General features: G+C 57.6%; 41 protein-coding genes (2 of these 41 only partly in view). 15 read left to right on the top strand and 26 right to left on the bottom strand.

What is annotated here, in order from left to right; genetic code table 11:
- Positions 1-364, bottom strand: the start of a protein-coding gene (locus KORLAC_RS07920) for a zinc-binding alcohol dehydrogenase family protein (RefSeq protein WP_068305207.1). Its footprint begins 632 nt before the window's first position; only the first 364 of its 996 coding nucleotides appear in the window; the start codon lies at positions 362-364; the stop codon falls past the left edge of the window.
- A 110-nt stretch (positions 365-474) separates the two neighbouring features.
- On the opposite strand from KORLAC_RS07920, the gene KORLAC_RS07915 reads away from it, so the two are divergent.
- The gene (locus tag KORLAC_RS07915) at positions 475-849 is read left to right on the top strand and encodes a winged helix-turn-helix transcriptional regulator (protein ID WP_068305205.1); all 375 of its coding nucleotides are present in this window, start codon (positions 475-477) and stop codon (positions 847-849) included.
- 10 nt (positions 850-859) lie between these two features.
- Here the strand turns inward: KORLAC_RS07915 and KORLAC_RS07910 are convergent, their stop codons facing one another.
- Positions 860-1,384: a TetR/AcrR family transcriptional regulator gene (locus tag KORLAC_RS07910; RefSeq protein WP_160328616.1), complete on the bottom strand. Its 525-nt coding sequence runs from the start codon at positions 1,382-1,384 to the stop codon at positions 860-862.
- A 170-nt stretch (positions 1,385-1,554) separates the two neighbouring features.
- On the opposite strand from KORLAC_RS07910, the gene KORLAC_RS07905 reads away from it, so the two are divergent.
- On the top strand, positions 1,555-2,334 hold the full coding sequence (locus KORLAC_RS07905; protein WP_068305200.1) for an oxygen-binding di-iron domain-containing protein: 780 nt from the start codon (positions 1,555-1,557) through the stop codon (positions 2,332-2,334).
- 324 nt (positions 2,335-2,658) lie between these two features.
- Here KORLAC_RS07905 and KORLAC_RS07900 read toward each other — a convergent pair whose 3' ends face one another.
- From KORLAC_RS07900 to KORLAC_RS07880, 5 genes are all read right to left on the bottom strand, one after another.
- Positions 2,659-4,104, bottom strand: coding sequence for a YfcC family protein (locus KORLAC_RS07900; protein WP_068305198.1), 1,446 nt, complete (start codon positions 4,102-4,104; stop codon positions 2,659-2,661).
- A gap of 7 nt (positions 4,105-4,111) precedes the next feature.
- On the bottom strand, positions 4,112-5,992 hold the full coding sequence (locus KORLAC_RS07895) for a CocE/NonD family hydrolase (RefSeq protein ID WP_206594880.1): 1,881 nt from the start codon (positions 5,990-5,992) through the stop codon (positions 4,112-4,114).
- A 148-nt stretch (positions 5,993-6,140) separates the two neighbouring features.
- A complete protein-coding gene (locus KORLAC_RS07890) occupies positions 6,141-8,996 on the bottom strand; it encodes a TonB-dependent receptor plug domain-containing protein (RefSeq protein ID WP_068305196.1) in 2,856 nt (951 codons plus the stop codon).
- Positions 8,997-9,317: 321 nt separating this feature from the next.
- Complete coding sequence (locus tag KORLAC_RS07885; RefSeq protein WP_068305194.1) at positions 9,318-9,656, bottom strand: hypothetical protein; 339 nt, start codon at positions 9,654-9,656, stop codon at positions 9,318-9,320.
- A gap of 118 nt (positions 9,657-9,774) precedes the next feature.
- The gene (locus KORLAC_RS07880) at positions 9,775-10,665 is read right to left on the bottom strand and encodes a LysR family transcriptional regulator (protein ID WP_068305192.1); all 891 of its coding nucleotides are present in this window, start codon (positions 10,663-10,665) and stop codon (positions 9,775-9,777) included.
- A 570-nt stretch (positions 10,666-11,235) separates the two neighbouring features.
- On the opposite strand from KORLAC_RS07880, the gene KORLAC_RS07870 reads away from it, so the two are divergent.
- From KORLAC_RS07870 to gabT, 3 genes are all read left to right on the top strand, one after another.
- Positions 11,236-12,069, top strand: a complete 834-nt coding sequence (locus KORLAC_RS07870; RefSeq protein ID WP_068305188.1) for a LuxR C-terminal-related transcriptional regulator — start codon at positions 11,236-11,238, stop codon at positions 12,067-12,069.
- Positions 12,070-12,156: 87 nt separating this feature from the next.
- On the top strand, positions 12,157-13,581 hold the full coding sequence (locus tag KORLAC_RS07865; protein WP_068305186.1) for an NAD-dependent succinate-semialdehyde dehydrogenase: 1,425 nt from the start codon (positions 12,157-12,159) through the stop codon (positions 13,579-13,581).
- 2 nt (positions 13,582-13,583) lie between these two features.
- Positions 13,584-14,864 carry a 4-aminobutyrate--2-oxoglutarate transaminase gene (gene gabT, locus KORLAC_RS07860; RefSeq protein WP_068305184.1) on the top strand — a complete coding sequence of 427 codons (1,281 nt, stop codon included), beginning with the start codon at positions 13,584-13,586 and terminating at the stop codon, positions 14,862-14,864.
- A 75-nt stretch (positions 14,865-14,939) separates the two neighbouring features.
- Here gabT and KORLAC_RS07855 read toward each other — a convergent pair whose 3' ends face one another.
- Positions 14,940-17,183 carry a xanthine dehydrogenase family protein molybdopterin-binding subunit gene (locus KORLAC_RS07855; RefSeq protein WP_068305182.1) on the bottom strand — a complete coding sequence of 748 codons (2,244 nt, stop codon included), beginning with the start codon at positions 17,181-17,183 and terminating at the stop codon, positions 14,940-14,942.
- Between the two features lie 2 nt (positions 17,184-17,185).
- Positions 17,186-17,647: a (2Fe-2S)-binding protein gene (locus KORLAC_RS07850; RefSeq protein ID WP_068305178.1), complete on the bottom strand. Its 462-nt coding sequence runs from the start codon at positions 17,645-17,647 to the stop codon at positions 17,186-17,188.
- Between the two features lie 194 nt (positions 17,648-17,841).
- Here KORLAC_RS07850 and KORLAC_RS07845 point away from each other — a divergent pair, with 194 nt between their 5' ends.
- On the top strand, positions 17,842-18,495 hold the full coding sequence (locus KORLAC_RS07845; protein ID WP_139167654.1) for a TetR/AcrR family transcriptional regulator: 654 nt from the start codon (positions 17,842-17,844) through the stop codon (positions 18,493-18,495).
- A gap of 33 nt (positions 18,496-18,528) precedes the next feature.
- Here the strand turns inward: KORLAC_RS07845 and hydA are convergent, their stop codons facing one another.
- From hydA to KORLAC_RS07800, 9 genes are all read right to left on the bottom strand, one after another.
- Complete coding sequence (gene hydA / locus KORLAC_RS07840) at positions 18,529-19,911, bottom strand: dihydropyrimidinase (protein WP_068305174.1); 1,383 nt, start codon at positions 19,909-19,911, stop codon at positions 18,529-18,531.
- Positions 19,912-19,928: 17 nt separating this feature from the next.
- Complete coding sequence (locus tag KORLAC_RS07835) at positions 19,929-21,383, bottom strand: NCS1 family nucleobase:cation symporter-1 (protein WP_068305172.1); 1,455 nt, start codon at positions 21,381-21,383, stop codon at positions 19,929-19,931.
- 70 nt (positions 21,384-21,453) lie between these two features.
- Positions 21,454-22,332, bottom strand: a complete 879-nt coding sequence (locus tag KORLAC_RS07830; protein WP_068305284.1) for a nitrilase-related carbon-nitrogen hydrolase — start codon at positions 22,330-22,332, stop codon at positions 21,454-21,456.
- A 19-nt stretch (positions 22,333-22,351) separates the two neighbouring features.
- On the bottom strand, positions 22,352-23,848 hold the full coding sequence (locus tag KORLAC_RS07825; RefSeq protein WP_068305170.1) for a CoA-acylating methylmalonate-semialdehyde dehydrogenase: 1,497 nt from the start codon (positions 23,846-23,848) through the stop codon (positions 22,352-22,354).
- Positions 23,849-23,855: 7 nt separating this feature from the next.
- Positions 23,856-25,187 carry an omega-aminotransferase AptA gene (aptA, locus tag KORLAC_RS07820; RefSeq protein ID WP_068305168.1) on the bottom strand — a complete coding sequence of 444 codons (1,332 nt, stop codon included), beginning with the start codon at positions 25,185-25,187 and terminating at the stop codon, positions 23,856-23,858.
- Positions 25,188-25,227: 40 nt separating this feature from the next.
- Positions 25,228-26,502 (bottom strand): NAD-dependent dihydropyrimidine dehydrogenase subunit PreA, encoded by a 1,275-nt coding sequence (gene preA, locus KORLAC_RS07815; RefSeq protein WP_068305166.1) that lies wholly within the window; start codon positions 26,500-26,502, stop codon positions 25,228-25,230.
- A gap of 9 nt (positions 26,503-26,511) precedes the next feature.
- On the bottom strand, positions 26,512-27,855 hold the full coding sequence (locus tag KORLAC_RS07810; protein WP_068305164.1) for an NAD(P)-dependent oxidoreductase: 1,344 nt from the start codon (positions 27,853-27,855) through the stop codon (positions 26,512-26,514).
- Between the two features lie 216 nt (positions 27,856-28,071).
- Positions 28,072-30,312 (bottom strand): TonB-dependent receptor, encoded by a 2,241-nt coding sequence (locus tag KORLAC_RS07805; RefSeq protein ID WP_206594878.1) that lies wholly within the window; start codon positions 30,310-30,312, stop codon positions 28,072-28,074.
- 250 nt (positions 30,313-30,562) lie between these two features.
- Positions 30,563-30,895, bottom strand: coding sequence for a hypothetical protein (locus KORLAC_RS07800; protein ID WP_068305160.1), 333 nt, complete (start codon positions 30,893-30,895; stop codon positions 30,563-30,565).
- A gap of 96 nt (positions 30,896-30,991) precedes the next feature.
- Between KORLAC_RS07800 and KORLAC_RS07795 the strand changes: the two genes are divergently transcribed.
- The 5 genes from KORLAC_RS07795 to KORLAC_RS07775 all read left to right on the top strand — a co-directional run bounded on the left by KORLAC_RS07795 (position 30,992) and on the right by KORLAC_RS07775 (position 38,116).
- On the top strand, positions 30,992-32,623 hold the full coding sequence (locus tag KORLAC_RS07795) for an alpha-D-glucose phosphate-specific phosphoglucomutase (RefSeq protein ID WP_068305158.1): 1,632 nt from the start codon (positions 30,992-30,994) through the stop codon (positions 32,621-32,623).
- Positions 32,624-32,808: 185 nt separating this feature from the next.
- Entirely contained in the window at positions 32,809-33,234 is a 426-nt protein-coding gene (locus KORLAC_RS07790; protein WP_068305156.1) for a GntR family transcriptional regulator, read from the top strand.
- A 7-nt stretch (positions 33,235-33,241) separates the two neighbouring features.
- Positions 33,242-34,147: an ABC transporter ATP-binding protein gene (locus tag KORLAC_RS07785; RefSeq protein ID WP_068305155.1), complete on the top strand. Its 906-nt coding sequence runs from the start codon at positions 33,242-33,244 to the stop codon at positions 34,145-34,147.
- A gap of 9 nt (positions 34,148-34,156) precedes the next feature.
- On the top strand, positions 34,157-36,010 hold the full coding sequence (locus tag KORLAC_RS07780) for an MFS transporter (protein WP_068305153.1): 1,854 nt from the start codon (positions 34,157-34,159) through the stop codon (positions 36,008-36,010).
- A 72-nt stretch (positions 36,011-36,082) separates the two neighbouring features.
- Positions 36,083-38,116, top strand: a complete 2,034-nt coding sequence (locus KORLAC_RS07775) for a S9 family peptidase (RefSeq protein ID WP_068305151.1) — start codon at positions 36,083-36,085, stop codon at positions 38,114-38,116.
- 90 nt (positions 38,117-38,206) lie between these two features.
- Here the strand turns inward: KORLAC_RS07775 and KORLAC_RS07770 are convergent, their stop codons facing one another.
- The 7 genes from KORLAC_RS07770 to KORLAC_RS07740 form a co-directional block, all read right to left on the bottom strand.
- Positions 38,207-40,759 (bottom strand): glycoside hydrolase family 3 protein, encoded by a 2,553-nt coding sequence (locus KORLAC_RS07770; RefSeq protein ID WP_068305148.1) that lies wholly within the window; start codon positions 40,757-40,759, stop codon positions 38,207-38,209.
- 142 nt (positions 40,760-40,901) lie between these two features.
- On the bottom strand, positions 40,902-41,705 hold the full coding sequence (locus KORLAC_RS07765) for a glycoside hydrolase family 16 protein (RefSeq protein ID WP_241493383.1): 804 nt from the start codon (positions 41,703-41,705) through the stop codon (positions 40,902-40,904).
- Entirely contained in the window at positions 41,702-43,210 is a 1,509-nt protein-coding gene (locus KORLAC_RS07760) for a tryptophan halogenase family protein (RefSeq protein ID WP_068305145.1), read from the bottom strand. The genes KORLAC_RS07765 and KORLAC_RS07760 overlap by 4 nt, the downstream gene beginning before the upstream one ends.
- A complete protein-coding gene (locus KORLAC_RS07755; RefSeq protein WP_420913272.1) occupies positions 43,207-44,220 on the bottom strand; it encodes a cupin-like domain-containing protein in 1,014 nt (337 codons plus the stop codon). Before KORLAC_RS07755 ends, KORLAC_RS07760 begins: the two co-directional genes overlap by 4 nt.
- Positions 44,220-44,936 carry a SapC family protein gene (locus tag KORLAC_RS07750; RefSeq protein WP_068305141.1) on the bottom strand — a complete coding sequence of 239 codons (717 nt, stop codon included), beginning with the start codon at positions 44,934-44,936 and terminating at the stop codon, positions 44,220-44,222. Before KORLAC_RS07750 ends, KORLAC_RS07755 begins: the two co-directional genes overlap by 1 nt.
- A gap of 206 nt (positions 44,937-45,142) precedes the next feature.
- Positions 45,143-48,094, bottom strand: coding sequence for a TonB-dependent receptor (locus KORLAC_RS07745; RefSeq protein WP_082714571.1), 2,952 nt, complete (start codon positions 48,092-48,094; stop codon positions 45,143-45,145).
- Positions 48,095-48,463: 369 nt separating this feature from the next.
- Positions 48,464-49,492: a LacI family DNA-binding transcriptional regulator gene (locus KORLAC_RS07740; protein WP_068305136.1), complete on the bottom strand. Its 1,029-nt coding sequence runs from the start codon at positions 49,490-49,492 to the stop codon at positions 48,464-48,466.
- 139 nt (positions 49,493-49,631) lie between these two features.
- On the opposite strand from KORLAC_RS07740, the gene KORLAC_RS07735 reads away from it, so the two are divergent.
- Both KORLAC_RS07735 and KORLAC_RS18660 read left to right on the top strand, forming a co-directional pair.
- Positions 49,632-50,981, top strand: coding sequence for an MFS transporter (locus KORLAC_RS07735; protein WP_068305134.1), 1,350 nt, complete (start codon positions 49,632-49,634; stop codon positions 50,979-50,981).
- 30 nt (positions 50,982-51,011) lie between these two features.
- Positions 51,012-51,239 carry a ribbon-helix-helix domain-containing protein gene (locus KORLAC_RS18660; protein ID WP_074519506.1) on the top strand — a complete coding sequence of 76 codons (228 nt, stop codon included), beginning with the start codon at positions 51,012-51,014 and terminating at the stop codon, positions 51,237-51,239.
- On the opposite strand, the gene KORLAC_RS07730 is transcribed toward KORLAC_RS18660, so the two are convergent.
- The gene (locus KORLAC_RS07730) at positions 51,199-54,627 is read right to left on the bottom strand and encodes an AsmA family protein (RefSeq protein WP_068305132.1); all 3,429 of its coding nucleotides are present in this window, start codon (positions 54,625-54,627) and stop codon (positions 51,199-51,201) included. The two genes, KORLAC_RS18660 and KORLAC_RS07730, sit on opposite strands and share 41 nt — an antisense overlap.
- A gap of 248 nt (positions 54,628-54,875) precedes the next feature.
- Here KORLAC_RS07730 and KORLAC_RS07725 point away from each other — a divergent pair, with 248 nt between their 5' ends.
- Together KORLAC_RS07725 and KORLAC_RS07720 are read left to right on the top strand one after the other, a co-directional pair.
- Positions 54,876-56,684 (top strand): chloride channel protein, encoded by a 1,809-nt coding sequence (locus KORLAC_RS07725; RefSeq protein WP_074519507.1) that lies wholly within the window; start codon positions 54,876-54,878, stop codon positions 56,682-56,684.
- 73 nt (positions 56,685-56,757) lie between these two features.
- A protein-coding gene (locus KORLAC_RS07720; protein WP_068305128.1) for an ATP-dependent helicase crosses the window boundary here: on the top strand, positions 56,758-57,671 show its 5' portion. Its footprint extends 1,444 nt past the window's final position; the window shows 914 of its 2,358 coding nt (coding positions 1-914); it begins with the start codon at positions 56,758-56,760; the stop codon falls past the right edge of the window.

Here is a 57,671-nt window from a genome sequence, read left to right as displayed (position 1 = left end):
CAGCTTCTGCAAAGTCCATTGCTTCAGGCTTCAGGGACACAATCCTGGCATCAACTACATGAAACTCCGCATTGCACCCAGGCCGACGAATGTCACCTGCGTACCAGACCTTATCACCCACCTGAAAATCGGTGACACTGGCACCTACCTTTTCAACGACACCGGAACAATCCCAACCAATAACAGAGAATACGCCATCATCGGCCTTGCCGCCCCTCACCTTCACATCCACCGGATTTACCGAAACGGCTTTCACCTTGACCAGCAAGTCATGGTCGCCAGGCTCTGGCACCGGCTGTTCTTGCTCAAGGAAACACTGAGGATCTGTGACAGGCAATCCTCGATCAAACCCAAATACACGCATACCAGCGCTCCTAAAATTAATGCAGCCCTTGACATATGCCCTTAGGAACAAAATTTAAAGTATGCACATTTTTGGTTTATACTATCACTTTGTATACTAAGGAGGCATTGGTGCGAGCAAAAATTGGGCAGAGAAATGACCATACCTTCTGCGGCGTCGAAGCCACCCTTGAAGTGATTGGAGGCAAATGGAAGGGTGTCATTCTGTATCACCTCGTCCCTGAAACCCTCCGATTTGGAGAACTCGGGAAGCTCATGCCAAAGATCACTCAACGCATGCTAACCCGCCAACTGAGAGAGCTGGAAGGGGACGGTTTGGTCCACCGAAAGGTATACCCTGTTGTGCCGCCACGGGTGGAATATAGCCTGACAGAAAGAGGCCGAACCCTGGCCCCGCTCATTATGCAGCTTAAAAACTGGGGTGACGCCTACCTGAGCAAAGAACAGCCTGGCACAGGGTTCGACACAGAAACCCCCGGGGATTAGGTTAGGCGCACTAGCCCTGCCCCTTCGCAACAGCACGAACCCATTGAATGACCAGCGCCAGCATCTGTTCATCAGAATTACACGCCTGATTTAAAGATGCCCATGTCGGAAACGCAAGCAGGTGAGCAACCGTCGCCTGAAGCTCGGGCGTGACATGTTCTGCTACAGCCAAAATGTCCTTGCTAACGTCTGCCAAGAATCCTTCGAACCCCTCCAGAGCATTTGCAAGTGGCGGTACGTCATCCTTGTCTCTGTATGTCTGATGCCACATTGGCGCCGTACGCCCGTAATAGGCATACAGCGAAGAAAGCGCAGCCTCGCAGCGACTGATCAGGTCGTCATAGCCCATCCATTCCTCAGCGCTGGGCCTGGGGTTCTGGTCGGTCCACCGAGAAGTGCACGCCTTCAGCTGAGCCTCTTCATCTGGGAAGTACTTGTAAACGGTCAGACGCTGGACACCTGCCTCTTCAGCAATTGCTGTCACAGTTGTGGCCTTCGGGCCCACGCGTTCATGAAGGGCAATGATTGCATCCACAATTCGCCCTTTGGTCTCCTCCTGAGCCTGAGCCCGACGGGTCATCTGATATTTTCGCTTGGACATTAAATGAACACCACTGTTTAATAAATTATTGACTCGACTAATCTGGGCAGTATATCACATTAAATGATCAAATGTGTTCATTTAAATAAACAGGCGAGTTTGTGATGAGTACCCACAATCAACCTAGCACCCCCCTTACCGAACCGACGATGGCGCCCCCTTTTCATGTGGCAGCCGACATCATCTGTTTACCGTCTTGGTTACCTGTACCTGGCGCAGGCATGCTACCTGTTAATTCCTTTCTTCTCCTGGGAAAAGAGCCGATATTGGTGGACACTGGCCTTTCCGCGCTCAAAGACCAATTCCTGAAGGTCCTGGATAGCATTCTTCCGCCGGAGCAACTCCGCTGGATATGGATCTCTCACACAGATGCTGATCACATTGGAAACCTCACCTCTGTCTTGGCACGGGCCCCAAAAGCCGAGGTAGTCACAAATTTCCTTGGCATGGGAAAAATGAATATGCTCGGCTGTGCTCCCGAACACTTTCATATGCTGGAGATCGGACAATCCCTTGAAACTCAGGACCGAGCCCTAACCGCCGTTCGCCCTCTCTATTACGATGCGCCAGAAACCATGGGTTTCTCCGACGCCAAGAACAAAACCTTGTTCGCCGCAGATGCCTTTGGCGCACTGCTGTCACAACAATATATGCAAGCGGAAGACATCCCTGCAGTTGACCTGCGAACTGGCCTCATGCAGTGGGCACAAATAGACGCGCCCTGGTTAAGTATGTTGGATGATGACAAATTTTCTCGGGCCGTTGAAAACGTCAAATCGGAAGCCCATCAGATTGTATTGTCCGGCCACCTCCCCCCACAACAGTCAGGGCTTGGAGACCTCCCAGCTCTTGTAATGGAGGCGCAAGAGCACCCACACAACTAACCCTAACAATAAGCCTCCGAAAAGTCGGCACGCCCAGCCCCTAACAGGCGTGCCGACATCCCTCGCAGACAATTGAGACCGCCCCCCAACAAACTCGCCCCATTGGGACCGCAAGGTTACGGCCACAGCCATGATTTTTGTGCAAAGCGAAGATGGCATCAGCCACAACCCGAGGGAACATACGCCCACGCCAGACCTTCTGAATGGCGCAACAGACAATAGCGGAAGGAGCAGGGTGGGCCCTTGCCAGCGCATTCCAACGATATTTGCCTGAGGACGGGCCCGCCCCTTTCGACCGCAGCTGCTGGACATCCGCACCCAACCCTAAAATCCGATTTCAATTGAAACAGTCAGCAGGATCATCGCGACAAGTGAGAAGATGATCCAAAGCGGGAAGATGAATTTGGCCCAGCGCCCCCAGCCCACCTGCGCGGTGGCCAGATAAGCCAGCAGCGTGCCGGATGTGGGCGTGATCATATTGGTCAGGCCATTGCCGAACAGGAAGGCCATGACGGTGGTTTGCGGCGGCACGCCCGAAAGCTGGCCAATCGGCCCCAAGATCGGCATGCTGACCGCCGCCTGGCCCGAGGTGGACGGGATCAGGAAATCCAGCAGAAGCTGCGAGACGAACATGCCCTGCGCGGCCACGATGGCGCCGCCATCGCCGATCATGCCGGTCAGGCCGTGCACGACCGTATCCAGCACCTGCCCTTCCGACAGCACGATCGACACGGCTGTCGCCACGCCGATCAGGAAGCTGGCCATCAGCACCTTTTTCATGCCGTAGACGAACGCATCGGCCGCTTCGCTGGCGCCAAGGCCACTGGCCGCCGCCAGCGCAACGCTAAGCCCGATATAGTAGGCCGACAGGCCATCATGGTGCCAATGCCAGCGGTTGGACGCATAGACCAGAAGCGCCACCCCCAGCACCAAAAGAACCAGGCTGGCAGTTTGGCGCGGGTTCAGGCGTTCCTTTGTGAATTCAATGGTCTGTGACTGACCATAGGCTGCGTCGCGGCGCACCACCCACAGCATGAAGGCAATGCCCACAGCCAGGAACACCAGATAGAAAGCGAAACGCACACCGGCGCCACTGAAAATCTGCAGCCCGACAAGCGGCTGCGCGATGGTGAGCGGGATCGGGTTGGTAACAGACGTGAGATAGCCCACTTTCACAGATACCGTCACAATCGCGAGGCCAATGATACGGGACATGCCCAGCCGCTCCGCCATCGCCGCCATCACCGGGATGATCAGCAGATATTCGGACGCCAGCCCAAGGAAGGTACTGCCCGCGGAAAAGACAACCATCAGCCCCGGCACCAAGATCAGCATATTGCCCTTAAAGAGGCTCAGCAGCCGTTCAAGCCCGGCGTCAATCGCGCCCGTTCGGGTCAAAATCCCGAACATGCCGCCAATGATTAGCACCATGAAGATCAGGCCCGATGCCCGGTCCAGCCCCTTGGGGATCGCCATGGCGGTTCCAATCAGGCCAACGGGCTTGGCGATGTCCTGGCTTTCTCTTGGCACCGCGAACAGGCTGGCGGGCGACCGGTCTTTGTCCAGCACCTGATAGCTGCCCGGCACAACCAGCTTGCCGTCGCGCGCATAGCGGCCGGAATCGACCGCATAGGTCAGCACCATGGCCAGCAGCAGAATGCCCAGCAAAATCACAATAGGATTGGTGGTTTTCTTGCGCGCCTCGGCCTTGATGTCCGCCGTGCTGTCAGCAGTGGCCTCTTCCTTACGGGTGTTGATTTCAAGGCTCATTCGGCGGTCACTTCCCTTGGCTTATGGGTAACAGAATATGGGATGGGCGGGTTTCGTCCATAAAAATCCGGTTCCGGGCACGCATGGTGGTGGTCCAGTTCCCTTCCGGCTCACCCGTATTGGAGTTCAGGTCGAAATGCGGAAAATTGCTGCTGGCAATATCCACCCGGATACGGTGGCCTTTGCGGAACAGGTTGGCGGTGGCGAACAGTTCAATCGTCAGCTCATACACCCGGCCAGCCTCCATCAGTTCCGGATGCTCCCAATCGTCGCGGTAGCGCGCGCGCAGGATGCCGTCGGTGATATTCATGGCGAAACCGGCTGGATAGTCCTTGCCGGGGGGATATACATCCACCAGCTTGACCGTGAAATCCGTGTCCGGGCAATCAGACGCCACCCACAGCCGCGCCTCAATCGGCCCGGCGACGCGGGTATCGGCCTCCAGCGGGGCTGTCTCGAACGACAGCACATCAGGCCGGTCCTTCAGGTCCCGCCCAGGCGACGTGCAGCCGAAGAAGCTGTCCTGTTCGCGCTGATCAAAGGCCCCGCCAGCCATCAGCGGCTCGCCGGATGTCACGGCGCCGCCGATGGTTGGCGTGGGCTGCCGGGGGTCGTAGATATAGTCTGCAAAAGCTTCGCGCCCATGCGGCGCCTGCGGGCGCAGGCTGCCGCCTTTCGTCAGGAAGAAGGCCGTGGGCGCGCCCTGGCCTACCGGCCAATCGGGGAAGCTCAACCACCGGCCGCCGTGGCTCAGGCGCCCGCTTTCATCTGCGTCGCCACCTCCGCCTCCCATGACAAACAGGCTGACCGGCTTCTGTTCATCGAACATCGCGTCAGACTTGCCCTTCAGATAGCGGTCAAACCAGTGCAGGCGATAGTCAAGATAATCCATGCCGAAATGGTGTTCAAAAACAGCGTCGTCGCCAAAGTCCACGTCACCGGCATATGAAAAGGACCGCTGCCCGTGGGTCCAGGGCCCCATGGTCAGGAACACGGGGCTTTTGCGCCCCTCCCGAAGGCCCTGATAATTGGTGATTGAGGTGGCCACATAGGGGTCATACCAGCTGCCCATTACCATCACCGGGATGTCCGGCATATCACCGTACCGCCCGAGGGCCGACAGGCCGCGGCGCTGCCAGAAAGGCCCGTATGTGCCGTTCTGCCACTGTTCGAACAGGTAGGCCTCATATTCCGGCGCGGCGCTCAGGGGTGAATGCCCGGGCGTCCAGGGCATGTCGTGGAACCAGTCTGTCAGCCTGACGGCTTCAAGCGCGGCTTTGCGCGCCGGGTCAGCGGCTGTTTTGGGGCTGAGAAGCGCATGCTTGTAGGCCCAGGTGACCTGCTTCAGCTCAAACGCGCCGCCGCGGCGGATGCCGCCATGATAGGCGCTGGCGAAACCACCTGAGTCCATGAACATGGCGGAAAGCCCGGGCGGGTTCAGGCAGGCGGCGGAAATTTGTGTGTGTGCGCCATAGGACACGCCAAAAGTACCAATCTTACCGTCGCACCAGGGCTGGTCCACAATCCAAGCCATGGTGTCAAAGCCGTCCTCGGCTTCATTCAAATATTTGGAAAAGGTGCCTTCAGACCCATAGCGGCCCCGGCAATCCTGCATCACAACCACATAACCGTGGCGGGCAAAATAGCGGGCGATTTCCGTCCTGGGGCGTGGTGCGGGGTGGGCGACAGACCGCTCTGACCTGTTCAACCCCTGCTTGCCATATGGCGTGCGCTCCATCAGGACCGGCCATCTGCCGGACTTGCAGTCACCAAACGCACTGGGGAGATACACGTCTGTCGCCAGGCGGACGCCGTCACGCATGGTGATCATGACATCCTGCATGACTGTAAGCTCCTGCGGCGGTGTATCCTTGCCGATGCGAACCAAGATGGAACTCCCCAACTACGCGTTTTGATCTGTGAAGCGGATGCTCCACCCGGGTTCGAATACAGCCGGAACCCGGGTGGAAGCGTTTGGCCCATGGAGCCAACATTGTATGGAGCCGGGCACCCCGAACAGGTGCCCGGTCCGGTGCTTAGAATTTGGCCCGGAAGCCCACCGAGAAGCGTCGACCCAGCACGTCATAAGTGCCTGCATCCGTGTTGTGGTTGCCGCGTGAGGCGTCCCCAATCAGCGGCGGCTTGTTGTTGAAGACATTGTCGATGGTGGTGTAAAGCGACAGGTCATCCGTGAACTGGTAGCTCACCGTGGCATCGAAATAATGCTGGTCACCGATATAGGGACGGAAGAGGTTTGCGGGCTCTTCGTTCCCAAGGGCCACGCGTTCGTCCGTTACCTTGCCGATATAGCGGTAGCGCACGGAGGCGGTCAGCGCGTCGCGGCGGTAGGTTACCCGGCCGGTCATGCGCCATTTCGGGTTGGCCCGGCCACAGATTGTACGCACGCCCACGGCACCCGCGCATTCGTTGGCCTCAAGGATCGGGCTGCCCTGGGTGATCGAGTCAAACAGCCGCGTGCCCGCAAGCTTGATGTCGAAATCGCCGCCCATGGCTTCGAACCCGTAGGCTGCGTTAAAGTCCACACCCTTGGTCTCAAGCGCCGCGATATTCTGGTTGAACAGCGACACTTTCGACAGCTGACCATCGCTTTCACGGGCCGTCAGCACGGCACAGAAAGGATCGTTCAGATCAAGCGCAACCGCGCAAGCATCGATCGTGGATTGCAGACCACCGCCAAACGTCGCGATGGCATCCTGGATTTTGATGCTGTAGAGGTCGGCTGACAACAGAAGCCCCGGCACAGCCCCTGGCGTATAGACAGCGCCGATCGACCATGTGTCGGAGGTTTCCTCGTGCAGGTCCGGGTTGCCGCCGAACAGGGCTTCAATCTGGATATTGTCCTGCGTGTAGGTGTCGATATTGGCCTCAGGAACGCCCAGCTGGACACAGAAGTCTGCCTCAGCCGCTGTCCGCGTTGGGTTCCGGACGATGTCACAGAAATCAGTCGCGCCAGGAAAGCCGTTGGATTGACCCAGGAACAGTTCGTTGATGTTCGGGGCCCGCACAGCACGCTGGTAAAGGCCACGGAACTTGATGTCAGGGACCGGGCGCCATTCGCCGCCGATCTTGTAGCTCGTGACACCGCCCGCAGTTGAATAGTCAGAGAAACGGATGCCCGCTTCAAGGCCCAGATATTCTGCGCCTGTTACGCCTTCCAGGATCGGGATAACGCTTTCGAGATAAATCTCTTTCACGCTGTAGCTGCCTTCAGTATCGAGACCGCCAGAGAAGCCATCTATATCGCCAGCCTGCAGCACAGGGTCATTGAAGTTTTCGGCACTTTCCTTGCGGTATTCCACACCTACAGCAACGCCAAGCGGGCCTGCTGGCAGGTCCATCACATCACCTGCGATGTTGGCACCCACCTGCTGCTGCTGAACGTTTGTCTGGTTCGATGCGGTAACCGTAAGGAAATCAACCATCTCCTGGGTCATCACGCCCGCACCAAACGGGTTCAGCACCACACAGCCGTTGGATGTGTCGGCACACTGGGATGGGTCGCTGTCACTCACCAGCAAGCCCTGTTGATAGCGGGAGATGGAGATATTGCCTTGCTGGCGCTGGCTTTCTTCTGACCGCCCGAAGTTGTAGAACACTTCCCAGCGCATGCCGTCAAAAACGTCACCATTCAGGCCTGCCACCACACGCCACATATCGCGGGTGTTATCCTCGATCCGTGGGCCGGCCTCTTCCATCCGGCGGCGGATACCACTTTGAACAATGCCATCAGCGTCCGTGTCCATCTGGGCGAATACGTCCCGCACGGCCGTTGGCATATAGGGGTTCGCCAGCGAGAAATCGAAGCCGGATTCAGAGAAAGGTGTCGGCGCCAGCTGGCGGTTGATTTTCGAATGGGTGTACGTGAGTTCGGTAAAGAACTCGACGCCTTCGGTGACCTCATAGTTTGCCGTGCCGGAGATGTTCCAGCGCTCAAGCGGCAACTGCAGTGCGTTTGTCGGTGCGAAATTGTAGCGGTCTTCCGGATCCTGGAACGTGCGGGCCTGGCCGCTGTCGGTAATGATCACACCGCCAGAAGTGATGGGCGTGCCGAAGCTGTCAAGGATACCAAGGTTATCGAGCGTGTTCGAGTTGAACCGGCCCTGTGGGATGGTGGTTGACCCACCCGGCACAAAGACCGGATTGCCGTTATCGTCTGTATCTTCCGCAAATTGAACGGCAGAGAAATCACGCTCTGACGCGTTGGTTTGCACACGCTTGAAATAGTTACTGCTGAGGGTCACGTTGCCGCGCCCGTCACCCAAATTGCTGCCAAGCGTGAAATCGACATTATAGCGTTCGCTGTCGCCTTCCTGGGTCAAGCCATACTGGCCGCCAACCTGCATGCCTTCGAAATCATCTTTCATGATGAAGTTAACAACACCCGCCATGGCGTCGGAGCCATACACGGCAGACGCACCGCCGGTGACCACTTCCACGCGTTCGATCAGCGCAGGTGGGATGTTGTTCAGGTCCACAACACCTGTGGTGCCGTTACCCACCATGCGGCGGCCGTTCACCAGCACCAGCGTGCGGGCTGTGCCCAGGTTCCGCAGGTCAACGGTAGCGGAGCCGGAGCCCGGGTTGTTGGTGGACGGGCCGTTACTGCCGACTGTCTGCGGCAGGGCATCCAGGATGCGGTCCACTTCCACCGTCGCGGCAAGCGCGATTTCCTCGCCAGACACCACATTCACGGGGCTGTTGGCAACAATGTCCTTACGCGGAATGCGGGAGCCGGTAACCACCACCTCTTCGAACGTTTCCATCGTATCCTGTTCCTGAGCCACTGCCGGCATCGCCAACGCGCCGGACCCAAGAAACGTGCCTAGCATTAGCATGCTGATGCGCGACTGTTTCATTTCTGTATTCTCCATCTTTATGGTCCTCCCAGAACCGTTACACACGGGGTTTTCCCCTTTGTTCAAAAGATCCCGGAAAGCCTATGTGTGGAGGCAAGGCACATTCAATATTATGAGATTTTGGCGCTATCCCATTCCGCTTTTGCATAACCAAACTTGCGGCATAAACGTCGGGCTGAAGGCCTGGCAAAAAAGAAGGCGCCGCTGGGGGACGCCTTTAAGGGGAAAGTGCTTGGAGCTGTGCCTCCTTGAAGAGGGCTGTTGTTCCTTCTTGGGAGGAAGGGTCAGGGGGTAACGGGTTGGGCGGGCGCGAGGGAGATCGGAAGTCAGGCTACGTCAGACAACCTCGCTTGCATGGCACTCAACAATATTTTCAATCACAAAGCCTTGCGCTGTTGGGAACAGGGTCCGGATACGGGCGGCGAGTTCAATTTCATCCATCACAATCATCACCACATGCTGGGTATCTGCCCAGCGGCTGCTGAAAATGGGATGGTCTTCATTGTTCTTCATGCATGCCCTGACCTCGCCGTTGAAGACACTGACATCAAAGGCCCGCAGCGGGGTGCCGGAGCGGTAGCGCTCAGCGGCCGAGAGCTTCTTCAGCACGCCCGTCGGGGAGAGGATTTCTTCAAGGTCCCCGTTCGCGTATAAGTCTGCAGGCTGCATATTCATTGGTCCATATCCCGTTCTGGTCATCACTTGGGACAAACCTGAGGCCAATAGCGGAAATGCTCAATAGTATGAAAAATTATCGCCCGGCCATTCCACTTGCGAATAACGGAGGCCCAAATCAGCGACTTTTGAAATAGGCCTTGCAGTGGCTGAAGAAGGCCGTCGCGGCGCGCGACATGGGGATTTGTGACGAGGTCACGAACGCGTAGCTGTGTTCGATGGTGGGCCGGAACGGCACAAGGCTGACCCCCAGGCCCTTATAGGTTCTGCCCATCAACTCATTGACAAAGGCCACCCCCACCCCCTGGGCAGCAAGCGCACAAGACGCGCCGATGGCGTGGGTTTCGGCCTTCACATTCATCCAGATGCGGGCTTGGCGGAAAGCGTCTTCTATCTGGCGCTGGAAGGCCTTGCCCTTGCCCAGCAGGATCAGCGGCTGGTCCTTCAGGTCGTGCGGGGTGACAAATTCGCGTTTCTCAAGCGGGTGACCCTTCTTGAACACGCATACGGTGCCCGCAGACACAATATGTTCCACTGACAGATGCGGGTGCGAAACCGGCAATTTCAGGAAGCCGCAGTCCACCGCGCGGCACACAGCGCGCTCCACAATGGTTTCATGGTTCCGGGAGTCCACCGTGAATTTGATATCCGGGTAGGCCTTCAGGAAACTGGCGATTGCGCCTGCCAGCACGCCCTCAACAAAGCTGGGCGGTCCCACAACCCGCAGCTGGCCTTTGGCCAGGTTGCGGAGGTCATCAGCCAGAAGTTCAATCCGGTCGAAGCTCGACAGCGCCAGGTCCACTTCCTGGCACAGCTCCACGGCTTCCGGTAGCGGCGTCAGGCGGCCCTTGTCGCGGTGGAACAGCTCCAGGCCCAACTGGTCTTCAAGCTGCGCCAGCTGGCGGCTGACAGCAGATTGGGTCAAGCCAAGGTTATGCGCCGCATCGGTCACAGACCCGGTGCGCATGATTTCGCGGAAGCTTTCCAGATGCTTTGACTTGGGCCTCACCAGATGTGTCCTGCATAGATTATGGCTTGCACCAAAATATGCGCTATCCGTACCTTATGCAAAAACATTCCGTAATAGCTATAGGTCATTCCCAAACCGCATAATGGTCTTTCACGAGAAGCGCCCCAGAAATGGCGAAGGCTCTACCCCAAAAAATCAATCCTGTTGAAATTGGGAGTGATAATCCGCGCAGGCAGAACGAATTCAAAGTCGCAAAACGGTGTCTCTTCGAAGGCTTTAAGATACTTCAAGCTGGGGTCCCTGTTGCCGGTGAGCCTCCGAAACCTGTGCGCGAAACGCTGAAACTGGTCGGAGCGCCATCCCAGGCTCTCACCCGTTAAATACGGATGGCATCAGTCAACTCTCGGGGGTCGGTTTTTTTGGGTTGATACATGCGAAACTTGCCCATCCTCAGTGGGCAGCCCACAGAATCATGCTTTTGACCAAGCTGCGACGCGGATCAAAATTGATGGACCTGCTTGAAAAGTCTGTCGCACATTGGATAAATCACCGCTAGGTTGGCATTTGCATCACACGCCCCAGAGGCACCGAAGGAACACAACAGGCTTTATGGACCGGAAAACCCTGACAGCATGGCATGAATGCCTGGGAAAAATCCTGCGCGAAAGCGATGACAAGGCGGCGGTCACATCGCTGGTCGTGCACCTGAAGGCACTGTTCCGGGCCAACAGTGTGATCCTGATGGTCTACCGCGCGGGCAGCAGCCCGGCGTTCCTGCATAACGACACCGGTCACAGCTGGCGCAAGAATAATTTCGACGACTATATCGCCGCCTTCTATATCCTTGATCCCTTCTATCAGGCTGCGCTCAACCTGTCAGAAGACGGCCTGTTGGGCCTTGAAGAGATCACCCCGCCGGACTTTCATAAAAGCGAGTATTTCGAAGCCTGGTATCAGCAATCCGGCCTCAATGACGAAGTCAACTTCATGGCTCGGCTGGCTGACGGCAGCGTGGTTGCCCTGTCGCTGGCGCGGACCATTGATGCCCCGCGCTTTTCTGCACGCGACCTTGAAGACATGCGGATGATTGCGCCTGTTGTGTGCGGGCTTCTGGCCACGCGCTGCAGCGGCGCACACAAGGAAACGGAAAAGGGGCGGCGCCTGCATGTGGAGCTGCAGTCTGCCCTGGGGGCCTTTGGCCGGGATATCCTGACACCGCGTGAGTTCGAGATCATGCAGATGCTGATGCACGGCCACCCGGCACGGTCGGTCGCGGATCGGCTTTCCATCTCCATGGAAACGGTGAAGGTCCACCGCAAGAAGATCTATGCCAAGCTGGACATCGGCACCCATGCAGAGCTGTTTTCCCTGTTTCTCGCTGCCTTGGAAAATACAGACACCACGCTGGGCGACGACCCGCTGAAGGCCTATTTGGGCGCCTGAGCCTGAGATCATCCCCCTAAGGGGGTATTTCCCAAAATCATGGCCTGAGCCACACTCACCAGAATTCCATGGGAGTATCTGGTGACTATGTTGACGATTGAGAATAAATCCCTGCTGCCTGCCAGCGGGAAAAACAGTTTTAGCGTGACGAACCCTGCTACTGGCGAGACCATCGCTGCCGTGACCGACATGACGGAAACCGACGTTCTGGCCGCCGTTGACCGCGCAGAAGCGGCTCTGCCCGCCTGGCGCGACGCGCTGGCGAAAGAACGTGCAGCCACGCTGATGCGCTGGCATGACCTGATCATGGCCAACCAGGAAGACCTGGCCCGCATCATCACCGCTGAATGCGGCAAGCCGCTTGCGGAAGCACGCGGCGAAGTGGCGTATGGCGCCAGCTTCATCCAGTGGTTCGCGGAAGAAGCCAAGCGCGTTTATGGCGATACGGTGCCATCCACCCTGCCCGGCAAGCGCATCATGGTAATCAAGCAGGCGATCGGTGTCGTCAGCGCCATCACGCCCTGGAACTTCCCGGTCGCGATGATCACCCGCAAGGTCGCGCCAGCGCTGGCCGCTGGCTGTACCGCGATTGTGCGCCCGGCCGAAGCCACCCCGCTGTCCGCCATCGCCCTTGAGGTTCTGGCGCTTGAGGCTGGCGTGCCCAAGGATGTGCTGCAGGTTGTGACGTCGGAAAAGCCGCAGAAGGTTGGCGAAATCCTGACCACGCACCCGGCCATCCGCAAGTTTTCCTTCACCGGCTCCACCGCCGTGGGCAAGCAGCTGCTGGTGCAGTGTGCAGGCACGGTCAAGAAAGCCTCGATGGAACTGGGCGGCAACGCGCCTTTCATCGTGTTTGATGACGCGGATATCGATGCCGCAGTCGCCGGTGCCATGGTCAGCAAATACCGTAACGCCGGCCAGACCTGTGTGTGCGCCAACCGCTTCTATGTGCAGGACGGCGTTTATGATGCCTTTGTCGAGAAGTTCGCGGCTGCAGTTGAAAAGCTGAAGGTCGGCAACGGTTCCGATGATGGCGTGACTTGCGGCCCCCTGATTAACCAGGCGGCTGTCACCAAGGTAACCAACCTTGTGGAGACAGCTGTCGCAAACGGCGCCAAGGCGGTGATCGGCGGCGCACGCCACGACGCCGGCGAAAACTTCTATGCCCCAACGGTCCTCAGGGACGTGCGCCACGACATGGCGATCACCCAGGCTGAAATCTTCGGCCCCGTCGCGCCTGTTTACCGCTTCACGGACGAAGCCGAAGTGATTGCGCAGGCCAACGACACGCCATACGGCTTGGCCGCCTATTTCTATGCCCGTGATCTTGGTCGCGTGTTCCGCGTCATGGAAGGGCTTGAGTACGGCATGGTCGGTGTCAATGAGGGCATCATCTCAACCGAAGTGGCGCCCTTTGGCGGCGTCAAGGAAAGCGGGCTGGGGCGCGAAGGGTCGCGCTACGGCATCGATGACTATCTTGAAATCAAATACTGTCTGTTAGGAGGGCTTTAATTATGAGTAACGCAGACCTTTGGGCGCGCCGCGAGGCCGCTGTTGCCCGCGGTGTTGGCACCATGCACGCCCGCTTCACCTCGCACGCCAAGAACGCTGTTCTGTGGGACGTTGAAGGCAATCGCTATATCGATTTCGCCACTGGCATCGCCGTGAACAACACGGGCCACAGCGACCCGCGTATTGTTGAGGCGGTCAAGGACCAGCTCGATAAATTCTCGCACAGCTGCTATCAGGTGAACCCGTATGAGAGCTATATCGCGCTTGCGGAAAAGCTGAATGCGGCAGCCCCCGGCGACACGCCGAAGAAATCGATTTTCCTGACGACCGGCGCAGAAGCCGTTGAAAACGCGGTAAAAATTGCGCGTGCCGCCACTGGCCGCCCCGGCATCATCGCCTTCAAGGGCGGTTTCCATGGCCGTACCATGATGGGCATGGCGCTCACCGGCAAGGTCGCGCCCTACAAGATCGGCTTCGGGCCTTTCCCGTCGGACGTGTTCCACGCGCCCTACCCGATTGACTATCACGGCGTCACAGAAGCAGACAGCCTGAACGCGCTCGACGCCATCTTCAAAGCGGACATCGAACCATCCCGCGTGGCCGCCATTATCCTTGAACCCGTTCAGGGCGAAGGTGGCTTCTATGCCGCGAGCCCATCCTTCATGCAAAGCCTGCGCAGCGTTTGTGACGAGCACGGCATCCTGCTGATCTGTGACGAAATCCAGACCGGGTTCGCCCGCACCGGCAAACTGTTCGCCACTGAGTACAGCGGCGTGGAGCCTGACCTGATGACGGTGGCCAAGGCCATGGCGGGCGGCTTCCCGATCAGCGGCGTGGTGGGCAAGGCCGAAGTGATGGACGCAGCCGCCCCTGGCGGCCTTGGTGGCACCTATGGCGGGTCACCACTTGGCTGTGTCGCAGGCCTCAAGGTGATGGAAATCATCGAACAGGACGACCTGTGCGACCGTGCGAACGAGATTGGTGATCTGTTCAACAAGCGCCTGACCGCGCTGCAGGCAGAGCTGCCGAATGTGATTGGCAATGTGCGCAACCTGGGTGCCATGATCGCCATGGAACTGGTTGAGGACGGCGACGCCAACAAGCCGAACGCGGCCCTCACGGGCGCGCTTGTGAAGGCTGCGGCTGAAAACGGCCTTATTCTCCTGAGCTGCGGGGTGCGCGGCAACGTGATCCGCTTCCTGCCGGCCCTGACAGCGCCAACCGCAGTGCTGGAAGAGGGCCTGGATATCCTCGCAACTACCCTCAAGAACCTGGCTGCTTAATCGCAAGCTCAGCGTTCCCTAACTTGACCCCGAACTGCCGACTTGAACAGTTCGGGGTTTTTGTTTGTCGTGACGTCAAACGAAATCAATATGCTTGTTGAATGGCATTTCGCGCAGGCGCTTCCCCGTGGCCGCAAATATGGCGTTCGCGAGCGCAGGCGCGGCCGGCGGCACGGGCGGTTCACCAATGCCGCGGATCTGGTCAGAATTCTCAAGCCCACGCACAATGATTTCCGGGCATTGATGCAGCCGCATGGCTTCATGGTCATAGAAATTCTGCTGCTCGGCCATGCCGTCGGAATAGGTAATCTCGCAATTCATTGCGTGCCCAAGCCCGAACACCACACCACCCTTGACCAGATTATCGAAATTGACGGGGTCAATCACGCGGCCCACTTCAGCCGCCACATAGACCTTGTCGATCCTGATGCCATCTGGCGTGTTGGTTACCTCAACCACTTCCGCGACCGGCACACCGAAGCTTTCAACGAAGGCTACCCCCCGGCCCCGGGCAGGGCCCAGGTCGCTGCCCCAGTTTGACATTTCGCCCACAGCCTCCAGAACGGCGCGCGCCAGCGGTTCCTGACACATACGGATGCGTTCCTCCAGCGGGTCAGCACCCGCAGCAATGATCAGCTCATCCAGGAAACAGTCAGCAAAGAAACCGTTGGTTGACGCGCCTACAGACCGCCAGCTGCTGACTGGGGCAAGGCCATCTGTTCGGTAGCCCGTCATGCGGAAGTTCGGCAGGGCATAGGGCAAGTTCCATGCCCCAGCGGCAATCTGCCGGTCCGCGCCTGGAGGGGCAACCTGGTTCTGGCGCGGCAGCTGCGACGCCTGCACCGACGGGCTGGCGATACCAAGGTCATAAGCGTCAACACGCCCGTCCTTGACCGCCCCCCGCATCCGCCCCATGGAAATCTGGCGCGGAAAATCATGGGCGAAATCTTCTTCACGGCTATAGGTCAGCTTCACCGGCGTGCCACGCATGGCCATGGCCACTTCTGCAGCGCGCTTGACATGCTCGTCCTCAAGCCGATGGCCAAAACTGCCACCCGCATACTGGTTGTGAAGACGCACCTGATCCGGCTCCACACCCACAATGCCCGCCACATTGGCCTGCACAAAGCGCGGCAACTGGCTCGCAGTCCAGACATCCACGCCGTCGTCCGTGACCAGCACGGTCGCGGAGATCGGCTCAAGCGGCGCGTGGGCCACATAGGGCGCGCGGTACTCGGCTTCCACGACGTCAGCACCTGAAAGCGCCGCTTCAACGTCGCCCTCTTCGCGCCAGACATTGTCGATATGGTCATCATTGAAAGAGCCCGCGAGCAAGTCCCAATGGCCTTCCATCTCGGATGGGTAGCTCACTGGCCCCCATTTATAGTCAATGGCGTTCGCGGCCTGAATGGCGCGCCAGGTATTGTCCGCCACCACGGCGACACCGCCGGTAACCCGCATGATTTTCTTGACCCCGCGCATACCTTCGGCGGCACTTGCATCATAGCTGATCAGTTCCCCACCTTGGCGCGGGTTCAGCTTTACGGTCGCATGCACCATGCCGTCGAACTCAAGGTCGATCCCGTATGTCAGCGTGCCGGTGGATTTGGCCACAATGTCCAGCCGCTGTTGTGGCTTACCGATATAGCGCCACTCATTTGGGTCCCTGAGGGGAACATCGGTGACCGGCTCCAGTTTGGCAGCAGCTGCCGCAAGGTCCTCGTAGGGCACGCGGGTGCCGTCCGGCAGCATCACCGCGCCACCTTCGGTCTTGAGCGCGCTGACCGGCACACCAGATTGCTGTGACGCCGCTTTCTTGAGCGTTTCGCGTGCCACTGCGCCCGCGAGGCGGAGCTTATCGAACGAATCCGGGACAGCGCTTGAACCGCCGGTCACCTGCGCGCCCATCAGTTTGATCACGCCGCCCATCACATCGCGCATGGTCTCTGCTGCGAAACTGTCATCGGTCGACATGAAAGGCACAGCCTCGGTCGCCAGCGCGGTATTATAATAGGCCGGTGCCGGGTCGCCCGGACTTACGTTCACGGCAAGCGGGTCTACATCCAGTTCTTCGGCGATCAGCATGGCCTGCATGGAGCGTACGCCCTGCCCGATGTCTGCGTGCGGCGCGATCAGCGTCACGCCTTCGGCATCAATCTTCACCCAAGGCGTTAGTGCTGCTTCACCATCCTTAAGGTCTTTGAGAAGTGGGTTTGCATGCGGTTTCTTGACCATATAAAAGCCAAAAGCCACCCCGCCGATCACGGCAGCAGAGCCGACAAGGAATGCGCGACGGGTATAGGTCTTGATCTTGCCCATAATTACGCCTCCTGCAGCTTGGCGGCGGCTGATTTCACAGCCTCGCGGATGCGTGGGTAGGTGCCGCAGCGGCACAGGTTGCCAGACATGGCATCATCAATGTCCTGGTCCGTAGGGTTCGGGTTTTCAGCGAGAAGTGACGCAGCCTGCATCACCTGTCCCGACTGACAATAGCCGCACTGGGCCACCTGGTGATCGACCCACGCCTGCTGGACGATATGCAGTGCGCCTGGCGTACCAAGGCCTTCAATCGTCGTAACCTCAACACCCACTGCATCCGCCGCTGGCACCTGGCAAGACCGCATGGCTACGCCGTCAATATGGACCGTGCAGGCACCGCACTGGGCGACGCCGCAACCATATTTCACACCCTTGATGTCAAGCTCGTCCCGAAGCACCCACAGAAGAGGCATATCCTCTTCCACATCAACGTCATATGACGTGCCATTGACTTTAATCTGCATCGTGGGCCTCCCGGAATTATGCTGCGCATTCGCCAACTGTAACAAGAAACTTGCATTCATCAAAAAACATAATCAGAATTATGTTTCTGTTTTATGTTGTATCTGACAGCCGCTTGTCAAGGACGGAACACCGGAAATTGCATTGACGACATGAATGCGATACTCCTGACCGGCGGTGATGTGTGAGGAAGTCTGTGTCGAACAAATGGATGGAAGACCTGGAGTGGAAGAACCCTCCGAAGCAGTCGAGAAGTGAACGCACGCGCGATTCCCTTCTGGATGCCGCCGAGCGCCTGTTCGGAGAACACGGCGCCGACGCCACTTCCGTTACCGATATCGCCAAGGCGTCAGGCTGTTCAATCGGCGCGCTCTACCACCATTTCAAGGACAAGGCGGCGCTGAAGGAAGCGCTGTTCGCCCGCGGGGCACAGCGGATAGAACGCTCGAGCGCCACGGCCCTTGACCCCGCCATCTGGGAAGGGGCAACCATCATTGACATCCTCAAGCGCTATCTTGAGTTCACGCTACAGATCGAACAGGAAAGCCCGGGCTTCAAGACAGCCATCAAGGAAGCCATCAAGGACCGTGCAGACCTATGGCAACAGTTCAGCGCCATCGAGCATAAGCTGTTTGACGGCTTCCGCGCGCTCCTGATGATGCGCACGGGTGAGATTGGCCACCCTGACCCAGAGCTTGCCATCAGATTCATCATCGACCAGTGCAAAGCGATGACCGTGGTGCGCTGCGACCGCACGACCGACTTCGACCAGCTAAGGAATGTACCCGATGCGGTGTTTGTGGATGAGTTCCTGCACTCAGCCAGAGCCTATCTGCAATTGCGCAAATAGATAGGGCGGCCAAAGCCGCCCTTCCCTTACCTGTTAGCGTTTGAACGCCGGCCGCTTGATGAAGCGGCCATCCCCCTTGTTGGTGAACAATTCGCCATTCTTGTAACGCACCCTGCCCTGGCTAATGGTGTGGGACGCAAGGCCCGTCACTTCCATGCCTTCGAAGATGTTGAAATCCACATTCTGCTTGTGGGTTTTGGCGGAAATGGTCTTGGTCGCCTCCGGGTCCCACACCACGATGTCGGCGTCCGCGCCCTCTGCGATCCGGCCCTTCCTGGGGTAGATATTGAAGATACGGGCAGCGTTGGCGCTGGTGGCGCCAACAAATTCTTCCATCGTCAGCTTGCCCGTGCGCACACCGTGGGTCCACAGCACCGCCAGCCGGTCCTCAACGCCTGCCGTACCGTTCGGAATTTTGGTGAAATCATCCTTGCCCATGGCTTTCTGGTCGGCACAGAAACAGCAGTGGTCGGTGGCGGTAGTCTGCAGGTTGCCGGACTGCAGCCCTTTCCACAACGCCTCCTGGTGATGCTTTTCCCGGAATGGCGGCGACATCACGTGGGCTGCGGCATACTCGAAGTCCGGGTGTTTGTAGACGCTGTCGTCAATCAGCAAGTGCCCTGCGAGCGCTTCACCGTAGACACGCTGGCCCGCAAGCCGCGCGCGGATGATTTCATCCAGCGCGTCCTTGGTGGACACATGCACAAGATAAAGCGGCACATCAATGACTTCTGCCAAGCGTGCGGCACGGTTGGCAGCCTCGCCTTCCGCAGCCGGCGGGCGGGAAAGCGGGTGGGCCTCAGGCCCAGTCATGCCCGCTTCCATCAGCTTTTTCTGCAATTGGAACACCAGTTCGCCATTTTCCGCGTGGGCGGTGACGATCGCACCCAGTTCCCGCGCGCGGGTGAAGCTGTTATAGAGCACTTCATCTTCGGCCATGATGGCGCCTTTGTAGGCCATGAAATGCTTGAAGCTGTTGATGCCTTCTTCGTTCACCAGGCGGCCCATGTCTTCGGCCACACCGTCGCCCCACCAGGTGACGGCCACATGGAAGCTATAGTCTGCGCAGGCTTTTTCAGCCCAGCCGCGCCAGGTCTTGTAGGCCTCCATCAGGGGTTCCTGCGGGCTTGGGATCACGAAATCGATGATCATGGTGGTGCCGCCCGCAAGGCCTGCGGCTGTGCCGGTATAAAAGTCCTCCGACGCCACGGTGCCCATGAACGGCAGCTGCATGTGGGTGTGCGGGTCAATCCCGCCGGGCATCACATATTGGCCACCGGCGTCGATCACCTCAGCGCCTGAGGGCACGTCCAGATTTTCGCCGACAGCCTTGATGATCCCGCCCTCGACATACACATCAGCACGCTTGCGTGCATCGGCATTGATAACGGTTCCACCACGAATAAGAAGTGACATAACAGAGTCCCCTTGGGTTATTTTTTAGCGAGCGCGAGATACAGAAGGCCGGCAACAAACAGGCCCACGAACCAGGCGTAGCTATAGAGTGTGTCAAAGATGGCTGGTACGGTGTCCACGGCACCCGCTGCATGCAGGAAGCCCGGCAGGTTCGGCAGAACGCCAACCACAAGCGCAATCAGACCGGCGCTGTTCCAGGCACCGTAGCGGCCTGCATGGGTGAAAAGCGCGTCCTTATCCAGTTCGCATTTGCGGATCAGGAAATAGTCCACGATCAGGATGCCTGCGATGGGCCCCAGAAGCGCCGAATAGCCAATCAGCCAGGTGAACAGGTAGCCGCCCGCGGTTTCCAGAAGCTTCCACGGGAAGATGGCGATGCCTATCCCGGCGGTGATATAGCCGCCCATGGTGAAGCTGATCTTGGATGGGCTGAGGTTTGAGAACCCATACGCCGGGGCCACCACATTGGCGGCCAGGTTGGTGGTGAGCGTGGCGATCACAAGCGCCGCCAGCGCCACAACAACGCCCATGCCGCCCATGCGGCCCGCGAGTACGACCGGGTCCCAGATAGCCTCGCCATAGATGGTCACGGTCGCGCTGGTCACGGCCACGCCGATGAAGGCAAAGAGAGCCATCGGGATCGGCAGGCCAATCGCCTGCCCCAGCATCTGATCCCGCTGTGTTTTGGCAAACCGGGTGAAATCCGGGATGTTGAGCGCCATTGTCGCCCAGAAGCCAACCATCGCCGTAAGCCCGGCGATGAAGGTGCCCATGAACTGGCCTTCCTTGGCGCCGCCCGGGCCGAACTGGCTGGGGGTGGACAGCATGGCGCCAAAGCCGCCCGCCTCGATATAGGCCCACGCCAGAAGCGCAAGGCCCATCAGGATCAGGAAGGGGGCTGCGTAAGTCTCAAGCCAGCGGATGCTTTCCGTACCGTGCTTGATGAAGAACAGATGGATCGCCCAGAAGGCAAGGAAGCTGAGCGTCTGGGCGATATCAATGCCCAGGAACGGCAGTGGCGTGCCGTGGAACATATTGTCCGTCAGGCCGTTGAGGATCACATAGATCGCGCTGCCGCCCACCCATGTCTGGATACCGAACCAGCCGCAGGCCACCAGCCCGCGGGCAAGTGCCGGGATGCGCGCGCCCTTGGTGCCGAAGGCGGAGCGCAGAAGCACTGGGAACGGCACGCCGTGCTTGGCGCCCGCATGACCGATCAGGATCATCGGCACCAGCACAATCACATTACCCAGCAGCACCGTCAGGATCGCCTGCCACCAGGCCATGCCTTCCGATACCAGCCCGGCGGCCAGCATATAGGTGGGCACACAAACGACCATCGCCACCCAAAGGGCGGCGAAGGCTTTCCAGTCCCATGTGCGGGCGGCGGCGTCTGTTGGTGCGAGGTCGGCGTTCCAGAGGTCCGCGTCGTATGACCCGGCCCCGGTTGGCGTTGAGGTTTCGTCGTGCATATCACTCCCCCTTTTCAAGGTCCCCTGTGCATTGCTGCGGCGTCCCCCGATACCGCAGCAAACGGGATGATTATTCCCCTTCTGTCAGGCGGCCATAAGTGCTTGGGCGCCTGTCACGGAAAAACTGCCAGCCGTTCCGGACTTCCTGAACCATGCTCATATCCATGTCATGGATGATCAGTTCGTCCTTGTCGCGGCTGGCTTCTTTCTCAATCTGTCCGCGCGGATTGACGAAATAGCTCTGGCCGTAAAATTCGCCGATGTCCCAAGGCTGTTCGTGCCCAACACGGTTGATCGCCCCGATCCAGCAGCCGTTTGCGGCGGCGGATGCGGGTTGTTCCAGTTTCCAAAGATACTCAGACAGGCCCGCAACAGTGGCGGACGGATTGACGATATACTCGGCCCCGTTCAGTGCCAGCGCACGCCAGCCCTCCGGGAAGTGGCGATCATAACAGATATAGACCCCAAGCTTACAGTATTGCGTTTCAAAAACTGGCCAATTCGATGCGCCGGGCTTGAAGAAGAATTTCTCCCAGAAACCGGCAACCTGCGGGATGTGGGTTTTGCGGTATTTGCCCAGATAGCTGCCGTCGGCATCAATCACGGCGGCGGTGTTATAATAAACGCCCGTCACGTCATCGCGCTCATAGATCGGCACCACGATCACCATTTTGTATTTCGCGGCATATTCCTGCATCAGCTTGGTGGTCGGGCCGTTCGGGATCGGCTCCGCGCTTTCATACCACTTCGCGTCCTGGCTGGGGCAGAAATATGGCTGGGTGAAAACTTCCTGGAAGCATAGCACCTGCACGCCCTTCTCGCCCGCTTCCTCAATCAGCGGAATATGCGCTTCGATCATCGCCTTGCGGATGGTTTCCGGGTCGTTGTCTGTTGAGGACTTGAGCGCCATCTGAATGAGGCCGCCCCGGAGTGTGTTTGTTGAATTCATTGACATAGATAGCCCCCTCTTAGCCCATGCTCGGGAAATTAAACTCTGCGCCTGCGCGAATGCCCGTGGGCCAGCGCGAGGTAACGGTTTTCAGTCGTGTATAAAAATGAACGGCTTCCGGCCCATAGATGCCGTGCGCGCCGAAAATGGATCGCTTCCAGCCACCAAAGCTGTGGTAGGCCACGGGCACTGGAATGGGCACATTTACGCCCACCATGCCCACCTGGATACGGTTGGCGAAATCGCGTGCGGCGTCACCGTCCCGCGTGAAGATGGCGGTACCGTTTCCGTATTCATGCGCGTTGATGAGGTTCACGGCCTCGTCATAGCTTCCTGCCCGCAACACGGATAGCACCGGGCCGAAGATTTCCTCGCGGTAGACGGTCATTTCAGGCGTCACGCGGTCAAGCAGCGTCCCGCCAACCCAGAAACCGCCTTCATATCCCTGAAGCCGGAAGTCGCGGCCATCCACGACCACGTCGGCGCCTTCGCTTTCGCCCTTGTCGATCAGGCCAACAATGCGGTCCTGCGCTTGCTTCGTGATCACCGGGCCCATTTCGGCGTCTGGATCAGTGCTTGGGCCGATCCTGAGCGCCTGCACCTGCGGCGCCAACTTGGCCACCAGCCGGTCGGCAGTTTCCTCACCCACCGGCACGGCAACAGACACGGCCATGCAGCGCTCACCAGCCGAGCCGAAGCCCGCGCCCATCAGTGCGTCAGCCGCTTGGTCAATATCCGCGTCCGGCAGGATGATCATATGGTTCTTGGCGCCGCCCAGCGCCTGCACCCGCTTGCCAGCCGTGCAGCCGCGAGAATAGATATATTCCGCCACAGGCGTTGAGCCCACGAAGCTGACAGCCTGTACGTCCTTATGGTCGAGGATCGCGTCCACCGCGTCCTTGCCGCCATGCACGACATTCAGTACGCCTTCTGGCAACCCGGCTTCCCTGAACAGGTCATAGACCAGGTTCGCGGACGACGGGTCGCGCTCGGACGGCTTCAGCACGAACGTGTTGCCACAGGCCACCGCCATGGGGATCATCCACAAAGGCACCATGGCCGGGAAATTGAAGGGCGTGATACCCGCCACGACCCCGAGCGCCTGGCGTTCGGCACAGCTATCGATCCCGGGGCCGACATCGCGGCTGAAATCACCCTTGAGTTTTTCAGGGATGCCGCAGGCATACTCGACAACTTCGAGTGCCCGCGTCACCTCCCCGAGTGCATCATCGTGGGTCTTGCCGTGTTCCACAGAAATCGTCCGCGCCACCTCATCGCGTCGCGCGTCCAGTATGTCGCGCAGGCGGAACATCACCCGTGCGCGCTTGGCTGGCGGCGTGGCAGACCAAGTTTCAAAAGCGGTTTTGGCGGCGGCAACGGCAGCGTTTACTTCCGCGGCGCCGCCCATGGCGACATCGGCGATCTGTTCGCCCGTCGCCGGGTTATAAACGGGCGCGGTCTGGCCGGATGAACCAGCTGTGGCCGCGCCTTCAATGATATGATTGATCAGTGCCATTTGTCTTTTAATCCAATGACTTGAGGATGTCGCGCAGGGTTCCAAACGCGAAATCAATGTGGGATTTTTCAATAATCAGGGGCGGCGACAGCGCGATGGTGTCGCCCGTTGTGCGGATCAACAGCCCAGCCTCATAGGCCTTCAGGAAGGCTTCAAACGCCCGTGCGGTTGGCTTGCCCGCACGCGGTTCAAGTTCAATCCCGGCAATCAGGCCCATGTTCCGAAGATCGATCACATTCGGCAGGTCCTTCAGGCTATGAACTGCGTCTTCCCAGTAGGGGCTCAGCTCACTGCCGCGGGTCAGCAGGCCCTCTTCCTCGTAAGTATCGAGGGTGCCGAGCGCCGCGGCGCAGGCCATCGGGTTGCCCGAGAATGTATAGCCGTGGAAGAACTCCACCATATTCTCAGGCCCTGTCATGAAGGCGTCATAGATTTTATCCTGCACGAACACCGCGCCCATGGGGATCACACCGTTCGCCAGCGCCTTGGCGGTCGTGACGATGTCGGGCTCGACACCAAAATGGTTCACCGCGAAAGGTGAGCCCAGGCGGCCATAGGCGGTGATCACTTCGTCAAAGATCAGGAGGATGCCGTGCTTGTCACAGATCGCGCGCAGGCGTTCCAGATAGCCCTTGGGTGGCAGGATCACGCCTGCGGACCCCGCGAGCGGCTCCACGATCACGGCTGCTATCGTGGAAGGGTCATGCAATTCGCAGAGCCGCTCCAGGTCGTCGGCCATCTCTGCCCCGTTCGGAGGCTGGCCGTGGGAGAAACGATTGCCTTCAATGCCATGCGTGTGACGCATATGGTCAACGCCAGTCATCAGGCTGCCGAACATTTTGCGGTTGGCGGGCATGCCGCCCACGCTCATGCCGCCGAAGTTCACCCCGTGATAGCCCTTCTCGCGCCCGATCAGCCGCACACGCTGGCCTTCGCCGCGCGCCCGGTGATAGGCGATGGCCATCTTGAGCGCGGTCTCAACTGACTCTGACCCCGAATTGGTGAAGAAGACCTTGTTCAGGTCCCCCGGCATCATGCGCGCAAGGCGACTTGCCAGCTCAAACTGTTTGGGGTGCCCCATCTGGAAGGCGGGCGCATAATCCAGCTCTGCCGCCTGTTTCTGGATGGCTTCGACAATACGCGGCCTGTTGTGGCCTGCGTTGCAGCACCAGAGGCCGGCGATGCCGTCGAGCAGATCCCGCCCGTCCGACAGTTTGAAATACATGCCGTCCGCGCCCACCACCATACGCGGGTTTGCCTTGAACTGGCGATTTGCCGTAAAGGGCATCCAGTAGGCTTCAAGATCGTTCGCTTTCGCGCCAGCGCTTAGTTCACTCATGTCCCCCTCCCCAGGTTGACGTTTGCGACTGTCGGCCCGCTTATTCCGCTGCCTTCATCGGGTTCAGCGGATGTTCGGGCCAGGTCATATAGGGTTTGCCGTTATCGACAGGCCGCATTTCAATGCAATCCGGCACCGGGCAGATCATGGCGCACAGGTTGCAGCCAACACAGTCTTCATCCACCACGGTGAAGCTGCGCCTACCGTCTTCCTTGACGGCATACTCGATCGCCTGGTGGCTTGTGTCCTCGCAGGCGATATGGCAGCGGCCACATTCGATGCACTTATCCGGGTCGATAAAGGCCTTGGTGTCGAAATTCATATTCAAGGCATTCCAGTCCACTGTGTTCTCCACAGCCTTGCCCCGGAAATCCTCAAGCGTTTTGTAGCCCTTCTCATCCATGAAGTTCGAAAGGCCGGCGATCATGTCATCCACGATGCGGAAGCCGTACAGCATGGCGGCAGTGCACACCTGCAGGCCGTTGGCCCCAAGGGCGATGAACTCGGCTGCGTCGCGCCAGTTTTCAATTCCGCCAATAGCCGAAATTTCGAGCCCCTGGGTGTCCGCAGAGCGGGCGATTTCCGCAACCATATTGAGCGCGATCGGCTTGACCGCCGCACCGCAATAGCCGCCATGACTGCCCTTGCCGTCCACGACAGGCGTGGGCGACATGGCGTCTAGGTCCACCGACACGATGGAATTAACCGTATTAATCAGCGACACAGCGTGCGCGCCGCCCTTCTTCGCGGCCTCAGCCGACCACAGGATGTTGGTGATGTTGGGCGTCAGCTTGGTAAAGACCGGCAAGTCTACCGCTTCCCTGATCCAGCGGGTGGTCTGCTCCACCATTTCGGGCACCTGCCCGATGGCGGAGCCCATGCCGCGTTCGCACATGCCGTGCGGGCAGCCAAGGTTCAGTTCAATCCCGTGCACGCCGGAGTTGGCGATCTTGATCGCCAGCTCTTTCCAGGCTTGCTCGTCAATCGGCGCCATCATGGAGCCGATGATCACCCGGTCAGGCCATTCTTTGCGGGTCTGTTCGATCTCCCGCAGGTTCACGTCCAGTGGCCGGTCGGAAATCAGCTCGATATTATTGATGCCAATGATGCCGCGGTCAGCATCCTGATGCACACCGTAACGGCTCGAGACATTCACGACCGGCGGGTCTTCCCCCAGCGTTTTCCATACAACACCACCCCAGCCCGCCTCGAAGGCGCGGACAACATTATAATATTTGTCCGTTGGCGGCGCGGACGCCAGCCAGAAGGGGTTGATGCTATCGATTCCTGCGATCTTGCAGCTTAGGTCAGCCATTATCCCCTCCTATACTTTCAGAAATTCGTCGATGGCGTGAGCGGCCTGCTTGCCGTCCTCGACCGCCTGCACGGTCAGGTCCTCGCCGGACTTGACGCAATCCCCGCCGGCAAACACGCCGGTGAGACTGGTGGCATAGCCGTCCAATACCGACACTTTGCCCGCTGCCAGGTCAAGCCCGTCCAGTGCGCTGCCGTCCAGCTTTTGGCCGATGGCTTTCAAAACCATATCCGTGCGCACCTCGAACGTTTCGCCGGTGCCCACCAGTGTACCATTTTTTTCATCCATTGCGGTGCGTTCGAACACCATGGATGCCACATGGCCATTGCCGTGGATCGCCACAGGCTGGGCCCACAGCTCAACCGTCACACCGTTGGTGCGGGCGAGTTCAATTTCAAAGCCCGTCGCGCTCATGGCCTCTTCGCCACGCCGATAAACCAGCGTGACCTTTTCAGCACCCAGCGCCCGGCTCTGCACGGCAGCATCAATCGCCGTGTTGCCACCACCGATCACCACCACATGCTTGCCGACTTTCATGTGCGCCTTGTTGCTCTCTTGCCTGAGATCTTCAATGAACTGGATGGCATCCAGAACGCCGCCCTTGTCTTCGCCGTCAAGCCCCAGCTTGTTGGTGTCGCCAAGACCCACGCCCAGGAACACTGCACCATAGGTATCGCGAAGTTCACGCAGGCTGATATCCTTGCCAAGCGCCTGACCATGCTTGATCTCGATCCCGCCGACACCCATCAGGAAGTCAACCTCGCGCTGGGCGAAGTCATCGACCATCTTGTAGGCGGCAAGACCATATTCGTTCAGGCCGCCGGACTTTGGCTTGGCTTCAAACACAGTCACATTGTGGCCCAGCATGGCAGCCCGGTGCGCACAGGAAAGCCCGGCAGGCCCCGCACCCACAACAGCAATGCGCTTGCCGCTTTCGGGTGCACGCTTAAACGGGTGTTCGCCACCCTTGGCCATCAGATGATCTACAGCAAAGCGCTGCAAGAGCCCGATCTCGACCGGTTCTTCATCGCCGTGATTGCGCACGCAAGCCTGTTCGCACAGCACTTCCGTGGGGCAGGCACGGGCACAGGTGCCGCCCATGATGTTCTGGCTGAGGATGGTTTTCGCCGCCCCTTCTGTGTTCCGGGTGCGTATCTGATGAATGAAGGTGGGGATGTCGATGGATGTCGGACATGCGGTTATGCACGGCGCGTCATAGCAATAGATACAGTGATCAGCCGCCTGCATTGCCTGCAACTGGCTCAACGGCTTGTGCAGGTCCCCGAAGTTGGCAGCAATCTCATCATCCGACAGGCTAACACCACCTGCCGCACCACAAAGCTTGTGCGTCATAACCACTCCCTAAATTTTCCACTCCCACTTGTACGCTATCTATTCCTGACTATTTGGTCAAGAATAAAAAACATAAAGGATACAGTCACGTAAGCACATTTTCGTGAAGCTGCAGCGACAGAAACAGCCTACTCCCGATCAAGATATACTTGCATAAAAAAACGGGCCCGCAAATGCGAGCCCGTCATGTGCCAAGTTATGGCTGTTGTTTATGCCCTAGAGGCCAAAGCGTTTGGTGAAACGCAGGCCAAACTCGGACCGGTCATTGGACCGGACGACACCCACGAAACCATGGAACGTGTTGTTCAGGCGACCCTGGTCATACACTTCGTTGAAGATGTTTTCGCCATACAGGTCCACATCCCAGGTGCCGTCTTCGCTGGTATAGCGCACGTTGAAGCCAAACAGGCTGCGCGCTTTCAGGAGTTCGGTATCCGAGTTCACCACCTGGCCGAACATATCGTCGCGGTAGCTATAGTCCGCCTGCACTGTCAGCTCACCACCGCCATCAAGCATGGTGCGGTAGCCCGCCAGCACAGACGCCGTCAGCTCAGGCGCCAGCGGCAGCTTGTCACCAACCGCAACACCCAGAACTTCGCCTTCAAGGCTGCGAATTTCTGCATCCAGGTAACCGATGGAGGTATTGATGAACACGCCGCTGTCGAGATTGAGCTTGCTGTCGATCTCGAACCCGCGACCACGCGCCTTGGCGGCGTTGCCCGCACGGGTCACAAAGCCGCCAGCCTGCGGTTCAGACACCTGTACCACAAAGTCGGTATAGTTGGTGGTGAAGGCAGACGCCATCAGAAGCCAGTTGTCTGTTACCTGCCCTTTGAAGCCCACTTCATAGTTCAGCGCCTTCACTTCATCGAACGGGTCGAACTGGGCTTCACCTCCGAACGGACGGGGCGGCAGACCACCTGTCTGATACCCACGCTGCACGGTTGCGTAAACCGACATATTGTCGTTCAGCGCATAGGTCATGTTGGCGTCCCAGGTAACAGCGCTTGTGTCAACTTCCTCGAAGTCGCGTACGCCACCGAAGCTTGGGAACAAGGCGTTCGCCTCTTTCTTGTCTTCAGAATAGCGAAGGCCGCCGCCGATCGTCAGCTTATCGTTCACATGGTAGGAGCCGTTCGCGTAGATGGCGTATGCATCTGTTTCCTGGGCCAGATCGAAGAAGTCACCGTTCGCGATGGTGCCCGGGGTGTCAACCTGTCCATTGAAGGGTGAGAAGTTGAACGGACCTGAGAAGGCACTGCCGTCTTCGTTGAAGTAAAAGAGGCCCGACACCAGATCGAAATTGTCCCACGAACCGTTAATCTGAAGCTCGGCGCTATATTGCTCGGCTTCGCCCTCTTCCGGGAATTCAGACAGATGATAGGCCGTGGCGTCATCATCAAGCCCGCCGGTGTATTCCGTGCGGCGCCAGCTGGCGATAAACTTGGACGTCAGGTTCTCGTTCATGTTCCACTCGGCTGTCATGGAAACACCCAGCGCGTTCGCGGACGTGCTCTCAAGCCCAGGCACAGCGGTGGCGAGGTCATCCGGGTCTGCCGGGAAGTCTGCATCACCCAGTTGCGGCAGTGGGCCACAACAATCGGCTGGTGCACCAATCACTTCAGCGATATAGGGCGACTGGCCCGCTTCATTGTCCATACCGTCAATGGCGAACAGGAGCGAGAATGTGTCACTTGGTTCGATCAAGAGTGCGACGCGGCCATTGAATTCTTTTTCTTCGCCGATTTCAGCTTCCGGGTTCGGCAGGTTCACCGCCTCGCCCACACCGCCACGGTGCTTGAAGCTACCGGTCGCAGACACAGCGATCTTGTCCGACAGGCGCGTGTTGGCATAGAAGCTGCCAGCATAGCGGTCGCGGGTGCCAAGCTGCACATCAACTTCGGCGCCCTCTTCGTCGCCCGGCTTGCGGGTCACGATATTGACGGCACCACCAAGCGTGTTACGGCCATATAGCGTGCCCTGCGGCCCGCGCAGCACTTCGACGCGCTCGATGTTCTTCAGCGTCAGGTTGGAACCCATCTGGCGGCCAAGATACACACCGTCCAGATACACACCAACGCCGGGGTCGGTGGTGATCAGGTGATCCTGGATGCCGATACCGCGAATGAAGATCGCCGCCGCCGCCGTGTTGCCGACACCAAAGCGCGATACATTCAGGTTCGGCACATATTTGCCAACATCATCCATGTTGCTGACATTGAGTGCCTTCAGGGCACTTTCACCGAACACGGAAAGCGCGGTTGGCGTCTCGAAGATGCTTTCTTCGCGCTTCCGGGCGCTCGTGACCATGATTTCCTCAAACTCACCATCGAACACGCTCTGCTCATCCTGGGCGTTCGCGACTGAGCCAACTGACAGCATGGCCAGCGTTGCAGCTGTCGTCATTAAACCGGCAGCATAACGCCGCCCTAACTGGGGTGTTTTCCTCATTTTCATGTTCCTCCCCCGATCAATGTCGGGACTTTCTCTTTATCCGCGCCTAATGCGATCACGGCGCGTTTCTTAATGGGATGCACTAAAGACAAAACAGAGGGACGCTATGAGTTCCTGACTTTCTAGTCAAGAACATAAAAATACAAATTATATGTGTCCCGAAAATGTGATCCGGCGTGATACCGGCCTCACAGGGAAAGCCGCAGTTTCCTGCGGATATAACGACTTCAATCCAGTTAACTTTATGAAAATTCTATGTTTTACCCGAATAGAGAAAAACGACTGTCGCGGGCGGTGGCAGTGATAGCATCAGACAATAGGGCTTGATGTACCACGGCACAGATTTAGCCATTTGCCCGCCAAAGATGTAGGGCTGGCGCGAAATTACACACCACCATGCAATCGTCAGCTTTTTGGGACGGAGGGTGCAGACGACGCCAAAGATGCTATAATCAGCCTTCACCGGTTTCTGGCCCGCACAGGCGCCAGCCTGAATGCCGTACAGGTCGAGGCCCTTCAAGAACAGATGAACATACCGGCTCCACGACCGAGCAACCCAACTGGCGCCGGAAATTGTCTCATCCAATTGAAACAATCTTTGGCCACAAAGCGGTATCAGATATTTTGGCAGCCATCACCGACATACGTGGTGGCCCACACGAATGAAGCGAGAGCGACAGCCATGACCATCAAAATCGTTGAGACCACCCCATTTGACGACCAGAAACCCGGCACCTCGGGCCTTCGGAAGAAGGTCAAGATATTCCAGCAACTAGGCTACATGGAAAACTTTGTCCAGAGTATCTTCGATGCCCTGGGTGGGGTCGAGGGCGTGTCACTAGTGGTGGGTGGCGACGGCCGCTTTTATAATGACGTTGCCATCCAAACGATCCTGAAGATGGCATCTGCGAATGGCGTGGCACGGGTTATTGTCGGCCAGCATGGTTTCCTGTCAACGCCCGCTGCATCCTGTGTGATCCGCAAAGGCGAACATACCGGCGGCATCATCCTGTCGGCCAGCCATAATCCTGGTGGCCCGGACGATGATTTCGGCATCAAATATAATGCCTCAAATGGCGGTCCTGCGGCGGAAAAGATTACAGATGCCATCTACGCCATGACACGGGAAATCAGCGAATATCGCATCATGGACGCGCCGGACATCGACCTTGGCACCCTTGGTGAAACCACCTTGGGGGCCATGACCGTAGAAATCGTGGATCCGGTCGCCGACTATCTGGAACTGATGGAAGACCTGTTTGATTTCGATGCCCTCAAAAGCCTATTCAAGGGCGGTTTCCGCCTATGCTTTGATGCCATGCATGCCGTCACCGGCCCCTATGCCAAAGCCATTTTTGAAGATGTCCTTGGCGCGCCAGCAGGCACGGTAATCAACGCCGAACCAAAACCGGATTTCGGCCGCGGCCACCCGGACCCGAACCCGGTTTATGCCAAACAGCTGTTCGATGTGATGTTTGGCCCGGACGCCCCCAACATGGGTGCGGCGTCAGATGGCGACGGGGACCGCAACATCATACTCGGGCGCAACACCTATGTGGCACCTTCCGACAGCCTGGCTGTACTGGCGGCCAACGCCCAGCTGATACCGGCCTATAATCAAGGCCTCAGGGGTGTCGCCAGGTCCATGCCCACAAGCTGCGCTCTGGACCGAGTAGCTGCTGCAATGAAAATCCCCTGCTTTGAAACACCCACGGGCTGGAAGTATTTCGGCAATCTCTTGGATGCCGGGCGCGCCACGCTGTGCGGCGAGGAAAGCGCGGGCACGGGCTCTGACCACCTGCGCGAAAAGGACGGCATCTGGGCGGTGCTGATGTGGCTCAACATCCTGGCCGAGACCGGCAGCAGCGTGAATGACATACTGACCAGCCACTGGCACAGCTATGGCCGGAACTATTATTCCCGCCACGACTATGAGGCCCTGGATGCGGGCACAGCCCAGGAACTGATTGCCGCCCTGCGCGCGAAGGTTTCTGAACTGCCCGGTGAGCAGTTTAGCGACGAGACGGTCGAGCTTGCGGATGATTTCTCCTACAGCGACCCAGTTGATGGGTCCGTCGCCTCAGCGCAAGGCATCCGAGTGACGTTCAAAAGCGGGGCTCGCGTGGTGTACCGGTTGTCTGGTACCGGCACGGAAGGCGCAACACTAAGGGTCTATATCGAGCGTTTTGTCGCTGGGCCAGACGGCCTTGATGAAGACACCCAGGAAGCACTCGCCCCGCTAATCGCCATCGCCAGGGATCTGGCGGAAATCAGAGAGCGTACCGGCCGCGCCGAGCCATCCGTCATCTCTTAAGTCTTCTCACCAGAAACCGAAAAAGCCTCGCGTCTGACGCGGGGCTTTTTTTGTGCCGGCAACACAGCCACCAGAGCACCCCACAAAAGTATCTTTTAAATTCAGATACTTACAGATGCATACTTGACGACAGAAACACTGTATGCACTGTACTATTACACATAGTACAGTTGATTCGAGGACCTATGACTGGCGTGACCAACTTGAGCATCCAGATCGTGACAGGCGACAGCCGACCGATCTTCAAACAGATTGTCGATGGCATCCGTATGGAGGTGGCCAAAGGCAGCCTGCCGCCGGGTGCGAAGCTACCAAGCGTTCGCGGACTGGCGATGCAACTGATGATCAACGCCAACACGGTTGCCAAGGCATATGGCGAGCTTACAGCCCTTGGGTTGGTGGAAGCCCGACAAGGGCTGGGGCTTTTTGTCACCGAGCCGAGACAACTGTTGAGTGATGAGGAACAGCAAAAGCGGCTGGATGCAGCCGTTGGCGCGTTCATCAATGAAGTAGCGTACCTGAGTTACGACAGCGAGCACATAATCAAGGCAGTTCAGGACGCCCTTACAAGCCTTGGCGGCAAAGCCGGGAAAAACAGCGACGAAGGATAGAGAGAGTATGAACCACTGTATTCAAACCGAAGGGCTGACAAAGCGGTATGGCAAGAAAACAGCCCTCAAGGATTTCACGCTGGCCATCGGCCAGGGCGGCATTCACGCCATAGTTGGCTCTAACGGGGCGGGGAAATCCACCCTGTTTCGTATCCTTTTGGGCGTCACAACTGCCACAAGCGGCATCGCCCGCCTACTGGGCGAGGACAGTCGCGATCTCTCGCCTGGCACGCGTGGTCGCGTTGGTTATGTGAATGAAGAACACACGCTGCCATTGTGGATGAAAGCACAGCAGATCACCGATCAGCAGCGCAGCTTCTACCCGGGCTGGAACCAGTCGATTTACGAGCAGGTGATTGGCTATTTCGACGTGGACCCTGGCCAGAAGATTTCCGGCCTGTCCCGCGGAGAGCGCGCCGGGCTTAACCTTTCCATGGCGCTGGCGCAGTCGCCTGACGTCCTTATTCTGGACGAACCAACGCTGGGCCTGGATGTAGTGGCGCGGCAGAGTTTTCTCGAAGCCCTGATGTTCACAGAAACAGAGGCCAACACCACAATCATCTATTGCTCGCATCAGATGGAAGAGATCGAGCGGGTCGCGGACCAGCTGATCATTATGGAAAAAGGGACACTTCAAAATAACAGCAGCCCGGACGCCTTTGTTGAGCGCATTTCCTACTGGATCGGCGACTTCGCAAATGGATTGCCTGCGAAAGGCGCCCTGCCTGGTTTCCTGACCTCCCGCACCATTGATGGGCAGCACCATATATTGGTCGCCGACCAAGGTGAAGAGTTTGGCCAGGTTCTGAAGAACAACGGGGCAAAGGCAGTCGCCAAAGCCCCGGTCAACCTGGAACGCGCCGTTAACGCCTTCCTGACCAAAAACCATAATACACCCGACAGCCGAGTATAGGACCTGAGCATGTTACAGATTTTCAAAAGCGAATTTCAGCGCTACCGCCTGTGGGCCATTCTGGCAACGGTGGGCCTCCTGGCCATCTACGTCTTCGTGGCGAAGCTTATGCCCTTCCTACAGGGCAATTCACCCTTCAAGTCCATGCTGTATCTGGGGTTGTTGCCACTTTCGGCCCTCTTCGGCTTTGTCCAGATGATGCTTCATCGGCGCACCAACCACTGGACCTACCTGATCCACCGGCCGCTGGCGCCACGGAATATCTATTTCGGCCTGGCGCTTGCCGGCGCAGCTGTCGTGTCCATGGTTGTTCTGGTTCCGTGGTTTATCATGGTAGGCGGGATGGATGCTTTCTCCGGTTCGGTAGTTGATACGCGCCACTATGGCTATGGCTTTTTCCTGCTATTTTGCTCGCTTGCAGCCTATTTCGTTGGCACTCTTGCAGCCATCAGCGCCAACAAAGGCGCCATTCTGCTGGCCATTTTCCTGAACTGGATGATGACCACGGAGCCCGAGAGCACATTCCTGCAGTTCTTCCCGATGCTGGTCATACTGGGGATCCTTGTGACGCTGAATGTTGTCAGTTTCAAACCGGACCTGAGTACCCATGAACGTCGCCCCTGGGCAATTACGCTTACGGTCTTTCCTATGACCTATGCCCTTCTGTTTGGCCTGTCCCTGTTCACAACGGTTTATTACCACGTTCCCAAATTCATCATGGGCACGCACCCCGACCTTAACCCGGTAGAAGGGACAGTCTCCTATATGTGGGAACTGGGCCCCGCAGAACAGGTGGCTTACGCCCTTGAGGGCAGCAGCCATCCCAAAACGGACTATTACATCAAGCAGGCTGAGCTTGCGGACATGGCCTATCTGGACAGTCGCGAGTGGTCATACCCGACAGAAGACCAGCTTCATACGCTGGATATTCAGCATGCGCTTGCCCCCACGGGCACGAACAGCATATGGAAGTTCGCCCATGACGAGATGCTGATGATCGGCATGTCGGAAGCAACCAGAAAGCCCATCGGTGCCATTGGGGTAAACGGCTTTATCGACGATGCCTCACTTGCCACGGCAGCGGATCGATTTCAGGCAGTGCCCGTGATGGTTGGCAAGAAGTTCCTGATGACCAATAACCGCATGTACCAGCTGGATTTCGCTGAGCGCAGCATGGATATCAAGCACGAACTGCCCGCAGGCGAACGCTATGTCGCCAAGCCGCAAATCCGGGACGACTATGTCGCGATCCTGACAGACAAGCGCACATTGCTGTTTGACCCTAAAGTGCTGCGCGATGGATTTGACAGGGCCGTACCGGAATACAGCATCGATCACCCAGCCTCACTAAGCAGCTTCCATTTTGTTGACACATACAGGTTGGTGGACGGTTATCTGATGCTGTATCGGGGGAACCATTTCTTTGGCTTCAACAAACCCGGGTCAGCCGTCGTCCATGCAAAACTTGGCGGCGCGGCGGAAACCATTCACGAGCGGCATTATGAGCTGAAACGCCACCCAAGCTGGATCCAGTATCATTTCGAGATGATGTCCCCGGCCATGGTTCTGATTGATCACCTGTACCGGTCAAAACTGATGAACAGTCGCATTGACAATATCAGGCCCGATGGTGACCTGGTCCTGAATGCGCTTCTCGGCAGGCAGCATCCACCTCTTATCTACTGGATGGCTGGCATTTTGATGACCGTCTCTGCCGCCGCTGCCTTGATCATGAGCCGCAAGCATGGGCTTGGCCGCGCACAGACTGCAACATGGGTGGCACTGTGCGCCATATTCAGCCTGCCAGCGCTGATCTCATTCTTCCTGATGAACCCATGGCGGACCAATCCGAAACAGGCCTAGCCCCAGGCCGGGAGGGGCTGGCCCATGCCCCTCCCCTGCAGTTAACGACAGCAAAAGATAGTGGATACAACAATGACGCCTTTTCAATTGAAAGCGCGCATTCAGGTGACGTGCGCCCTGATGCTTGCTGCAGCCAGCCTGTTCGCCGCCCCGGCGCCTGTTGCTGCCGACACCCTGGATGATGCGATCCAAACCGCCAAAGCCCAATCCGAAGCCCCGCTTCTGTCCCGGTCGCTGATGCTGAAGAACCGCCAGATCGACTATGTCCGACTGTCGCCGAGCGGCGCCTTTCTGGCATACAGCCTGAAGCATGGCAGGCACATGGAACTCTGGCTTTATGACGTCGTCGGCGAAACCCACCAGAGGCTGTTCGCAAGCGAGCTTGTAGACCAGATTTTCTGGTCTACCGACAGCCGTTATCTGTTTCTGGAATCATCACAAGGGGTGGCCGCCGTATCCATGGGAACACCCGATACACCGGCCTTTATCCTCAACCTGGATAGCGACAGCGATGAGCTACTATACAGGGTCGACCCAAGCCAGCCCCATGCGGTGATTGTATCAAAGGCAGCGACAGATGGCGGGCATGATTTCTTCCGCCTGCTTCCGGACAGTACGAAAGAGCTATTGTTTCAGTCATCCACTTTCGTCGGCGATGTCCTGCCCGGCAATGACGGGGTGTATTTCGCGGTGCGCATCGCAGGAGATGGCCTGGAGCTTGTTCGTATCCAAGGGGATACCGCCAAGCGCCTGCAGACGTGCAGTTTGGATGACCGCTGCAAACTGATTGCCCACGACCAAGCAACGGACAGCCTGCTTGTGCAGGGCACATTCGGCCAGAACCTCACAGGCCTTTACCGAATGGACGCTACAGATGGCACGGTCAACCGCCTGCACCAGGACCCCGGGGGAATGTTTGACATCAAATGGGTCATTAAGGACACCGAGAACCAGCCACGTGCCGCCGGCTATCTGGACGACCACATTAGCTTCTATGGCCTCGACGCTGGTGCCCAACAGGCAATTGCCAAAATCGAAGCGGAACTCGGGGCAGACCAGTTGATGCTGCGCGCCAGCGATGACCTCACCCGCTGGGTGGCCGTGGATGACGGCATCCGGCCACCCAAAATCGCCCTTTATGACCGCATGGCCGACAACTTCACCTATCCCATGGAGCATATAACAGCCGAGGACCGCGCCCTGCTGCAGTCCAGCGCCGCCATCCGTGTTCCCATCTGGTACAGCGTCAGTGACGGCATGCGCCAGCAAGGCTATGTGACCCTGCCCCGCGGCAAGAACCCTGCCGATGCGCCGCTTGTGGTCGTGCCCCATGGCGGTCCGTGGGGCCGGGTTGACGGCACCTATGACACCCGCGCCCAATTCCTGGCAAATCGCGGCTATGCTGTATTTGAGCCCAACTTCCGGGCCTCCACCGGCTTTGGCAAGCAGTATACGCTCAGCGCTAACCGTGATTTCGGCGATGGTCGCGTGCAGCAGGATATCATCGACGGCATGGAATATGTTTTATCCCGCGGTATCGGCGACCGGACCAGACTGGGCATATTCGGCCATTCCTTTGGTGGCTTCTCTGTGCTTGGGGCGATGGCCTTCACCCCCGAAACCTTCCGGGTGGGCATTGCTGGAGCACCCCCTGTCGATCTATCCAAAGCCATCAAATATTTCACTAACATGGATCGGTCACCGGCCTTTGCGCTGCGCCTGAAGCGTTTCAAGAAATTGACGGTAGACCTGAATGATCCAGCAGACGTGAGGCGCATTCAGTCCCAGTCGCCGGATGCACACTGGCAAAAGATCTCACGCCCCCTCTATATCTGGGCCGGGGAGAAGGACCCGAAGGTCTCTGTGTTGAATGTGCGGGACTATGTGCTGCGGCTTCAAGGCAACACCCAGCCTGTTTCCTACCTGGAAGAGCCACGCGCAGGCCATAGCCCGAACAGCGCGCTTGCGATGGAAGCCTATTTCTACATGGTCGAAAAAGCATTGGCCGATCATCTGGGGGGCCGCCTTGAGATCGGCGGTGGCCAAAAGCTGAAGCGGCACCTGAAACGGGTTTTACTGATTGACGAAAACGCCCTGACAGAATGAAGGTCGATGCCTCCTGCCCAAAAAAAATGGGTCCGCGCGGTGCGGACCCGAGTGCCCCATAATAAGGCTGAGAGGTTAAGTTGCTAAGGGTTAGTTAGCAGGAACCGAACCGGCACCAGGATCGCACCAGTCCACGGTCTCAGTGGCTTTCACAACACCAATATTGGCAAAAGCCATGCTTGCCTTGCCTGTGACGCCAAACCGGAATGGCTCCAGCAGCGTCTCAAAGTCGGCAGCGTCTTCCGAGAGGCAAGCAAGAGGAACGGCGACCGTAGCCCACCCCTTGCCGGTGGAAGCTCTCAGGAATTCGTCAATATCAAGTGACCGGGTGCAGGCTTCACCACAGCGCACAGACAGGCTGGCGTCAGTAGCATCAAAACTGTCCACCCGCAGGTCGAACCGCAGTGCGGCACCAGCTTCTGCGTGATCGCTCAGGTCCATGGCAGGGGCATCGCCCATGAAGAACGCGCCGTTACCGTCACTGAGCCAATTCACCTTAACGGCGTCAGCCTGAATGTCTTTGTCCACCAATTCGGCAGTCATGGTACCGCCGGGAACCTGGGCATAGTAGCCGCTGATTACCTGCGAGGACTGGTCGCTGGCGACGAACAGACGCCACGGAGACATCGGACGCCCCACGAACAGATCCAGATCACCACCCGAAGCGGCAGCAACACCAACCACATCCTCAGGCAGCATGCCCACGACCGTGTCAGTATCGGCATAGGTCAGGCCATGGCCGAACGGAAACAGCGGCGCATACCCTTCGTCATGAAGGTTCAGCTTGCCCTGCAGCGGGTTGGCGGGCCAGGAGAAAGAGAGCCGCCCTTTGAAGTCATGGCGTGGGTTACCTTCAGCATCTGCGACCAGCACGTCCGCAACGCCCTCCCCTTCAGAGCCGGGCAGCCAGGCAGCAACGAATGCGTCAGAGGCATTCAGTTCAGGATTGACCCAGAGCGGGCGGCCTGAAAGGAACACGGAAACCACAGGGATGCCGTCAGCTTTCAGCTGCTTCAGAAGTGCCAGGCTTTTCTTGTTGCCGGGTTCGAATTCAACCGTATCGATGTCGCCCTGGCCTTCCGCGTATGGCTCTTCGCCGAATACAACGACCGCCACATCAGGCTTGGTGTCATAGCTGCCGTCCACTGACAGCACTGCTGTACCGCCCACTTCCGCCACAGCATCACGAATGCCGTCAAAGATGGAGGTCGCGCCCGGGAAGTCGCTGTTCACGTTGCCCGTGCCCTGCCAGGTAATGGTCCAGCCGCCGGATTGCTTGCCGATATTATCGGCGCCGTCACCTGCCACCAAAACGGTTGCAGACGGGTTCAGTGGCAAAAGCCCACCGTTATTTTTGAGGAGCACAAGGCTTTCCCGCACGGCCTGACGCGCCACAGCCCGGTGTTCCGGCTGACCGATGATGCCGTCCTGTCCTGCAACACCGCGGTCAGACGGACGACCTTTTTCAAAAAGACCTGCCCGAATTTTCACCCGCAAAATGCGCGAAACGGCATCATCAAGCCGCGCCATGGAAATTTCACCGCTGTGTACCTGATCCAGCGTATTCTTATAAAGATCACGCCATTCCTCGATCGCCATGAACATATCAAGGCCCGCATTGATCGCGGAAGCACAGGACTCATTGGTGCAGCCCGGCACCTGGCCATGACCATTCCAATCACCCACGATGAAGCCTTCAAAACCCATCTGGCCCTTCAGCACGTCCGTCAGCAGATATTTGCTACCGTGCAGCTTCTGGCCATTCCAGGAAGAAAAGCTTGCCATCGCGGTTTGAACACCGGCCGCCAGCGCACCCTTGTAGCCTGCGGCATGGATATCCAGCAGTTCCTGTTCCGGGATTTTGGCGTCACCCTGGTCGTCACCGCCCTCTGTGCCGCCGTCCGCGATGAAGTGCTTTGCGGTTGAGACCACATGGTCCACATCCAGAAAGTCTGGTGTTCCTGGCACGCCCTGAACGCCTTCCACCATCGCGCGGCCATAGGCCTGTACGATTTCAGGGTTTTCAGAATAGCTTTCGTACGCCCGCCCCCAGCGGTCATCCTGAGCGACAGCCAGCGTCGGTGCGAATGTCCAGTCAATACCTGTTACGCGCATCTCAAGCGCGGTGACAGCACCAATCTGGCGCAGAAGCTCAGGGTTATTGGCGGCACCCAGGCCGATATTGTGCGGGAAGAGCGTAGCGCCAATGACGTTATTGTGGCCGTGTACGGCGTCACTGCCCCAAATAATGGGGATTGCCAGGCCGCCATCGGATGTGTCCATCGACGCATCATAAAAGGCGTCAGCCATGGCCAGCCATTCTCCGGGGGCCGCATATTTGTTGCGGTTCGGTAGCGAGCCACCACCGTTCAGCACGGAGCCGATATGGTAGGTTTTCACTTCCTCTGGCGAGATATGCTGGATTTCCACCTGCATGATCTGGCCCACCTTTTCTTCAACGGACATTTTCGCAAGGAGGGAAGCTACCTTCTGGTCAGTCGCCGGATCAGCCTTCACGGGGCTGGCAATTGTCGGCCACTCGACCTTGTCGGCCTGGCTATCGGTCGCGGTGGGCGCGTCCCCGCACCCTGCAAGGGCCAGTGCCGCAGCCACAACAAAAAATCGATAATCAAAATACTTCATAATCGTCCGCTTCCCTCGCAACACATCCCATCGGGCGCTATCATACTTCCCATATGATAGCGCTGTCATATTCATCTTAAACCTAGCACGAAAATCTGCCATGTCCACAAAAATCTGACAGCGCTGTCAGATACAAGACAATTTATTTATCGGCCGTTTTCTGCCAAACACGGACCCAGTCGACCTCAAAGCGTGCAGGAAATGCGGCTTTGTCAACGCCTTCAGCACCGCCCCAGTCACCACCAACTGCAAGATTGAGGATCACATAAAAGGGATGGTCCAGCGGCCATTCCGCATGGCCATCACCAGCCTCTTTTTCGATCCGGTAATATTCCTGTCCGTCGATATACCAACGGATCTCATCTTCTTCCCATTCGACGGCATAGTCATGAAATACTTCCGCGGCGTCAGGCACTTGCATGAAGTCACCCTTCTGGGTGCCAATCTTGTGATTGTAGGCCTCGGTGTGGATGGTGCCATGCACCTGACCGGGGTTATAGCCCACGTGTTCCATGATATCGATCTCGCCAGACTTGGGCCATGGGCCGTAGCTGGCGGCCTTTGGCATCATCCAGAAGGCCGGCCAAGTGCCCACACCCGATGGCAGCTTGGCCCGCATGGCAAAGCGGCCGTAGATCCAGCCCGGCATATCCTGTGTTGTGATCTTGGCTGAGGTTACCTTGTTGCCCATACGGGCCTCGATCACCAACTTGCCGTCCTGCACGCGCAGGTTCTTTTCACCACCCCTGTAGGCCTGCAGTTCATTATTGCCGAAGCCACAGTTCGTGGGACAGCCGTTGCCCTTCACCACACGCCAGACATTGGTATTCAGTTCTGGCCCGTCGAATTCATCAGCCCAAACAAGCTCATAGCCATCATCAGACAGCACAGCCGTACTCATTGCGGCCAGCACGCCAGCCACAGATACGAGTTTCATCAAAGTCATGCGGCCCCCTTCGCCATCACCTCAGTTGCCTTGCAGTATTGCTGCACATAATCGTTATGGCTTGGCAGCTGCATGGCCGTTTTCTCCACATTGGAGCGGATGTGCGCAAGGAAATTATGCAGCTCTTCGTCGGTCATCCGGTCCGCTATCGGGTGATACTGGCCGGGCATGATGCCCTGCCCCAGCATGACCTGTACCCAGCTGTTTTCGGCGAACAATTGGTCGTTCGGCCGGAACACCCGGCCCGCGTCACGGAACAAGGCAATACGGTGTTTCAGCCCGTCCGGGATGTCCATGTTCGCACATTGGCGCCAGAAGGGCGTGTCCCGGCGCTCGGTGACATGGTAATGGAGGATAATGAAGTCGCGGATATGCTCCATCTCATAGCTGGTCTGGGCGTTGAACTCGTCAATATCCGCCTGCACGATGCCGGTGTGTGGGAACATCTGCATCAAGCGGAAGATGCTGCGCTGAATCAGGTGGATGCTGGTGCTCTCCAGTGGTTCGATAAAGCCACTTGAAAGGCCCACCGCCACCACATTCTTGTTCCAGTGCTTGCGCCGGGTGCCCGTACGGAACTTGATCACCCGCGGGTCCACAAGCGGCTTGCCTTCGATATTTGACATCAACGTATCGATGGCGGACTGGTCCGACTGGTAGTTGCTGCAGAACACGAGCCCGTTGCCGACCCGGTGCTGCAGCGGGATACGCCACTGCCAACCGCTGTCGTGGGCGATGGATTTGGTATAGGGGATCGGATCCGACACCGCTTCGGTCTGCACGGCAATTGCGCTGTCACACGGCAGCCAGTGGGTCCAGTCATGGTAGCCGGTGTGCAGCGCACCTTCGATAAGGAGCGCGCGGAAGCCCGAGCAATCCACAAACAGGTCACCCTCGATCACCTTGCCGCCTTCAAGCGTCACGCTCTCAACATAGCCGCTTTCGCCGTTCTGCTGCACGCTTGTAATCTTGCCCTCAACGCGTTTGGCGCCATGCTCTTCCGCCATCTTGCGCAGGAACCCAGCATAGGCCGTGGCGTCCAGATGGTAGGCGTAATTCAGCCCCAGTTTCGGCAGATGGGCGAATTTGCTTTGCTCGGCTGCGATCAGCTCAAGGCAGTAATCCCCGAACTTATAGTCAATGCCTTCCTTCAGGCCCCGCAGCCAGAAATGCCAAAAGCCAGCCGTCCAGTGGTCCTTGCCGGTAATGCCGAAGGAGTGGATATAGCTTTCGCCTTTCTGCTTCCAGTTGACGAATTCGATGCCCAACTTGAAGGTGGCTTTTGTGGCGGCCATGAAGGCTTGTTCATCAATACCGATCAGCCGGTTATAGTTCACGAGCGTCGGGATGGTGGCTTCGCCCACCCCAACGGTGCCGATCTGGTCGGACTCGATGAGCGTGATATCAAGCACGCCGCCCATGATTTTCGAGAGCGCCGTGGCGGCCATCCAGCCAGCCGTACCACCACCCACAATCACCACACGTTTAATCGTTTGTGCCGTCATCTGTTCAACCCATTCAAAAGGAAAGCGCGAATACGCCGCGCGTTATCGTCAGTCATCGGCCCCAGTACGCCCCTGCCCCGCTCAGGGATATGAGCCGTCGTTTCCTCTGTATTTTCAAATACATAGTGGTTGAAAATCTGTTGCCAGATTTTCTTCTGGTCTGCCGGAAGGTCGCGTATCGCCAGAAGCGCCAGCTGTAGCGCATTATTCGCCGGCCCCATATAGGACGGTGACTGGCGCCACCAGTAATTCACCAGCACATTGAAGGCTGCCAGGCCGTCCACCGCATGCCACCACATGCTGGGGATGAAGATGGCGTCACCAGCTTCAAGTTCGGCCACCTGCGCAACAGCGAGCGCATCGCGAAAACGCGGGAACCTGTCAAAAGCAGGATTGTGCAGGTCCACCATGCTCACAGGCTGGCCTGCAGGTGTGAAATCAAGAGGGCCCACATAAAGGTTGGGCAGTTGATCTGGCGGGAACAGGGTGAAGCGCCGCTTACCGGCTGCCACACAGGCCACATTGTCCGCCAGGTCATAATGCGCCGCAATATGCGTACGGTTGCCGATCCAGATGCTTTCGATGCAGTCCCTGTCGCCAAGGGGAATGCTGTTCTGTTCGCCAAATCCCGGCAAACAATCGCCGATAGTGGTAGAGCCCACATAGAAGAAAGGCGGCTTTTCGTCAGCCTCATGACTTTCCAGGAGGTCGAGAAACATATCGAGCTTGATACGCTTATAGTCGAAATTCAGGCCGCTCATGTCATCCTTGTAAAAAGGCTTGCCGCCCGCTTCTGGCCCGGCGTAGGAGACGATCACCTCCGTGCCATTATAGAGGCCTTTCAGATAGGCTCGTGCATCTGCTGCTGACTTCCTGCCCGCTTTCACAAACGGCCAGTCCGCTGCTAATCCGCGCAGCACCAATGGCTCCTGCCCGGTCAGCAACTCTTCCGTCAGGTCGGCGCTGGTGGCGCCCTTTATTTCACGGATGGGCTTCAGCTCGTTCATGATCAGCCCAGTATCCGGTTTTTCCGCTCAATCAGGTCCCGCAAATTTGAGAGCGAGGCCACAGCCATATAGAGCGGCTGCAGATAGCCCTTCTCATTGAGGACACCCAGTGCCGCACCGTCGAGGCCATAGAGCTTTTCTTCATTGATGGCATGGAAGCCGACCAGCCGGTTGGTCGACCCATCCTTCAGGTCAATTTCCACCGCCAGAGGTTCCAGAAGGCCATAGCTGTCAATGGTGCTATAGAAATCGCCACTGGTGGAGGCTCCCATATGAAGCCGGTCCAGGATCGCGGTAATCTGCTCAAGATATTCCGTGCTGCCGCCTTTGGGCAGGAACACGGGCTGGCCTTCTGTGGTGCTGACGCGCGGGCTGTCCATGTCCACATGAACAACGGTTTGCGGCTCTTCACCGGGGCGCTGCTGCATGCCGATCACAAACGGCTGCATTTCAACCACCATGGGCACATAGTGCGCATCCCAGCCTGCACCTGTCAGGAACAGGTTCTCGCCTTTGGTCAGTCCCATAAGGGCGACAGCCTGAATGGCACCGCTGTTCGGGTCCTTTTGAAACAGGATCGGATAGTGCGCCTGCAGGTCGCGAAATTCTGTGGGGAATGTAACACAGCTCATGATGGCGTCGCCAAGGGCCGCCGACCGCTCGGTAATAATGCGCAGATCCTTGTGATCCACATTGTTCAGCAAAACATGTTGCGTCATGAACCTTCTCTTCCACTTAACTGGTATTTTGTTTTTTATCAGCCTGTCCGGTTGCTCCCCAGCTCCGGCACGCTGTTCATGCTACGCCCGATTGGGCGGTCGGGACAAGGCACATAGGGGCAAAACCCGCGATGCCTTATACCCTTTAGGCAGAAAGCCGCCACGGATGGCGGCTTTCCATATGCTTGAGAAAGTCTGAAGGTGCGCTAGAACTTGTAGCGAACGCCCACATTGTAACGTGCACCGGCCTGGGTCGCCCACAGAACAGTGTTTTCACTGCGTCCGTGGTTGCGCTGCGTAGCCCCTGTCACGTTGATGCCTTCCAGGAAGACCGTAACCTGGTCATTCACATCGTAGCTTACGTTCACGTCGAACTGGCCATAGGCCTCTACATAGTTCGGATGACGCTGAGCATATTCACCCTGGATGATGCCAGCCAGGAACTTGTCACGCCAGTTGTAGGCAACCCGAACCTGCAAGCCGTCCTTGTCGTAGAAACCAACGACGTTTGCCGTGTCCGAAAGGCCAAACAGTGCGAACTGTTCCTGGTTCCAGTTTGTCAGGTCGTTGAAGCCAACATCGCCATTTACGATGGTGTAGTTGAGGATGGCACCAAAGCCGCTGTCACCAAAGGTGTGCTGCAGGGCAAATTCCCAACCATTCAGCTTCGCAGAGCGCTGGTTCGACGGCACATTCACAACAAACTCAAGCGTCGGATCTTCGCCAGCAACGCCGAGGATGTTACCCGTGGTGTCACCATTGGAGTCAACGCCAGTGATTTCAACTGTGCTTGGGTCTGCGTTCGCGAAAATCCAGTTCCGGATTTCAACAAGGTCGTCACTGCCAACAGCCGCCACAGCGTCATTATAACGTGGGCCACCGAATGGGTTCGGCAGGTTAAACGGTGTTGCCGTGATGGTTTCCGTACCGATGAAGTTTTTCACTTTCTTGTCGAAATATCCGACTGCGAAATAGCTTGCATCGTCATAGTACCATTCAGCACTGAAATCCCAGTTGGTGGATTCGAATGGCAGGAGGCCCGGGTTACCCTGGCTACCTGTACCGCCACCAATACGGAAGATGTTGTTGATCGTCTGGCCACCCTGGATGTCCGCATAGTTCGGACGCGCAATTGTCTTCGAGTATGACGCCCGCAGGATAACGTCCTGAAGCGGCGAGAAGTCAATGTCGATGGATGGGAGCCAGTTATCGTAACTACCCTTCAGTTCCGTGAAGTCCTGCTCGGGCGAGAAGACCACCACTGCCTCGTTGGCTGCAACCCACTGTGTGCCAGTAGCAATCGGCACAAGTGCGCGGGAAGTCACATCTGTATCCTCATAGCGCAGGCCTGCCACGATATTCAGCGGATTACCGGAAACTTCCCAGCTTGCATTCACCTGGAAGTATGCCGCGAAGGATTCTTCCGTAGTGCGACGGTCAACCTGCCAGTCGGTAGAAGCACACTGGCCATTGCCACCACAAACACCGTACAGGTCATCAATCAGACCGACCATGGTCTCAAAGTCATAGATAACCCACTCGTTGAAGAGTGCCGCATTGTCCGAGCCATCAAGCTTGTCGAACTTGTCGGCAACGCTGATGACTTCAAAGATGTCGTCCGGAAGGTCAGAAGCCGGGCCAGCACCGCCCCACGTATCACGCTGTACGTTGGCATAAGCCGAGCGCACTTTGTTTTCCGTGTAAGATGCACCGAAATCGATGCTTTCAACGATGCCCTCATCGAAATGCCAGGAGCCATTGAACTGCGCCTGCTCGATGTCTGTCCGCATGTAGCTGTTGCGGAAGCTCGAACCGGTGGACACGATACGCGATGGATCAATACCCGTCAGGCCATCGATTTGCGTAATCGACAGAACCGGAAAGTCCTCGGAGAAGTCAACCGACTGCGACTGAAGCGAGAAGCTTGCTGTACCCAGTGCAACGTTGCTGCCATATGGGCTGTCAGCGCCGGATTCTGCGCTTGAGTTATGGTAGTCCAGCTCAAGCTCGAAATTGTCTGTTGGCGTCCATTCTACGTTGAAACCAAGGGACTTGTTCTCATTCTTGGTCGCGAACTCAACGCCGCCGAACGACAGGTCGCTTGGGCTCGCGCCGAAATCTTCCGAGTACAGCAGCGGACCAGCAACCGGGCCGTCAGTCCAGGCGCTGGTAGTGTTGCCGTGGTTGAACCATACAGACATGTCGTGACGCTCTGTCCCGATCTTGTTCTGCGAATAGGTATAGTCAGCCGTCGCGGTGATGGTGTCCACAGGGCGGAACTGCATGGTCAACTGACCATTGATCCGCTCGCGGTCCACAGCCGTCATGGAATAAGCCATGTTTTGGGTCGTGGAATAATAATCACCCGCACCAGGGCGGTTGGTTACGTTGATGTCGGCTTCAGTGCCGCCATCCGGAATCTGCGGCAGTGTGCCCCAGTCGTTCTGGGTGCCTTCGAAAGCACCGCGCCAACCGGCGGAGGCCTGGTTATAGCCCAGCTTACGTTTCTGGTAGGAACCGGATACAGCCACACCAAACTTGTCTTCGGCGAAAGTGTTGCTGTAGAGGCCGGAGATTTCCGGCGTTACGGATGTACCTTCGCGAGAAGTATCCATCACCGCTTTGGCGCCGATTGTCGCCTTCATGCCCGGGCTTTCGAGCGGACGGGTGGTGGAGATATTGATCGTGGAACCGATGCCGCCGGTTGGGATAGACGCACGGCCGGTCTTGTATACTTGAACGCCAGAGATACCTTCAGCCGCGAGATTAGCGAAGTCGAAGGAACGAGAGCTTGAAGCACTTGTGTCTTCAAGACCGGAGGTCGGCATCTGACGACCGTTCAGGGTCACGAGGTTAAAGTCAGGGCCGAAGCCACGTACTGTTACCTTGCTGCCCTCGCCGTTCACACGGTCAATGGACACACCTGTGATACGCTGCAGCGATTCAGCGAGGTTGGTGTCCGGAAACTTACCGAAATCCTCGGCGCTGATGGCATCAACGATACCGCGGGCATCCCGCTTCACGTCCATTGCCTGTTTCAAGCTACCGCGAATACCGGTAACTACAATTTCTTCTAAATCCAGATCGTCAGACGAGGCGTCATTAGCCTCCTGAGCGAATGCGGTGGATGCTGTGACAGCCGCCAGAATAAGCGACATGGTACTCGCCACCGAATTTCGATAAATGCTTCCAGGTCTCATAAGTTTCCCTTCCGTTCCCCTAAGCTAAGTACATTTCCCTAACATGCGCTTAAATGGATCATATCTCCCAAATATGACAGCGCTGTCTTATCTAACTATAAAAATAGCCCGTATTTGTCCAGTCATTTCAGACAGCGCTGTCATAATTTGACTAAACTTAAATGACAAAATATCTTTTCTCATAATAAATTCATGGGCTTACGAGGGAAAAACCACACATTACCCATGGCAACTTATTTTGAAAAAAGACACCAAATACACGCATTACCCGCCTCACAGAGCACCATAAGGCGACTCGTAAGCTGTCATACGTGTCATATCATTGGATTACGCAGATAGTTTCCGAACGGATTTACGCTTGACCAACTCATAGTCAAAAATGACCGTCTTGTCTTCAAGCGCAGCGCTTTTGCCCTTGGCTTCGAGGATCAGGTCAACTGCGCCTGCTGCCATATCCTCAATAGGCTGACGGACAGTGGTGATTGCAGGCGACATAATCGTTGCCAGAAAATCATCGTCAAAACCCATGACAGATACATCAAGCGGCACACGCAAGCCGAGAGCCTGCGCACAAGCCACAACGCCAGCTGCCATTTCATCGTTACTGGCGAAAATGGCTGTGGGGCGACTTTCACTCTTCAGCAGTTTTTCAGCGGCGGTATAACCACTGTCGAAGGAAAACATACCTGGGGCAACCAGGTCATTGCTGACCGTCAGACCATGCGCCCTCATGGCCTTGGAATAGCCCTGCTCCCGGTCCAGGGAACAGCCGTGGTTGGGGTCGCCCTTGATGAAACCAATGCGCTGGTGTCCCTGCCCTATAAGAAATTCGGTAGCCTCAAACGCGGCCTTGTAATCATCAATTTCGATCTGGGCCATGTCTGTTGCATCAACGCCGGGGCCAATCCTTACCGTTGGCACACTGCGTTCCCGAAGCGCGTCAAGAACGGCAACGTCGTCACATACTGGCGACGACAGCACCACACCATCAAAACGAATGCTGTTCAAAATCTGCCTCAGCTTGGCGTCATTGCCGCGCTCCCTGAGCACATCAACAACAAGGTAGCAGCCTGCTTCTTCACAGCGGCGCAGAATCCCCCGTTGAACCTTGGAAATATAGTCACCGCTGGGGTCATCGACAAATAACCCGATCATGAAGGACCGGTTGCCCGCCAAGCCCCGCGCCTGCAGGGAAGGCCGGTAATTCAACTCTGCCGCAACCGCGAGAACCTTTTCTTTCTTGTCCTCTGAGACATATTTTTCGTTATTCAAAACTCGGGAAACGGTTTTCATCGACACGCCGGCAAGCCGGGCGACATCACTAATGGTCGCGTTTTTTCCCTTTAAATCATCCACTTCAACACTCCTGCGGCGCTCGACAAAACCTCAATAACACTATAGCTTCGTTATTGCGATTGTCACGTAATTATGATAGCGCTGTCAGGTACTTAACCAGGTTTCGGCCACACCCTCCACGGCCGCTCAGGGGACGGGATTGCACCAGAAAGCCGCCAGAACCGAATGGAAATCCTTTCTGGGATACGGCACGGGCGACTATGCCCTGAACCTGTTCTGGCAAAGCGTGGGCTTTTACCTGTTCTTCTTCTACACTGACGTGGTTGGCGTGCCGCCAGAAGTCGTGGGTACGATTTTTCTGATCGGCATGATATGGGACGCCGCAACTGATCCTGTCATGGGCTATCTTGCCGAACGAACCACGGGCCGATGGGGACCCTACCGACCTTATCTGCTCTTTGGCGCCATCCCGCTGGGAGTCTCATTTGCACTTTTGTTCACGCCGATCCATATCTCGGACAGTTTCTGGCAGGCCGCCTACATTCTAGTCACCCTTCTCCTGTTTCGCACCTGCTATACGGTAGTTTCGATCCCCTATTCCGCCCTGAGCGCCAGGGTAACCCGGGCATCCAACGGTCGGACACGTCTGGCTGCCATTCGCATGTATTGCGGTTTTCTGGGCGGCGTTTCCATTACCGCCTTTGCCAAATGGCTGCAGCAAAGTAAAACGGATGAAGTGGCATTTTCACTGATGGGATACAGCGCTGCAGTTGTCGGGATTATAGTCCTGATCATCTGCTTCATTTCCACTCGGAACACCCTGCAGGAGGATCTTCCTGACCGTCACCCCAGCGCCATGAGGGAAAGCCTCGCCGCGATCCTGAAAAACGGGCCGTTTTTGTTGCTGGTGGGGGGCATCATGCTGGTGACAGTTGCAACAACCATCATTGGGCAAAGCGTCCTTTATTTCTTTGAAAGCCAGGTGGGTGATCGCGGCCCCGGGACCACCGCTATCTTCATCATGTCCGGTGCGGGGCTGATTTGCATCCCGTTCTGGGCCTACGTTGCGCTCAAGATCGGCAAACGCAATGCCTGGCTGACAGGCAGCGTGATCGCAAGCGCTGGTTTGGCGCTCCTGTACGGTGGCTTCGGCGACAATTCGGTAACCGCGCTGGCTTCCATGATGGTGGTGACACTGGGCCTCAGCTCCTTTGCCGTAATTTTCTGGAGCATGCTGCCAGACACCATTGAATATGGCGAATTTAAAAGCATGGTACAGAATGAAAGTCTGCTGATCGGCGTGGCTTCCTCTTTCCAGAAGATCTCCATAGGCCTGTCGGCCTTCGCGCTCGGCTTATTGCTTAAGTATGTGGGATATCAGGCGGATGCTCCCCTTGGCGCAGCCACGGCAGACGGCATTCGGCATATTTTCACCGTCATCCCCTTCGTTGCCCTCATGGTTTCAGGCCTGCTGATATTCTTCTATCCGATCACGGCGAAGCTGCACGGCGAGATCATCAGCGCACTAAAGGCTCGCAACAGCACTTGACCCGCAAGCAAACCAGTGCATGATCACCCGATGCTGAACCTGGACGACGCAAAACTTGAGAAACACTCGGTGACCATTGCTGGCCACCGCACGTCAATTTCGCTTGAAAAAGGCTTCTGGCGTCATCTCAGGCGGCTGGCGAAGGAACAGGACCTGTCGATGAACGAACTCGTTCGCCTTATTGACGAAGCCCGAACCGGGTCTCTCTCAGGCGCGCTCAGGGCTTTTGTCCTTCAGTCTTTGGAGAAGGCTCAGTAGCCTCCCCCTCGTCGCCTTCATTTTTCTTTGCCTCCTGCTTGGCTTTCAGGCGGCCCAGCAGGTCGAATGCACGAGAAAACACCTCTGCGCCTGGGTTAGCTGCCTGCTGGTCGCCTTGAATTTTCTGGAGGTCCTTTGCGAGCGTACTGCGCAGACGGCGCTCAATGCCGGCAATAACGAAGCGCTCCAGCGCCCGGCTCGCCCAGGATGCACTTGGGTTATCCAGCGGTCCTGAATATTCAACGGGAATTGCGGGTGTGTCAGGCGGTGTTGAAAGCGCCAGTGTGCCCTTGAGGTTAAGGAACGCATCACGGAAGTTGATCTGGCCATCGAGGCCGAATTGGCCCCACGCCCCTGTTGCAGCAAGCTCTTCCAGCAGCATGGTACCTGCATCCAGCGTGAACCGCGCCTCCATTTCACTGAAACTGGTGCTGCCTTCACGCAGCCACTTGCCAACCGACCCCAGGAAAACAGTTGCGGAAGGAGCATTGCCCATTTCGCGCACCAGTGTCGGGACACTCAGGAAATTCAGGCTTCCGGCCCGGCCTTTCATTTCGCCACGCCCTTTGAGTGTCCTCAAAATAGCGTCCAGGCTGTCGCCCTGTCCGTCGAAGGAAAAGGATAGTGACCCGACGCCCTGTAGAGCTGCCGCAAGGCCTTCAGCCTTCAGCATCGCACCAATGTCGATTTCACTGATATTGGCGGTACCGCTCAAGGATAAGGCGTTTCCACCTATCAAATTCAAAGTGAAAGCGGAAGCCCCGCCATTCACCATGGCGTCGTCACCCAATGCAAATCGAAGGCTGCCATCCCCTGCAATCAGGCTGGCATTGGGAGCCGACACCTTCTGGCCCAGTATTTCCACCTGATCGAGTGCAACGTCGACCTTACCGGCCATGTCAAACAGGGATTGGTCAATTGCAAGCTCTTTGGTGGCGGGCGCCTGCCCGGACGCGCGCCCGAGTGGCGGATTATAGGTGAAGCCCGAAGCCACCAGCTTGCCAGCCATTTTGTTGTCTGCTCCGCGCGACAGGTTGCCCGCGAACCGGGCCGGACCATTGCGAATATCCAGATCCTGCGCATCCCAGGCACTTCCCCTTAAGGTAACTTTGGCGCGTGCCCTGATGGGCTCCCCAGGGTGCGGCAACTGACCTTCCTGGTCAAGTAACTTCAGGACATCGCCAGCATGTTTGTGATCAAAGCTCAGGCGCCATTCCTGGCGACTATCCGTCTGGCTGCCTTCTGCCAACAGCTGGCCGCCTGCAATGGTCCCACTGAGCGTCATGCTCCGCGCACCCGTTTCACTGTCACCAACCGCAAAGGTCAGGTCAGCTGGTACCTTGCCCGCCAGGGTATAACCCTCAAGGGCAGCCAGGCGCGACAGGTCCTCGTGGGCCAATGTGCCCTGTACGCCTTCAATCTTTACGACATCCGATCCGTACCCAATGCCCCCACTCAGGGACAGGCTGCGCCCACGCCCCTCAGACAGTTTGGCTGAAACACGCATGGCCTCAAGCGGGCCGGCAACAGACAGGGTTCCGTTCACGCCGCTCAGCCCCAAGGCCTGTAAATAACGCGCAACGTCATCCGACAGGGCCTGAACCGCGGGGAAACCCCACTTGGCCAACGTGGCATCGCCTTCTATTTCCAGCTTGTCACCCACCTTGCGTAGCCGGCCAGCCAGTTCCAGTTTGCCGCCCGCATTCCTGACAGATAGCGATGAAAGCCTGAGCTGCTCTGGGCCGACTTCACCCATTGCCCGTAGGTTCGAATATCTTGCGCCACCCCACAGAACCTCAGTCGCGATCATTTCAATGGCGATCGGCTGGGGCGGCATTGTGTCGAACAAATTGTCTGGTGTGCCTGGCCCAGATGTATCAGACACATAAGCATCCAGATTAAGGGTATCAGCCGCCAGCCTTACCGACTCAGGCCAAACGCTCCCAGTCTTGCCTGTAACGTCGCCTTCAAAGTTTGAAGTGTCCACGCGCGCTTCCAAGGCAGATAGACGCCACTTGTCAGGCGCAATGGATATGTTCGCTGAAAGCTCGCCCGTCGCCAACCGCCCGGGTGGAATACGCCCAGAGACATCAATCTGCATCCAGCGCAGCAAATCAGGCAGGTTACCAGACACTATTTGGAGATTCCCCTGCCCTTTACTGGCCATCAAAGCCCCTGAAAAGAAGAGGCCCGAACCGCCTGGCAACAAGGCCTGCAGATTGGTAAGCTGGACACCCTCATCTGTCAGGCGCACCACCGCATCCAATTGCTGGATAACCCCGTTGCCAACCTGAATGCCTTCAACAGTCAAATCAATCGCCCCCGTGATGGGCGTCTTGGACGGCGTATTCAGCTCCACTGCCTCGACCGGTACTGTATTGGCTTGCGCATCAAGCCAGGGCGCCAGAACCAAAATCCCGAATGACGCCGACCCAGCCGCGTGAAAGCCACCATTTCGGCGCGCGACTGTCAGGTCGAGCCGTCCGCGCGTCCCGCCCACATCAAGCGTGCGGGAGATTGCACGGTATACACCGGCTTCGCGGTCCACCTGTACATCCAGTTCAAACGGCATTTCAGGCACGGAAGGCGCAACTTCCGTATTACCCGTCACAGCTTGGCTTGCCGCCACGAACGATGCGAGGTTATCGCCTTCCGTTTGGATACGCCCGGCAAAGCCATCGTCGAACAGCCGCCCTGAAATATGAAGGTTGCCCCCCGCCATGCCGATATCGGTTTTAAAGGACAGGACACTATCGTCCCGACTTGGCCGCAGGCGCCCGGAAGAGGTGACCTTTTGCCCGGCAGAAACGAAGCTGCCATCCCATTCAAGCGGCCCTTCAGGCAATCGACCCTTCAGGTCGAAAGACAAGCCTTCAAGGGTACGGCTTACGCCCTGGTTATCCACCAGTTGCACGGTGCCGCCGACGATCTTGAGGCGTTCCATCTGCACTGACGTTGCCGGTGCGTCGGCATCACTCTCGGATTTTGGCCAGCCGCGGACGTTCCATGCGCCCTCGCTGTCTTCTTCAACCACAACATTCAGGCCATCAAACCCCAGATGCTGGATGGCAACATCACCCTTCAGAAGCGCGCCAAACCCAAGCCGCATATCGATGCGGTCGGCGGTCGCAACAAAATCAGCGCCTGCGTCTCCTGCTGGATAAAGTCGAACGGTTTCTGCCGACACTTCAGGGCGCGGGAAAAGCCCGACGCTGACGCGGCCGGCAAGTTCAACCCGCATCCCCAGCCGTGATGAAGCCAGGTCTGACAGTGTTCCCCGGTACTGGTTCCAATCCAGAAAGCCAATCGCCACCGATGCCAGCAGCAACAGCGCCACCAGCGAGCCAAACAGCCAATATGTCAGTTTTAGCAATTTCCCGGTTGTCACGACTGGCTCCGTCCAATGTCTCAAACCCTAAGGGGAACAGTGCGAAAACATTCCCGCTTTGACAAGGGCTCATTGCTACCCTGCCCCGAGAATAGGGCATTGATGCGGCGAAAATCGCTTAACCTTTTTGATTTCAAATACTAAGGTACCTTTGATCGCTGGCCCGCGGGCCCCGTTTCAGGGCTAACTCAAGCCCCTTCGGTTACGGTCGGCCTATTTGACGATGTGTTCTTGGAGAAATGCGCCTGATGCCAGCATCCGGCAAAAAATCAGGTTTCTTTGGCCGGATCAGACGCCGCGTCCGCACCACCCTGTTTTCGGCAGGCGGGTACGAATTTGGCGCCATCACGATCCTCGCTGTTCTCGTCGGTATAATCTCCGGCTATGCCGCCATCGGGTTTTACCTGGCGATTGGCGAACTGCTTGAACTGATTTACGGCCTCAGCGAAGCAGAACTGGCCTCCGGCGCCAAGCACCTGCCCTTCTGGCACATCATGGGCGCACTGATTGGCGGCGGTTTGGTTGTTGGCCAGATACTGCGCCTTATCAACCGGCATCAGGCACGCGGTGTTCCTAATGTGATTGAGGCTGCAGCACTTCATAACGGGCGACTGGGCATCAAAAGCGGCATCGCAAGTGCGGTTGCCACGATTGTATCGCTTGGTTCCGGCGCGTCGATGGGCCGCGAAGGCCCTGTGGTGCACCTGGGGGCAACCATGGCATCCGCCCTTACCCGTGCACTGCACCTGAACCCATCTGCGGCTCGAACCCTTCTGGGGTGCGGCGTTGCAGCTGCTGTTGCGGCCTCCTTCAATGCGCCCATTGCGGGTGTCTTCTTCGCACTTGAAGTCATTCTTGGGCACTATGCTCTCCATGCGTTTGCGCCCATTGTGATTTCGGCCATTGCCGGCACGCTGGTCAGCCGCGCGCACTTAGGCAACTTCCCGGCGTTTGAAACCACCGAATATATGATCGTCAGTTTCTGGGAATTCCCAGCCTTTTTCATTCTTGGCATCGCTGCCGCTCTTGTTGCCGTCACCTTCATGTCCGGCATGGACTGGGGCGACAAGGTGCGCACAAAACTGGACAAAATCCCTTTCTGGCTGCAGCCGGCGATTGCTGGTGTCTTCGTTGGTGCCATCGCAATCTTCTATCCGGAAATCCTCAGTGTCGGCTATGAAGCCACCAGCCGGGCACTCAATGGCGAATATGGCTTTGAGCTTCTTGTATCCCTGATGGTGGCCAAAATGGCCGCAACAGTCATTTCATATACCGGGCGCTTCGGTGGCGGCGTCTTCAGCCCCAGCCTGTTCCTGGGTGCCATGCTGGGCGGCGCGTTTGGCATCGTTGCTGCTGCCATCTTCCCAGAGCTGGCGTCTACGCCGGGGCTATATGCCGTGGTCGGCATGGGCGCTGTGGCTTCGGCGGTGTTGGGCGCGCCCATCTCCACAATGCTGATCGTTTTCGAGATCACAGGGGACTATAATGTAACCATCGCCGTGATGATTGCCTCGGCGGTTTCCAGCATGGTGACGAGTGCCTTCTTTGAACGGTCCTTCTTCCTGATGCAACTGGCCAACCGCGGCATTCGACTGGAAGGCGGCAAGGCCACCTTCCTTCTGAAGTCCGCCCGCGTAGCTGACCATATGACCCGCGATTTCTTCACCGTGCGCGACACCGAACCTGCCCTGAAAGCACGGGAAATGCTGGTAACGCAAGGGGGCGGCCTGTTGATTGTGACTGACGAGGCCGGCCATATGACCGGTACGCTCACCTTCAGCCAACTGCCGCCAGATATTTTCGACAGTCCTGAGAAGGCGCAAACGCCGGTCGTCAAATTCATGCGCGACATGCCGCAAAAGGTGAAATCCACCGATGCACTGCAGCTTGCACTCCACCGACTGGAGATGAGCGGTGAAGAAGTGCTCCCCGTTATTTCCCCCACGCAGGAGGCCGTGGTTGTGGGCTTGATTCGCCACCGCGATGTGATGAAGGAATATAACCGGGCATTGCTTGAAAGCCAGGGCCGGGACCACAAAATGGGACGCCGCGCCTGAGGCTTGGGACAACCATCCAAAATGTTATCATCTGCTGCTTCCCGCACGCGCACGGGGGTGCTATAGACGCCTGATGATGAGTGACCCGTTCGATTTAGATGACCTGAGCCCAGAGCCCGCGCCCACAGCGCCGGCGCCGCACAGCAACATGCCGCCGCCCTACCTGGATGGCCTGAATGAGCCACAGCGCGATGCTGTTCTGGCCACAGAAGGCCCTGTATTGGTGCTCGCAGGCGCCGGCACCGGCAAAACACGCGTGCTGACCACCCGCCTCGGCCACCTGATGGCCACAGGCCGCGCCGCACCCTGGAACATCCTGGCCGTGACCTTCACCAACAAGGCCGCCAAGGAAATGCAGGAGCGGGTCGCCCGCGTGATCGGACGCCCAGTTGAAGGCATGTGGATCGGCACCTTCCACTCCATCTGCGTGCGTATTCTCCGGAAGCATGCGGAACTTGTCGGCATTCAGTCCAACTTCACCATCCTGGACACAGACGACCAGATCAGGCTGCTGAAGCAACTGATTCAGGCCGAAAATATCGACGATAAGCGCTGGCCTGCCCGGGCACTCGCGGGCTTGATCGACCGCTGGAAAAACAAGGCCCTGACGCCGGACCGCGTACCGGAAGGCGAGAGCTATGCCTACGCCAACGGCATGGGCGGCAAGCTGTATCGTGCCTATCAGGAACGTCTGAAAATCCTCAACGCCGCGGATTTCGGTGACCTGCTGATGCATGTGATCACCTTGTTCCAGGCCCATCCAGATGTATTGAAGGAATACCACAACCAGTTCCGCTACATCCTGGTGGACGAGTATCAGGATACCAACGTGGCGCAGTATCTGTGGCTGCGGCTGTTGTCGCAGGCCAGCAAGAATATCTGCTGCGTGGGCGACGACGACCAGTCCATCTATGGCTGGCGCGGCGCCGAAGTGGGCAACATCCTGAAATTCTCGAGCGACTTCCCTGGCGCAACCGTTGTGCGGCT

The sequence above is a fragment of the Kordiimonas lacus genome (assembly GCF_001550055.1).
In the GTDB taxonomy this organism is placed as follows: domain Bacteria; phylum Pseudomonadota; class Alphaproteobacteria; order Sphingomonadales; family Kordiimonadaceae; genus Kordiimonas; species Kordiimonas lacus.
The sequence above is the reverse complement of the archived record's forward strand: the minus strand, read 5'-3'. Positions and strand labels throughout refer to the sequence as shown.

Bases quoted from the DNA above. Each gene is read 5' to 3' on its own strand.
- KORLAC_RS07785 (WP_068305155.1), top strand. From the start codon at position 33,242: ATGAACCACTGTATTCAAACCGAAGGGCTGACAAAGCGGTATGGCAAG.
- KORLAC_RS07790 (WP_068305156.1), top strand. From the start codon at position 32,809: ATGACTGGCGTGACCAACTTGAGCATCCAGATCGTGACAGGCGACAGC.
- KORLAC_RS07890 (WP_068305196.1), bottom strand. From the start codon at position 8,996: ATGGAGAATACAGAAATGAAACAGTCGCGCATCAGCATGCTAATGCTA.
- KORLAC_RS07825 (WP_068305170.1), bottom strand. From the start codon at position 23,848: ATGGCACTGATCAATCATATCATTGAAGGCGCGGCCACAGCTGGTTCA.
- gabT (WP_068305184.1), top strand. From the start codon at position 13,584: ATGAGTAACGCAGACCTTTGGGCGCGCCGCGAGGCCGCTGTTGCCCGC.
- KORLAC_RS07885 (WP_068305194.1), bottom strand. From the start codon at position 9,656: ATGAATATGCAGCCTGCAGACTTATACGCGAACGGGGACCTTGAAGAA.
- preA (WP_068305166.1), bottom strand. From the start codon at position 26,502: ATGGCTGACCTAAGCTGCAAGATCGCAGGAATCGATAGCATCAACCCC.
- KORLAC_RS07760 (WP_068305145.1), bottom strand. From the start codon at position 43,210: ATGACGGCACAAACGATTAAACGTGTGGTGATTGTGGGTGGTGGTACG.
- KORLAC_RS07905 (WP_068305200.1), top strand. From the start codon at position 1,555: ATGAGTACCCACAATCAACCTAGCACCCCCCTTACCGAACCGACGATG.
- KORLAC_RS07795 (WP_068305158.1), top strand. From the start codon at position 30,992: ATGACCATCAAAATCGTTGAGACCACCCCATTTGACGACCAGAAACCC.
- KORLAC_RS07765 (WP_241493383.1), bottom strand. From the start codon at position 41,705: ATGACTTTGATGAAACTCGTATCTGTGGCTGGCGTGCTGGCCGCAATG.
- aptA (WP_068305168.1), bottom strand. From the start codon at position 25,187: ATGAGTGAACTAAGCGCTGGCGCGAAAGCGAACGATCTTGAAGCCTAC.
- KORLAC_RS07865 (WP_068305186.1), top strand. From the start codon at position 12,157: ATGTTGACGATTGAGAATAAATCCCTGCTGCCTGCCAGCGGGAAAAAC.
- KORLAC_RS07900 (WP_068305198.1), bottom strand. From the start codon at position 4,104: ATGAGCCTTGAAATCAACACCCGTAAGGAAGAGGCCACTGCTGACAGC.
- KORLAC_RS07745 (WP_082714571.1), bottom strand. From the start codon at position 48,094: ATGTCGCTTATTCTGGCGGCTGTCACAGCATCCACCGCATTCGCTCAG.
- KORLAC_RS07805 (WP_206594878.1), bottom strand. From the start codon at position 30,312: ATGAAAATGAGGAAAACACCCCAGTTAGGGCGGCGTTATGCTGCCGGT.
- KORLAC_RS07780 (WP_068305153.1), top strand. From the start codon at position 34,157: ATGTTACAGATTTTCAAAAGCGAATTTCAGCGCTACCGCCTGTGGGCC.
- KORLAC_RS07770 (WP_068305148.1), bottom strand. From the start codon at position 40,759: ATGAAGTATTTTGATTATCGATTTTTTGTTGTGGCTGCGGCACTGGCC.
- KORLAC_RS07725 (WP_074519507.1), top strand. From the start codon at position 54,876: ATGCCAGCATCCGGCAAAAAATCAGGTTTCTTTGGCCGGATCAGACGC.
- KORLAC_RS07850 (WP_068305178.1), bottom strand. From the start codon at position 17,647: ATGCAGATTAAAGTCAATGGCACGTCATATGACGTTGATGTGGAAGAG.
- KORLAC_RS07870 (WP_068305188.1), top strand. From the start codon at position 11,236: ATGGACCGGAAAACCCTGACAGCATGGCATGAATGCCTGGGAAAAATC.
- hydA (WP_068305174.1), bottom strand. From the start codon at position 19,911: ATGTCACTTCTTATTCGTGGTGGAACCGTTATCAATGCCGATGCACGC.
- KORLAC_RS07750 (WP_068305141.1), bottom strand. From the start codon at position 44,936: ATGACGCAACATGTTTTGCTGAACAATGTGGATCACAAGGATCTGCGC.
- KORLAC_RS18660 (WP_074519506.1), top strand. From the start codon at position 51,012: ATGCTGAACCTGGACGACGCAAAACTTGAGAAACACTCGGTGACCATT.
- KORLAC_RS07835 (WP_068305172.1), bottom strand. From the start codon at position 21,383: ATGCACGACGAAACCTCAACGCCAACCGGGGCCGGGTCATACGACGCG.
- KORLAC_RS07830 (WP_068305284.1), bottom strand. From the start codon at position 22,332: ATGAATTCAACAAACACACTCCGGGGCGGCCTCATTCAGATGGCGCTC.
- KORLAC_RS07775 (WP_068305151.1), top strand. From the start codon at position 36,083: ATGACGCCTTTTCAATTGAAAGCGCGCATTCAGGTGACGTGCGCCCTG.
- KORLAC_RS07855 (WP_068305182.1), bottom strand. From the start codon at position 17,183: ATGGGCAAGATCAAGACCTATACCCGTCGCGCATTCCTTGTCGGCTCT.
- KORLAC_RS07810 (WP_068305164.1), bottom strand. From the start codon at position 27,855: ATGACGCACAAGCTTTGTGGTGCGGCAGGTGGTGTTAGCCTGTCGGAT.